The following is a 57145-nucleotide window of genomic DNA, read 5'->3' as shown; positions in this document are numbered from 1 at the left end:
CGATCACGTACAGGACGACTGTCAGCGCTCCGCCGCCGAGACCGTGGATGAGACGGCCGGCCACGAAGATCCCCATCGACGGCGCAGTGCCGGCGACGAGCAAGCCGATGGTGAACAGCACCACCGAGCCGATGAGGGCCGTCCGCGGGTTGCCGCGATCCGCCCAGGCCCCGGCCGACACCATCCCGACGACACTGACGGCGAGCGGCCCGGCGAACGCGAACGCATAGAGCGCGGCGCCGTCGAGCTCCCGGCTCACCGCCGGCATGATGGTCGTCACGGCGAGCGCCTCGAATGCGGCAAGCGTGATCAGCAGGCACATCCCGATGCTGGTCCACCGGAACTGCGGGCTGAGGACGCCACCGGCCGACGCACGATCGCGGGATGCGGAGCCTGCGGCCACCGAATCCACGTCGCGCGAGCTCATGACGCCCAGCCTAGGCCGAGGGTCACGCGGTCCGTCTTCCGGAGCGGCGTCGCGCCATCCGGACCAGCGCCCCGACCCCGAGCGCCACGACGGCGACGGCCGCAGGGAACGCCAGGTGCCAGCCGGCCAGCACCAGCAGCCCGCCGGCGAGCGCACACGAGAGCAGAGCCATCCACCAGCCGAGGGAGCGCGTGGGCAGGAGCCGCAGCGCCGAGGCGACGCCGAGCCCGTAGACGGCCGCCGCGAAGCTGGTCTGGATGAGGATGAAGGGCTGCAGGTCGCCGCTCGCCAGGACGATCACCGAGTAGACGGCCATCACGCCGGTGGAGAGCAGAAGGCCACGACGGGCGACCGCGCCGTTCTCGACACCGCGACCGAACCAGGCGGGGAGGTCGCCGTCGCGTCCCATCGCCGCGCCGAGTTTGCTGAACGCCGCCAGGTAGGCGTTGAACACGCCGGTGACGACGATCGCCGCGATCACGGCGACCACCACACCGCCACTCGGCCCCGTGCCGACCTGAACCAGCTCGAGCAGCGGAACGGCGGTCGACGCCGCCCGGTCGCCGAGCACCAGAACCGTGACCGCCTGGATGGCGAGGTACGCGACCGAGACGATGATCAGCGCAAGCGCGGTGGCGCGAGGGATGTCCCGACGCGGGTTCCGGAACTCCCCGCCGATGCCGGCGACCGCCTCCCACCCCGCGAACGCCCAGATGTAGAGGCTCATCGCAAGGCCGACCCCCGCCCATCCGTGCGGGAGCAGCGGCTGCAGATGGGCCGGCTGGCCGTGGGGGGCCGCGACGGCAAGGACGAACACGAGAACCGCGACGAGCGCCGCCGACAGGACGAGTTGCACGGACGCGGCGAACCGCACGCCGAACGAGGTCACCGCGATGGGAACGACCATCAGGGCCACGGCGATCAGCGTGGTGCTCGCCGTATCGCCGCCGATCACGGCGACGACGTAGCGGGCGGTCATCAGCGCGGCGATCGGAGCCCCGATCGGCGTGCCGAAGAAGAACCAATATCCGATGACGCGGGCGGCGTCGGGCCCGAACGCGCGCCGCGCGAACGTGGCCACCCCTCCCGCATCCGGATGCCGGCGGGCGAGTGCGGCGAAGGTGCCGGCGAGCGGCACCGAGATGAGTGCGAGCGCTGCGACCGCGATGATCGCGCCGGGTCCCGCAGCCGCGGCCGCGAGCGCCGGGAGCACCAGGATGCCGGTCCCCAGCACGGCCGCGACGTAGAGTGCGGTGCCGCCGGCCACGCCGAGCCGCCCCTCCGGAGCAGCAGGCACCCGCGGGTCGGGGAGCTCGTGATCTTGACCGCGGGCGCGCGTGTTCGAGGGCCCGCGTTCCGTCATATCCCCATGATGGCGCGGACCGCCGACACCGTGGTTACTCCGGGCTCACTTTCCGGCCCCTGCCGGTTACGCCGTCCCCCAAGTCGCGGGAGGATGTGTGCTGGAGGAGGCCGCGTGCTCGGACTGGAACTGCTCGTCGTGATCGGCGTCACGACGCTGGTGAGCAAGGTGCTCGCCCGCCGCATCGGCATCGCTCAACCGCTGCTCCTGGTCGCCTTCGGCGTCCTGATCGGGCTCGTGCCGCTCTTCCGTCACATCGAGCTGGCTCCCGAGGTGGTGCTGTTCCTCTTCCTCCCCGCGATCCTGTACTGGGAGAGCCTGACCACCTCGCTGCGGGAGATCAGGTCGAACCTCCGCAGCATCATCCTGATGAGCACCGGGCTCGTCGTGTTCACCGCCGCGGCCGTCGCCGTCCTCGCCCATGCCATGGGGCTGCCGTGGGGACCGGCCTGGGTCCTGGGCGCAGCGATCGCTCCCACCGACGCGACGGCGGTGTCGTCCTTCACGCACTCGCTGCCCCGCCGGAATGTGACCATCCTGCGCGCCGAGAGCCTCGTGAACGACGGGACGGCCCTGGTGCTCTGGTCGATCGCCGTCGGCTTCACCGTCGGGGATGCGGATGTCAGCCTCGGCGCGGTCAGCCTGACGTTCCTGTTCGCCTACCTCGCGGCCGCTGCAATCGGCGCGCTCGTCGCCTGGCTGGCCATCCTGGCGCGAAGACGTCTGCGGGATGCGATCACCCAGAACATCGTGATGCTCCTCACTCCCTTCACCGCCTACCTCGTCGCGGAGCTCGTCCACGCCTCCGGGGTGCTGGCCGTGGTCGTCGCCGGCCTCATCATGAGCCAGGTGGGCCCCCGCATCGGTGCCGCCGAGGGCCGGCGCCAGTCCGACGCGTTCTGGTCGTTCACGACGTTCCTTCTCAACGCGAGCCTGTTCGTCCTCGTCGGGATCGAACTCCCCCGCTCCGTCGGCGAGCTGGCGACCAGCGATCTGGGGATGGGTCTGGTCGCCATCGTCGCGGTCACGGTGGTCATCGTGGCGGCCCGCTTCGTCTTCCAGTTCGCGACGGTCTTCCTCATCCGTCTGCTGGATCGGCGCCCCGAGCAGAAGGCCCGGCGCATGAGCAACCGCTGGCGGGTCGTCAGCAGTCTCGCCGGGTTCCGGGGCGCCGTCTCCCTGGCCGCCGCGCTGGCCGTGCCGGCGACCATCGGCTCCGGCCACCCCTTCCCCGGCCGCGACTTCATCGTGTTCGTGACCACCGGCGTGATCATCGTGACCCTCGTCGTCCAAGGGCTGCTCCTCCCGGCGTTGGTCCGCTGGGCCCGCCTCCCGTCGGACGAGTCGGTCGGGCACGAGCTGCGTCTCGCCGAGACCACTGCGACGCGGGCGGCCCTCGACGAGTTGCCCGAGCTGGTGCGCCGCCTGGGCGTCGACCCGGAGGTGGGCGAGCGGATCCAGAACGAGTTCGAGGAGCACCTGGAGCTGCTCGAGGTCGAGGACGAGTCGGACGACGGCGACGAGGCCGTCGAGCGCAGCCGCCAGGACACCGAGCTGCGGCTCGCCCTTCTGCACTGCAAGCGGGAAGAGGTCGTGCGGCTGCGCGACGAGGGCGAGATCGACGACATCGTGCTGCGGGATGTGCAGCGCCGCCTCGACGTGGAGGAGGTGCGGCTCACTGGCCGGGAACCGGGCGAGTGACCGGCCCGGTCGGCGGCGCAACCGGCGTCATCGGTTTCTGAAATACCTGAACAGCGATCGCTCGCTGATCAGACACGTCGTCAGTGCGCACGAAGCGAGGGCGATCGATGCGCCGACTCCCATCGTCAGCAGCGTCGCGGAGACCAGCGGGACGCGATCCGCGCCTTCGGAGGGATAGATGCACACGGAGACCGCGCCCACCAGAACCGTCCCGGTGATCGCCCAGACGCTCGCCTGCATAGTCTGCGACACCACCTGCGCGAAACGGGCGACACCGATGTGACGGTCGGAGGCGAGAGAGAGTCGTCGCCGGAGGACGTACAGCACGCCGAGGGCGACCGCCGTCCCCGCCGTGAGTGCGTTTGCCGCTGTCTGACTGAGGAAGGCCACTTCGGCGAACCGAGTGCCCTTGGTCTGGTTGAGTTGCATGAGAGTCGGCGCCTCGTCAGCGCGGCCGCTCCCCGAGAGGACGGAGCGTCCCAGAGCGGCGACGGCCTCCTCATCCTGGGGCCAGATCGTCGCCCAACAGGCGTCGAATGGTGCCTCGCCGTCGGGAACGATTCCGATCGCAGCGAATGCGAGAAGCGAATCCCTTCCGTCGTCGGTGTACCGGAACACGCGACTGATCCTGGCTTCGCCGGTCCCAGTTGAGAGGCGATCCCCAGGGCGGATGCCCAGCACTTCGGCGACATCCGTGGAAACGTCGATGCCCGCTTCGCGCCGCTGACCTCCCGAGTCGAGTACATCAGCGAAGCCGGCGCTCGTCTCGAAAGAGGTGATCGGTGTCTGAGGGAGGGCGGATGGCACAAGCGGGCGTTCGCGCTCGCGCAATGCACCCGCGGCTTGCACGGAAGCGTGCGTCGCCAGTGCGTCGCAGGCACGCCCGTCGATGCGATCATCCGCCTTCATGACATATGTCGCGGCTCCCGCTGACACGTACGCCCGTGCACTGCGGATGACCTCCGCCTGGCCGAGACCGGCAGCGAGCGCGAGTCCCCCAGCGCAAACGCTGAACAGCACGGCGAAGAGCACGGAGCGACCGGCTCCCGTTCGGATATCTCGCCCGGCTTCGCGGAGTGCCTCGCCGATCCGCATGCTCAGACTGCCTCAGGCGCCGCGCCGAGATCGAGTATCTCGTCGCAAGCCGCGCGCGTACGGGCGTCGTGTGTGGCGATCGCGATCGCCGCTCCACGTCCTGCCAGCCTACGGATGACCGCATTCACCTGTTCCGCCATCTCGCGGTCCAGTTGCGCCGTCGGCTCGTCTATCAGGAGCAGCGCGGGCGATGCCGCCGCCGCGCGAGCCAGCATGAGGCGCTGCGCTTCCCCTCCCGAGAGCTCGGAGAACCGCGCTCCGGCTCGCGCATCCAACCCGAATGCGACAAGGAGGCGTCTCCCTTCCGCCTCGGCCTGACGGCGAGTGAGGCCGCGCGCCAGGAGGGGAAGCGTCACATGATCGAGCGCCGATCGCTGCGGCACTCCGTGAGGGTTCTGGAACACCCACACGCTCGAGTCCATGTCGCGTTCGACCGCGCCCTCGGTCGGGACGACCATTCCTGCGATGATCGCGAGAAGCGTGGACTTGCCGCATCCGCTCGGTCCGATGATTCCGGTGATCTGTCCTGGCGTGAACGTATGTGTGATGGGCACGAAGAGTCTGCTCTCGAATGAGTGACTCACAGCGACGAGGCTCACCGACACGACGTGCCCGTGGGCGGTCGCACGCGCACCTCAGTGAGCGGCCTAACGTCGGTTGTCACAAAGGACTGCCCGAGGTCGGAGCCGACGATGGTGACGGTCCTGGGGCGTCCGTGGGCAGGCAGGATGCATGCCGACCCGCGGTGGATGTCCCACAGCGCGGTCGGTGGGACCACCAGCACGGCAAGCGGCGAGCGGAGCGACCATCCAACAGGAATGGTGACTTCGCCTGCCGTTGCCGCCTTCGCGCGGAACTCCGGCAGCTCCGACACCTTCAGGAGAGCGTCAGCGCCATCGACGGCCCCGTCGTCATCAGTCGCGATCTCAGCGTCGCCCGAAGTGATGAGTCGCGGGCCGGGAGCGCGGTCGGCAGGCACCGATGCCAGGCGCGCGGATACCACGGCAACCGGGAATGTGATCAGCTCGGTACCCTCGATCACCGGCTTCCCAACGGCAGCGACGCAGGATTCGACGCGCGCTTCGGCATGGGGTGACCAAGCGAAATCTGCCGGGTCTACGCCTCGCCTGGCCTCCGGAGGAAGCCCGAGGGCAGCGCGCAGGCCAGCGATCGCCGCGAGAGTCGACGAGCCTATGACGCCGTCCTCCGCGCTCGCGTGGCCGAGACGCGTCAGCTCCCGCTGCAGCGCAGCAACATCGTCACCGCGGTCGCCCGGCGCAAGGCTGCGCCAGAGGGGTACCGCCGTCGCCAGCAGGATGAGCCTGCGACCGTCGATCGCTATCGGAGCGGTTCCGGAGAGCAATGCGGTGTGAGGTGTGCAGTCGAGAGCCGTCAGCTTCCCCGGGCGCGGTGCGGAAACGACCGCCGGGGCACCGGTCACGACGGTGAGCTGCACGTCCCGACGATCTTCGAATGCGCGTTCGGTGACCGCGGCCGTTGTCGCAGGACGGGCGGTTGCCAGGGTGCCGGGTGGCGGCACCCGAACGCTCAGCGCGGCAGCAGCGCAGACCAGACTGCATCCGATGATGACGACGATGCCCAGCACGCTCCGAGAGATGGCCCAACGCTTTTTCACGGCGAGTACCAGAGTCCGAGCGGATCCAGGGCGCACCGACGGGCACCGTCGGACTGCGAGTCGAACGGGAAGTGGTCCTTCTCATTGTCCTGAGACCAGCGCCTAGTGCTGTAAGTCACGTCGACAAGCCCGACACCACGCAGGCACGCGACTTGGATGGTCGCTTCGTCTCGCTTCCCCGGATTACGGCGAACTTGCTCGTACAGGTACAGGACGGAGCCCGCCCAGGACGACTCGCATTTCTGGAGCACGGGATCCGAGCGCTCGAAGAAGTCTTCCGGGTAGGAGCCGGATACAGAACCGAGTTCGAACCCGCCGCGGGCGTCCCAGGTGATGGTGTATCCCGAATCGTCGAGGCACGAACGCAGATGCGCCTTCGTCTGCTCGTATTCGGCCGCCGTGACCTCGCCATCGTGCAGCACGCCCCGCTCGTAGTCGCTCGTGGCGCTGGCGTACGCACTCGTGAACTCGTTTGCCCACGGCCCGGTCACCGAGATGGCGGGGGACGGCTGCCCAGCCATGCCGGACGACGAGCAGCCGGCTGAACCCGCCGCGATCATCACTGCGAGAACAGCGCCTCCTGCTGTACGGCCACGCACGCTTCTCTAGGCCTTCAGCGAGTACCCGAACGAAACGACATTGGCCCAACAGGACGTCTGCTTGGACCACTGCCCTGCCGAGGCCCAGTTTCCGTACTTCGACGCCGAGTTTCGGATCGCATCCCAGTGGCGAGCGGGTACCCCAGCACACTTGTTGTACGCCTGCCACGTCGAGACGCTCTGTACGCACTCGACCGCGGATGCTTCCGGAGCGCGTGCGGTGTCGATTCCGACTCCCGTGAGGATCGCCGCCGCGACAGCACTCGCCGCCAGCAGTTTTCGAATCGTCATGTCGCTCCCTTCGGGCGAGTCGTGTTCCTCGCCGGGTCGACAATATGCTGAGCACTCCACTTCGTCAATTTCATACATGCATATCAACGTGAGTGTGTCAGAAGTCCGGGCTTCTCGCAGTCGCCACGGCCGTCTACGATCGCGCTGAGAGCATCCAGGAAGGGGTGTGCCATGACCGACGCCAAGGAGAACTGGCCGGAGACGTCATCGGGCGAGCCGATCGACGTCGACGCGATCGCGGAGGGCGGCGACGAGGGACCGTACGACGCGGACGGAATCGTCGAACCGGAGCACGACGCGTTCGACCCGCTGGAGGACGACAGCGGCAACTGATCCATCGGGAACTCTTGTCCCCCGGTCGTGTACCCCGCTAGGGTCTGTCGTAGACGGGCCACCTGGGGAGGGGTGCAGCGTGACGACATTCGAGACACCGATCGGGAACGTTCCGAAACCGGGTCAGGACGTACACCTCGTGCGCTGGATTCGCTCGGCGGACGGCTGGACCAGCCAGACCCTGCTCTGCACCTACCTGGCGTGCACCCCGGAGTCGTGGATCGTCGCTTCCCGCGGTGAGCAGGTCGCCTTGGCACGGTCCGAGTGGTCGCAGTTCGCCTTTTGATCCCAGGACCGGGTCGGGGTGCGGGGGCGCTCAGAGTCCGGCGCGCCCCGCAAGGATATCGACGGCGACCCGCCAGTCGCGGGCGGGAATGCCCTCCCCCGCATCCTCCTCGCCCGGGAGACGCGCCACGAAGGCCGACCACAGCTCGTCGGAGCTGTGCACCTCCTCGATGAGGCCGAGGTACTCTCCGCCGAAGTACACCTCCCACGCCGCCGTCGCGGTCGGGCTGTACATCAGGGTCAACGGCACCGACCCGTATGTGTAGACGGCATGCTGGTGCGCAAGCTCCTTCTCCGTCATGACCGCAGGATAGGCGCGATCCCGCCTGCGGGGAAGGGTACGTGGCGCCTCGCGTGGATGGTCAGGCGACGACCTGGTCGTCGTCCTCCGCCTGCTCGTGCGTAGCCGTCACGGCGAGCGCCACGACATCGCGCATCCTCCCCCGCCGGGTGAACGCGGCGCGCTGCCGGCCGGCCCCTCCCCCGGTTGCATGGATGCGCGCCACACCGCGCTGGACCAGCGCGAAATCGCCGTTCGCCTCGAGGGCGTCCGTCGCATGGGTGAGCAGCGCCTGCACCGCGTCCACGGCCGACGTCTCCCGCCACGTGACCGGGTGCGGAAGCGACCCGGCGACACCGGTGAGCGCCGCCTGCCACTCAGCGAGCCGCAGGGCGGCGGACGGCACTGCGGCGGGCGGGATGCCGGCGCGCCACTCGGCGATCGCGGTATCCACCAGCGCCCGCACGATCGCAGCGATCACGGCGGCGTCGCGCGCGTCGAGGCAGACGTCGGCAACCCGCACCTCGACGGTGGGATGCTTCCGCGACACGCGCGCGTCGAGGTACAGCATCCCCGTGTCGAGGATGACGCCGGTGTCGACGAGGAACCGCTCGAATCGGTCGTATGCCTCCACCGACCCGAAAACGTCGGTCGGACCGGCGCTCTGCCACTGGTGCCACGCGACGAACCGGTAACTCGCGTGCCCGGTGTCGGTCCCGCCGAAGTACGGCGAGTTCGCGCTCAGGGCCAACAGGGTCGGCAGCCAGGTGCGGATGCGGTCGAGCACCGCCACGCCCTCCTCGCGTGAATCGATGCCGACGTGCACATGGAAACCGCACACCAGGGTCCTGCGAGCGGTGAGCCCGTAGCGCTCGATCATGGTGGCGTAGCGCGGGTCTTCCGTCACGTGCGGCCGCAGGCGCATCGGCGACATCGCGACGGCGACCGCCCGGGCTCCGTGCCGCTGGGCGAGCCCGTCGGCCAGCTCCCTGCCTGCCACGATGTCGAGCAGCAGTTCGCCGGTGTACAGCTGCGGACGCGTCTGCGTCTCGATCATCTCCTGCTGGATCTCCGCGCTGACCGAGGGACCGTCGATCACGGGCAGCGCGTCGGCCAGCACCATCGGCGCGACCGGCGATGCTACGCCGCGAGCGTCGACCAGGAGAAGCTCTTCCTCCACCCCGAAAGTCCTCACCCCTCAACTATCGGTGGCGAGGGACCGGCGGACAAGACCCATTACGCCGTGAGTATCCCGTGCGGCGGTCAAGCGACGGTGAGCGTTCCATCCTCTGCGAGCGTCCAACCGGGGTTGTACGCCACCTCCCAGACGTGGCCGTCCGGGTCGGCGAAATACCCCGAATAACCGCCCCAGAACACGCGTTCCGCGGGCTTCAGGATGCGCGCGCCCGCCGCCGCAGCCTGCGCAAGCACCCGATCGACGTCCGCCTCCGAGCGCTGGTTCGACGCGAGCGTGATGCCGCTGAAGGTGCCGTCTATCGCCAGCCGCGCATCCTCGGCCAGGTCGTCGCGGCCGAACAGCGCGAACGCCATCCCCGGCAGCTGGTAGAAGACGACGCCTTGCGGCGCGTCCGCAGGGCGCCAGCCGAGGCCGTCCTCGTAGAACGCGCGAGAACGGCCGAGGTCGGCCACCCCGAGCGTGATCAGACTGATCCGTTGGTCCATGCGCCCGAGGCTAGTCGCGACTACCGACCGAGCGCCTGTTCCACGTCTTCGAGCAGGTCGTCGAGCTCTTCGATACCGACCGACAGACGGACGATGTTGTCGGGCACTTCGAGCGCGGTGCCGCGCACCGACGCGTGCGTCATCTCCGACGGGTAGCCGATCAGCGATTCGACGCCGCCGAGCGACTCCGCCAGCTGGAACACGCGCGTCGACTCCGCGAACCGGCGGGCCGCCGCCGCTCCCCCGGTGAGCGCGACCGACAGCATCCCGCCGAACCCGCTCATCTGCCGCGCCGCGAGCTCGTGCCCGGGATGGTCCGGCAGACCCGGGTAGTGCACGGCTGCCACACCCGCGTGGCCGACGAGGGCTTCGGCGATCGCTTGCGCGTTGGAGCTGTGCTTCCGCACACGCACCTGCAGGGTCTTGATGCCGCGCACGGTGAGGAACGCATCCATCGGCGACGACACGGCACCGGCGGCGAACTGGATGAACTGCGCCTTCTCGGCCAGCTCATCATCGGCGAAGACGAGGGCGCCGCCGATCACGTCGGAGTGACCGCCCAGGTACTTGGTGGTCGAATGCACGACCACGTCCGCACCGAACGACAGCGGCTGCTGCAGCGCCGGCGAGGCGAAGGTGTTGTCCACGACGACGATCGCGCCGACGGCGTGACCGAGCTCGACGAGGGCCGCGATGTCGCTGATCTTCATCAGCGGGTTGCTGGGCGTCTCGATCCACAGCATCCTGCTGCGGTCGGTGCCGAGTGCGGTGCGGACCGCATCCAGGTCGGCGAGGTTGACGGTCGTGTTCCGGATGCCCCACTCGCTGTGGATGCGGTCGATCAGCCGGTGCGTGCCGCCGTAGGCGTCGTTGCCGAGCACGATGTGGTCGCCCGGGCGGAGCGCCGCGCGCAGCAGCGCATCCTCCGCCGCGAGGCCCGAGGCGAAGGAGAGCGCGCGGACACCGCCCTCCAGCGAAGCCAGCAGCGTCTCGAGCGAGGTGCGGGTCGGATTGCCGCCACGGCCGTACTCGTAGCCGTTTCGAAGGCCCCCGATGCCGTCCTGGACGAACGTCGAGGTCTGGTAGATGGGCGGGATGATCGCACCGGTCGTCGGGTCGAACTCCTGACCGTCGTGAATGGCGCGCGTGGCGAAGCCGTGTGTCATGTGTCGTTCTTTCGTGTGGGTCAGTCGCTGAAGTAGTTGAGGAGGTCCTGCCGGGTGAGCACGGCGACGGGCTTGCCGCCGTCGGTCACCAGCAGCGCGCTCGCGGCGGCGAGCGCCGCACGGGCGGCCGACACGGACTCGTTCGTCCCGATGAGGGGCAGCGGCTCGCCGAGGTGCTTGCCGACCGAGTCGCTCATCTCGGCGTGCCCGCTGAACACCGCGTCCACGAGCGAGCGCTCGTCGAGGGCGCCGGCGACCTCGCCCATCACGACCGGCGGCTCGGCGGTGAGGACCACCAGCTGCGAGACGCCGTACGTGTTCATCGTCTGGATCGCGTCCCGCACCGTCTCGCTGGGGTGCGTGTGCACCAGGTCCGGCAGGTCGCCGCGCTTGGTCTTCACGATGTCGTGCACCGTGGACTCGTCGGGCACATCGCTGAAGCCGTAGGACTGCATCCATCGGTCGTTGAAGATCTTCGCGAGGTAACCGCGGCCGCCGTCGGGGAGGATCACCACCACAATGTCGTCGGGGCCGAGGTCTTTCGCGACCTCCAGTGCCGCCACCACGGCCATGCCGCTGGAGCCGCCGACGAGGATGCCCTCCTCCCGCGCGAGCCGCCGGGTCATCCGGAAGGCGTCGGCGTCGCTCACGGCGATCACCTCATCGACGACGGCGGGATCGTAGGCGCCGGGCCAGAAGTCCTCGCCGACACCCTCGACCAGGTACGGGCGGCCGGTGCCGCCGGAATAGACCGAGCCCTCCGGGTCTGCGCCGACGATCCGCACGCCGCCCTCGGAGACCTCCTTGAGGTAGCGACCGGTGCCCGTGATCGTGCCGCCGGTGCCGACACCCGCGACCAGGTGCGTGATCCGTCCGTCCGTGTCGCGCCAGATCTCGGGACCCGTGGTCTCGTAGTGGCTGCGCGGCCCGTTCGGGTTGAAGTACTGGTTGGGCTTGAACGCCCCCGGGATCTCGGCGGTCAGTCGGTCGGACACCGAGTAGTACGAGTCAGGATGGTCGGGCGGCACCGACGTCGGCGTCACCACCACCTCCGCTCCGTAGGCGGTGAGGACGTTGATCTTGTCCTCGCCCACCTTGTCGGGGAGCACGAACACGCACCGGTAACCGCGCTGCTGCGCGACCAGGGCGAGTCCGACTCCGGTGTTGCCGCTCGTTGGTTCCACGATGGTGCCGCCGGGCTTCAAGAGCCCGTCCTGCTCCGCAGCGTCGATGATGCGGGAGGCAATGCGGTCCTTCGACGAACCTCCGGGGTTCAGGTACTCGAGTTTGACGAGCACCGTCGCCGCGATCCCGTCGGTCAGCCTGTTGAGCTTCACGAGCGGGGTGTCGCCGACCAAGTCGATGATGGTCTGTGCGTACTTCACCCGACCCACCTTAACAGCGGGGGTGGGACAAAGGGAGTGTGTGACGCGGTCGACGGCTCCGTCACGACCCGCGAACTGTTGCGTCTATACCTATGTGAAACATGATGGGCTGCGCCCTGAAATCCAAGCGCTCCGGGCGTTCGCGGTGGCGGCGGTGGTCGCGAACCACTTCTGGCCGTCGCGCATCCCTGGTGGGTACCTCGGCGTCGACGTCTTCTTCGTGATCTCCGGCTACCTCATCGTCGGTCACCTGCAGCGGGAAGCATCCAGCACGGGCCGAATCGCCCTGCTGGCGTTCTGGGCTCGGCGAGCGCGCCGCTTGCTGCCCGCTGCCCTGCTCGTTCTGCTGGCCACCGCCGCAGCGGTCATCGCATGGGTGCCCTCGACGCTCTGGCGCGACTGGCTTGCGCAGGTGGGCGCGTCGGCGATGTATGCGGAGAATTGGCTGCTCGCCGCCCAGGGCGTGGAGTACAGCGCGGAGGACCGGGCGCCCTCCCCGGTGCAGCATTTCTGGTCGCTGTCGGTCGAGGAGCAGCTCTACCTGGTCGTACCGGTGGCCATGGGCCTCCTGGCAGCGCGCTTCCGCAAAACGCGACTGGCGACAGCCGTTGCGCTGGCCCTTATCGCCGCCGCCTCCCTGACCTATGCCGTCACGCAGGTGGCGAACGGATCCCCGTCCGCCCACTTCGAGACCACGGCGCGAGCATGGGAGTTCGTCGCGGGCGGGATGCTGGCGCTCATCCGAGCACGCACGCTCGATGATCGATCTCGAGCGGTGGTCAGCTGGGCTGGATGGGCTGCCCTCCTCTGCTGCGTCGCCGTCTTCCGCGCCGATACCGGCGTCCCGGGAGCCGTGACGATCGTCCCAGTCGCGGCGACGGCGGCCGTCATCCTCGCGGGAGCACCGACGGTACGCTGGAGCGCGACGCGTGTCGTCTCCGCGCGCCCGATCCGCTGGCTCGGGGGCATCTCGTACAGCCTCTACCTCTGGCACTGGCCGCTGCTCATCATCACGCCTTTCGTCCTGGGCGAGCGTCCGTCGTCCCTGGGCCGAGTGCTCCTTCTCGCGATCGCCGTCGGGTTGGCGTGGCTGACGAAATGTCTCGTCGAAGACCCCGTTCGGCGCGGGCACCTCGTCCGGCGGCCGCCCTGGGTCTCGATCGTCGGGGGCCTCGTGTGCTCGTCGCTCGTTCTGGCGGGCTGCGCGGCCGTCCACGCTCGCGTATCGGCTGCCGAAGCGGCCGCCGCACGCGTTGTCTCGGCAGCGGCGAAAGCGCGAACGTCCTGCGTCGGCGCTGCGGCGGCGCTGCCGGAGAGTGGATGCGACCGCCCCCACGCCATCACAGCGCTCACCGACCCCGCGCAGGCTCAGGACGAGCTGACCGCGACGACCACCTACCGTGGCTGCCAGCAGGTGCGGTATCAGGCCGAGGTCATCCGGTGCGAGGCCGGTGACAAGAAGTCCTACACGACAACGATCGCGCTCGTCGGCGACTCCCATATGACGCAGTATCTCGACGCACTCAACGCGTTCGGGCGCGCCGAGCACCAGCGCATCCTCTCGTTCGTGAAGTCCTACTGTCCGGGCACGGGCGCGACCGACGCCTTCGTCGCCGATCCTGCGTCCGATCCCACGGCGAGCGATTGCGCCGAATGGGGCGATGCCGTACTCGACCGGGTCGCCTCGGATCCGAGCATCGACGCCGTCGTCTTCTCGAATTTCACCGAGCGGTACGCGGCGGGTAATCCCCGCGAAGGGGTCGGGCGGCCGCTGCGCGCTGACGACTTCCAGCGGGCCTGGGAGCGGATGCGCCGGGCGGGAAAGACTGTGGTCGCCGTCCGCGACATCCCTCATCTCGGCGCCGTCCGAGGGCCCGAGTGCGTGGCCATGCACATGACCGAATACGATCCGTGCGCGTTCCCGCGCGCCGAAGCGTCGTCGTCGCCGGCGTCGGCGCCCGATCCGCTGGTCGACGCAGCACGGACGATGGCCGTCCCGGTCGTCGATTTCACCGACCTCTTCTGCGACGCGGCCACCTGCCATGTGGTCATCGGCGGCCTCATCGCGTTCGCGGACTCCAATCACATGACGGCGACCTTCTCGCTCTCCGCGGCGGACATCGTCGGCAGCCGGCTCAAGCGCGCCATCGAGCCACTGCGGTGAGCGACGGCCGCCCTAGAATCGCTGCATGCCCGTGTCCGACCTGTCGTCCGTCGCGCAGGACTACCTGAAGATCATCTGGTCGGCGACCGAATGGTCCGACGAACCGGTCACGGTGAAGCAGCTGGCCGAGCGGATGGGCGTGCGGGCGGCGACCGTCTCGGACGGCATCCGGCGCCTCGCCGAACAGGGCCTCGTCGTCCACGAGCGCTACGGCGGTGTCGGCCTGACGGAGGTCGGCCGACGCCACGCGGTCGCCATGGTTCGCCGGCACCGCCTGATCGAGACCTTCCTGGTGGAGGAACTCGCCTACGGCTGGGACGAGGTGCACGACGAGGCGGAGGTGCTCGAGCACGCGGTCTCCGACGAACTGGTCGAGCGGATGGACCGCCGACTGGGTTTCCCCGCACGCGACCCGCACGGCGACCCCATCCCCACCGCGGACGGCACCCCGCGCCGCCCACAGGCGCTGCCGCTTCTGGATGCCGAGCCCGGCGCAGCACTCCGGGTCGTACGCATCTCGGACGCCGACCCCGCGGTGCTGCGCTACCTCGCCGACCGCGGAATCGGCCTCGACACCGGGCTCACGGTGGAGGAGCACCGGGCTTTCGCGGGCGACATCACTGTGCACCTCGGCGGCGCCCCGATCGTCCTGGGCGCGACCGCGGCCGCCGCGGTCTGGGTCTCTGCGCGACAGTGAGCGCGAGCCGCAGCTACGCCTTGACCACGGTGAGCACCACCAGCGCGAGATTCAGCAGGACGACGAGTCCGGCGACAGCGGCGCCGAGGATGCGCACCCAGAGCCGGTCCGCCGCCTCCCCCATCACCGCGCGCGAGCCGGTCAGTCGCAGCAGCGGGATCATGGCGAACGGGATGCCGAGGCTCAGGAACACCTGAGACAGGACCAGCGCCCAGGTGGGGTTCACGCCGAGCGCCAGGATGACCACGGCCGGCACGAGCGTGACGATCCGACGGGCGAGCAGGGGCACGCGAAGCTTCAAGAGGCCGCCCATGATCGTCGCGCCGGCGTAGCTGCCGACCGAGGCCGAGGCGAGGCCTGAGGCGAGGAGTCCAATGGCGAACACGACGCCGATGGCCGGTCCCAGTGCGCTCGAGATCGCCGCATGCGCGCCCTCGATCGTGTCTGTCCCGGGGACCCCCCGCAGGGAGGACGCCGCGACGAGGAGCATCGCGATGTTGACCGCGCCGGCGATGACCAGGGCGAGCACTACATCCAGCCGGGTCGCCCGAAGGAGGGTGCGGATACGTCCCGTGTCGGAGGTGACGCCGTGACGGTCGCGCGCCAGAGCCGAGTGCAGGTAGATGGCGTGCGGCATCACCGTCGCACCGAGCATGCTCGCCGCCAGCAGGACGGTCGGCGCGCCGTCGAACTTCGGGACGAGCCCCGCGGCGGCCTCCCCCCAGTCGACCGGGCTCACGAACAGTCCGGCGAGGAAACCGACCGCGATCACGGCGAGGAGCCCGACGATGACCACCTCGAACGGGCGCTGGCCGCGCCGCGTCTGGATGGCGAGGATGCCGATCGCCACGACTCCGACGATGAGTCCGCCGACCGGGAGAGGCAGCCCGAACAGCAGGTTGAGGGCGATGGCCCCGCCGATGACTTCGGCGATGTCGGTCGCGGCCGCGACGAGTTCGGCTTGCGCCCAGTAGGCGCGGCGGGCGCCGGTGCCGAGCCGACGGCCGAGCAGCTCGGGGAGGCTGTGCCCCGTGACGATGCCGAGCTTCGCCGACTGGTACTGGACGAACACGGCGATCGCGTTCGCGGCGACCAGCACCCAGACCAGCAGGTAGCCGTAGCGCGCACCCGCTGTCAGGTTGGCGGCGACATTGCCCGGGTCGACGTAGGCGATGGCTGCGACGAACGCCGGCCCGAGGAGTAGGAGGAGCCGCGCCGGAGCAGCTCGCGACACCCGCTCGCGCGCGTCAACGCTCATCCCGCCTCCGAACTCCGAAGTTAGCCCAGTCTAACTCTGCGATGTCCCGAGCGGGAGAAGGCTCAGGCGAGAAGGGTCGACAGGGAGACGATGCGGTCGTCGCGGTGGAGCGGGTGGGTGCTATTCCTCGAGCAGTGCGCCCTCGGACTGCTCCCGGTAGAGGCGCGAGTAGGTGCCCCCGAGTTCCAGGAGCTCGCGGTGCGACCCCCGCTCGACGACCTGGCCGTGGTCGATCACGAAGATCACATCGGCGGCGACGATCGTCGAGAGCCGGTGGGCGATCGCGATGGTGGTCCGGCCATTGGAGGCGGCGTCCAGCGCCTGTTGCACCACCCGCTCCGAAATGGTGTCGAGAGCACTCGTCGCCTCGTCGAGGACCAGAACCTCCGGGTCCTTGAGAAGCACCCGGGCGATCGCGATCCGCTGCTTCTCCCCGCCGGAGAGGCGGTACCCGCGCTCCCCGACCACGGTCGCGTAGCCGTCCGGGAAGCCGACGATCGTGCCGTGGATGTTGGCCCGTTTCGCCGCCTCCTCCAACTCCTCCTGGGTGGCGTCGGGGCGGGCGTAACGCAGGTTCTCGGCGATCGTCGCGTGGAAGAGGTAGGTCTCCTGGCTGACGACGCCGATGTGGGAGACGAGGGAGTCCTGCTGAAGGTCGCGCACATCGGTGTCGCCGAAGAGGATGCGGCCGCTGGTCGCGTCGTAGAAGCGCGGAATCAGGTACGACACCGTGGTCTTTCCGGCACCGCTCGGGCCCACGAAGGCAGCGAACTCGCCCGGCTGGATGACGAACGAAACGTTGTCCAGCGTGTTCCGCTCGCCGTCGCGCGCGTCGGGATACCGGAAGACGACGTGGTCGAACTCGATCCGGCCGAGGTCCTGGGCGGGGTCGACCGGCGCCGCATCCGCCCGGTCGGCGATGGCCGGCTTCAGATCCAAGTACTCGAAGATGCGGGCGAAGAGAGCCCCAGAGGTCTGCAGATCGAGGGCCACGCGCATGAGCGCCAGCAGCGGGAACAGCAGCCGCGCCTGCACGGTGGTGAAGGCGACGATGGTGCCGGCGGAGATGTCGGTCGCGCCGCCGACGATCAGCCAGCCGGACACCAGGTAGACGATGGCGGGGATCGACGACAGGAAGATGTTCACCATCGCGAAGAACCACTGACCGCTCATGGCCTGCGAGACCTGCAGCCGGATCTGGTTGTCGTTCTCGTCGGAGTAGCGACCGACCTCGGTCGCCTGGCGGTTGAAGCTCTTGGACAGCAGGATGCCCGAGACGCTCAGCGTCTCCTGGGTGATGGCCGTCATGTCTGACAGCGACTCCTGCGTCTTCGTCGCGATGCGGGCGCGCACCTGGCCGACGCGGCGCTGGGCGATGACGAGGATCGGCATCAGCACGACGGCGACGATGGTGAGCTGCCAGTTCAGCAGCAGCATCGCGACGAGGGCCGCGATGACGGTGACCGTGTTGCCGAGGATGCTCGAGATCGTGTTGGTGAGGACGCTCGCCACCCCGCCGACGTCGTTCTGCAGACGCGACTGGATGATGCCCGTCTTCGTGTGAGTGAAGAAGCTGAGCTCCATCGCCTGCAGGTGCGAGAACAACCGGACGCGCAAGGCCCCCATCACCTTGTTGCCGACCGAGGCGGTCAGGTACGTCTGCCACACACCGAGGAGGGCGGAGACCACGTAGACGATGAGCATGAACACGACGATCTCGACGAGGACCGGCAGGTTCGGCCCGCCCTTCGGGAACAGGCCGTCGTCGAACGCGCGCTCGGTGAGGAGCGGTGGGATGACCGACAGTGCGGCGCCGACCAGGACGAGAACCATCGTGAAGGCGATCGCCCCGCGATGCCCGGCGAACAGGGTGACGATGCGGCGGAACAGGTGCGGAATCTTCGGGGCCTCCGCGTTGATGGCGCGCTGCGCATCCGCATCGCCCCCGCTGACGCGCCCACGACCGCCGCCACCGCCTCCGGCCGCGGCCATGCCGCGCATCCCGCTCATGGATTCAGCGTAACCCTCCGTCGCGGGTAGACCGGCGTGACGCAACCGTGATGCAAGCGCTTGACGTAAACGCTTGCAGAGCGCGCTGGGCCTGGAGTACGGTTTGGGCCGGGCGCACACCTGCGCCCGCACCAAGAGCTCAACGAGGAGTGAAATGAAAGCAGCACGTCTCTCCGTGATCGCCGGTGTGGCCCTGGTGGGTCTGACACTGGCTGGATGCACCGGTGGTGGCGGCTCGGGAAGCGGCGGCGGCGACGCTGGCGCCAATACCGACAGCAAGGGCCCGATCACCTACGTGCAGGGCAAGGACAACTCCAACGTCGTCCGCCCTCTGGTCGACAAGTGGAACAAGGCCCACCCGAACGAGAAGGTCACCTTCAAAGAGCAGACCGACCAGGCCGACCAGCAGCACGACGACCTCGTGCAGCACTTCCAGGCCAAGGACGCCAACTACGACGTGGTCGATGTCGACGTGGTCTGGACAGGTGAGTTCGCGGCCAAGGGATGGCTCCAGCCACTGACCGGTACGTTCAAGATGGACAATTCGTCCCTCCTGGCTCCGACCGTCAAGTCGGGCACCTACAACGGCACGCAGTACGCGGCGCCGCAGACCTCCGACGGCGGCATCCTGTACTACCGCAAGGACCTGGTCCCCACCCCGCCGAAGTCGTGGGATGAGATGCTCAAGGACTGCGACATCGCCAAGGCGAAGGGCATCGGCTGCTATGCCGGTCAGTTCGCGCAGTACGAGGGCCTCACGGTGAACGCCGCAGAGGCGATCAACACCAACGGCGGCACCATCGTCGGCGAGGACGGCAAGAAGGTCACCGTCGACAGCCCCGAGGCCAAGGCGGGCCTGACCCGACTGGTTGACGGCTTCAAGAACGGGCAGATCCCGGCCGAAGCCATCACCTACCAGGAGGAGCAGGGCCGGCAGGCGTTCGAGGCCGGCAAGCTGATGTTCCTGCGCAACTGGCCGTACGTGTACAACCTGGCCAAGACGGACGGCTCCTCGACGGTGAAGGACACCTTCGGGATCGCGCCCCTGCCGGGTGTCTCGGCAGACAAGCCGGGCGTGTCCAGCCTCGGCGGTCACAACGCCGCGATCAGCGTGTACTCGAAGCACAAGGCAACGGCGTTCGAGTTCCTGAAGTTCCTGCAGAGCGAAGAGACGCAGAAGTTCTTCGTGACCCAGGGCTCGCTCGCCCCGGTGGTGGCGTCGCTGTACGACGACGCGGCGCTGAACAGCCAGCTGCCGTACCTATCGACCCTGAAGACGTCGATCGCGAACGCGGTACCGCGTCCGGTGTCACCGTTCTACCCGGCCATCACCAAGGCCGTGCAGGACAACGCCTACGCCGCCCTGAAGGGCGACAAGACGGTCGACCAGGCGCTGAAGGACATGTCCTCCGCCATCCAGACCGCCAGCGCCGGTTGATACCGGGCTGAATCGGTCGCCGGGCGGCGGGAACTCTCCCGCCGCCCGGCTCCACACCCACCCAGACTCCTCCGGAGGCACACATGTCAACGTCGAACGTCGTCGCCCCCTCATCCACCCAGTCCGGCAAGAACCGCGGTCCCTCCGTGCGCGCCGGCGCGAAGCGCGCCCGCAACAAAGAGGGCCGCGCCGCTCTCTACCTCATCGTCCCGACACTGATCCTCCTGGCCATCGTCATCGGCTACCCCGTGGTCAGCGCCATCGTGATGTCCTTCCAGAAGGACGCCGGACTCGACCCCGCCACCGGCCTGTTCGTCCAGGGCGGCTTCGCCGGCTTCCAGAACTACGCCCACTGGCTGTTCCAGCAGTGCGCAGGTCCCAACGGGACCACGATCACCTGCCCGCCCGGCAACCTCGGCTCCACCTTCTGGAGCGCCGTCTTCGTCACCTTCTTCTTCACGGTGACCACGGTCATCCTGGAAACGGTGCTGGGCCTCTGGTTCGCGCTGATCATGAACCGCGCCTTCCGCGGCCGTGGCTTCGTCCGCGCGGCCATCCTGATCCCGTGGGCGATCCCGACCGCCGTCACCGCGAAGCTGTGGTTCTTCATCTTCTCGGTCGCGGGCGTGGCGAACGCCGTGATCGGCGCGCACATCCTGTGGACCAGTGACGAGTGGGCCTCCCGGTTCGCGGTCATCATCGCGGACACCTGGAAGACGACGCCGTTCATGGCGCTGTTGATCCTCGCCGGTCTGCAGATCATCCCCGAGGAGGTCTACGAGGCCGCGAAGGTCGACGGCGCGACGACCTGGCAGCGCTTCTGGCGCGTGACCATGCCGCTGCTGAAGCCGGCACTGATGGTCGCCGTGCTGTTCCGCGTGCTCGACGCACTGCGCATCTACGACCTGCCCCAGATCCTCACCGGAGGCGGTGGTGGAACAGGCCATGCGACGACGACCCTGTCGATCCTGGTCGTCGATCAGATCAGGCAAGGGTTCAACAGCGCTGCCGCACTCTCCACCATCACCTTCATCATCATCTTCCTGGTCGCTTTCATCTTCGTCCGATTGCTCGGCACGAACGTGGTCCGAACGCAGGAGACTCAGCAGAAGGGGGCGAAGTGATGACCGCCGTCGCAGGACAGGCCGCCGCGACCGCCGAGGCGGGCGCACTTCCCCGGACCCAGACCAAGACCCGTACCGGCCGTCGTCGCCGCAACCAGAGCGCCCGCACGGGCATCCAGGCGATCGTGATCACGATCTGGTGCCTGCTGCCGTTCTACTGGATGGTCGTCACGTCGTTCCGCGACGTCGGCTTCACGAACGACAACACACCGTGGATCACGCACTTCACCTGGGACAACTACGTGACGGCGCTCTCGACCAAGCTCGGCAACAATCTGCCGGGTGCGCTGCTGAACTCGTTGTTCATCGGCATCTGCGTCACGCTGATCTCGCTCGTGGTCGGCATCTTCGCCTCGTACGCGCTCGCCCGCCTGGACTTCAAGTTCAAGGGCATCGTGCTCGGTATCATCCTGGCCGCCTCGATGTTCCCGGGCGTCGCGCTCATCACCCCGCTGTTCCAGCTGTTCACGAACATCGGGTGGATGGGCACGTACCAGGCGCTGATCATCCCGGAGATCTCGTTCGCCCTGCCGCTGACGGTCTACACGCTGAACTCGTTCTTCCGCGAAATGCCGTGGGACCTCGAGGAGGCGGCGCGGATCGACGGCTGCACCCAGGCGCAGGCCTTCCGCAAGGTCATCCTGCCGCTGGCGGCACCCGCGGTGTTCACGACCGCGATCCTGGCGTTCATCTCGTCGTGGAACGAGTTCCTGATCTCCAGCCAGCTGTCCAGCGACCGCACGCAGCCGGTCACCGTGGCCATCGCCTCCTTCACCGGCAGCCAGCCGCACCAGGAGCCGTACACGGCGATCATGGCGGCCGGAACCATCGTCACGGTCCCGCTGATCATCCTGGTGCTGATCTTCCAGCGCCGGATCGTCGCCGGCCTGACGGCCGGCGGTGTGAAGGGCTGATCGGATGCGGTTCAGCGACTCCCGCGAGGTCGTCGACGTCGGCCTCGGCTTCGTCGGCTTCTTCGCCGTCGCCTTCTTCGGGATCACCGTCTTCTGCGAGCTGACCGGCGAGCCGGCGCTCGGGTGGGCGCTCACCCTGCTGGTTCTCGTTCTCGCCTTCATCGGCCTCCTGCAGCTGCGCCGTCGCATCATCGCGCGGCGGCAGGAGGCCGAGGAGGCGCGGCTGCGCGAGCACCACGGCTCCTGAGCGGACCAGGCCGATGGCGGGTATCGAGGAGGTCGCGCGTGTGACCGGGGTCTCGACGGCCACGGTCTCGCGAGCCCTGCGTGGTCTGCCGAACGTATCGGACAAGACCCGGGCGGCGGTGCGCAGGGCGGCCGACGAGCTCGGGTACGTCGCGTCGTCGAGCGCGTCGGGCCTGGCCAGCGGGCGCACGCTCGCGATGGGGGTCGTCGTCCCGTCGGTGAGCCGCTGGTTCTACACGCAGGTGCTGGAGGGGGTGGATGCGGAACTGCGGTCGGCGAGCTACGACATGATCCTGTTCAACCTTGGCGGCCACCGCGGCGACCGGGAGCGGGTCTTCCACCGCAGCATCCTGCGCAAGCGGACGGATGCGCTGCTGGCCCTCTGCCTCGACTTCACGACGGAGGAGCGGGAGCAGCTGTCGACACTCGGCCACCCGACGATCGTGGTCGGCGGCCCGGTGAAAGGCCTCCGGAACGTCGGCATCGACGAGCCCTCGACCGCCTACACGGCCACCTCGCACCTCATCGCCCTCGGCCACACCGCCATCGCGCATCTGGGCGGAGAGGACGAGGAGGGGCTGAACAGCCAGGTGCCGATCGGCCGGCTGCAGGGGTTCAAGGATGCGATGCGCGACGCCGGCCTCCCCGTGCGACCGGAGTGGATCATCCCCGGCGGGTTCTCGCTGCCGGAGAGCCGTGCGTCGATGAATCGTCTGCTCGAACGACCGGGCGCTCGGCCGACCGCGGTGTTCGCCGGCTCGGACGAGATGGCGTTCGGCGCGATCCTCGCCGCCGGCGACAAGCGCCTGCGCGTACCCGACGACCTGTCGGTGATCGGCATCGACGACCACGACTACGCCGCGGGCTTCGGACTCACCACCATGGCGCAGGATCCGTTCGACCAGGGTGCTACCGCCGCGCGCATCCTGCTGGACGAGCTGACGGGCGCCGAGCCGCGGACCACCTCGATCCGCTCCCCCGTGAGTCTCGTGGTCCGCTCGTCCACGGCGCCTCCCCGCTGAGGTGCGGAAACGCTCCCAGGGTCTGAGAGAATGGGAGCGCGACCATCCTGCGGAGCGCGCCTTTCGGGTAGGCACGGTCCGCCCATGGGGTCGTCCGTCGGGCTTTCGGGGCCCACATGACGGGAAGAGCCGCCCTGACTAGTGCAGGGCGGCTCTTCGAAAAGGACGGCTTCTGGGATCGTTCCCGGTTCAGTCCGCGTCGGCCAGGGCGAGCACTTCCGCCTCCTGCTGCGCCGTCTCGTGCGGAGCATCCACGCGCTTGAGGTGCTTGTGGCCGATGACGATGAGCGCTGCCGCGATCAGCACCGAGATGCAACCCGCGTAGAACGGCATCGCCGGGCTCACCGTGTCGGCGAGCAGGGTGGCGGCGGGCGGTGCGATGGCACCGCCGAGGAAGCGCACGCCGGAGTAGGCACTCGACGCCACGGAGCGGGGCAGGTCGGTGGCCTCCATCACGCATTCGGTGAGCACCGTGTTCAGGATGCCGAGGAGCAGACCGCCGACGACCACGCAGACGATCAGTGCGACCAGCGAGCTGACGAAAAGGCCGGCGGCCAGCAGGTCGAGCCCGAGCAGCGGCATGACCAGCCACAGCACCCGGGTGCGCGGCAGGCGCGAGGTGAGCAGCGGCGCGACCCACACCGAGGTGATCGCCAGGGCGAGACCCCAGCCGAAGAAGATGAGACCGAGCGAGATCGCGCTGTCGACGCCCAGCGGCACGAGCGCGAAGGGCGTGTAGGCCAGCAGCACGAAGAAGCCGATGTTGTAGAACAGGGCCGCGGCGGCGAGGAAGCCGAGCGCCGGCCGCGCCAGCGCACGGAACGGCGCGGACAACTTCGTCGGGGCCGGCTTCTCGGGGTTCTTCTTCAGCAGTAGGACGATGGCGACGAAGCCGATGGCCATCAGCGTGGCCGTGCCGAAGAACGGGCCGCGCCAGCTCCAGCTGCCCAGAAGGCCGCCGAGCAGCGGGCCGATCGCGATTCCGAGTCCGAGCGCTGCCTCGTAGAGGATGATCGCCGACGAGGTGCCGCCGGACGCCGCCCCGACGATGGTCGCAAGTGCCGTGGAGATGAACAGCGCGTTGCCGAGGCCCCATCCGGCGCGGAAGCCGATGATCGACTCGACGTTCTGCGAGAGCCCGGCCGCGAGGGCGAACACGACGATCAGGGCCAGGCCGATCAGCAGGGTCTTCTTCGCTCCGATGCGGCTGGAGATCCAGCTGCTGAAGAACATGGCGATGCCGGTGATCAGCAGATAGCTGGTGAAGAGCATCTCCGTCTCAGTGGGCGTCGCCTGCAGGCTCTTCGCGATCGCGGGCAGGATCGGGTCGACGAGCCCGATGCCCATGAAGGCGATGACGGAGGCGAAGGCGACGGCCCAGACGGCGGTGGGCTGCTTCAGGATGCTGGTGGGATGGTCATGCGACATGGAGGGGTTGCGGCTCCTTGGACGGTTGTGGAGGGATGATGAAGGGGACGCGGTCAGCGGCGGCCGGCGAGCGCGGCGGATGTCGCGGCGGAGAGGTCGACTCGCGAGCCGATGATCTCGACGGTGGACCGCATCGCGGCCAGCTCGTCGTCGCTGAGGTCGGCGAACATCGGCACGAGAGCGGAGGACAGCTCGTCGCGCCAGGTCTGCAGCGCGTCAGCGCCTTTCGCCGTGATGGCGATCTGCCAGGCGCGCGCGTCGTCGCTATCGGCGATGCGCTTGACCCACTCGGCGTCGACCAGGTTGCGCACGATCTTGGTCATCGTGGGCTGGGACACGCGACTGTGGGTGGCGAGCTCGCCGAGGCGCATCGCCCCGACGGTCTGCAGCACGCTCAGCGTGCGCCAGGTCGCGGGCGACTCCGTGCTGCCGGTCACCCGGGCAGCGAGACGGGTCAGTCGGTGTGCGGCGACCACGAGGTCGCCGAGGATCTGGTGAAGTTCGGGAGTCTCGGGCACCCTTCGATTATATATAGCTCTCCTATATAAATCAATTCACAGGATGGGCCGGGCCGCGTCCGTGCTCAGAAGCCGCTCCAGGCCGTCGAGCAGTTGCTCCCAGCCCGCCTCGAGCCCGGCGACCATCGCGGCCGCCCGATGATCGGCGCCGAATGCCCGGACGGTCAGGTGTACCGCCGTGGCGCCGCCGGAGCGCCCGGTCTCCAGTGCGACCACGTGCACCACCTGGAACAGGGGGCGACCTGCGGCATCGACCGGCGACAGCTCGTAGACGAGCCGTCGGCCCGGGTCGACCTCCCGCATGCGGCCCGCCGAACGATACTCAGCGCCGTCCGGCTCGCGGAGAGTCAGCGACACCTGCCCGCCGGGTACCAGATCGATCGAGCACTCTGCGACCTCGAAGTGCGCAGGACTCCACCACCGGGCCGCAACGGTCGGGTCGGTCCACGCCCGCCAGATCGCGGGAGCAGAAGCCCCGAACTCGCGGCGGAGTTCGAGACTCGTCGCCAGCCTCTCCCCCAGAGCCGTGCGGGCTTCCGCGCGCGCCACCGCCCCCTCGTAACGCTCGAGCACCGCATCGTCTGCCGTACTCTCTGCCAACTCCGCGAACCACGTGCCAAGTGTGCGCAGCGCCTCGCGGTCGAGGCTCGCCACCCGGCGCCGTCCGAGGCGATGGACGCGGACGACACCGGCCGCTTCGAGTGCCTGCAGGTGTTTCGTCGTTTGCGGCTGAAGCGCCCCCAGCGCCAGCGTCACCTCCCCCACCGTCCGCGGCGCCTCAGCGAGCAGGCGCACGATACGGAAGCGCGTGGGCTCCGCGATCACCGCAAGCGCCTGCTGGATATCGACCGTCACTCTCTCAGGATAATGCTTGACACATTCGTTACGACGAATATATTGTGCAACCAACCGAAGGAGACTCCATGGACATCATCGAACGAACCGTCGCCGGCTCACCCGAACGTATCTGGCAGCTGTGGACAACACCCGCCGGCATCGGCGCATGGTGGGCACCGGACGGGTTCCGCACCGACGTGGACAAACTCGACCTGACGGTAGGAGGCGAACTGGTGTACACGATGACGGCGACCGCTCCGGAGCAGGTCGCGTTCCTCCAGCAGAACGGCATCCCGCTCAGCACACGATCACGGAAGGTCTTCACCGAAGTCGACCGCCCTCGTCGGCTGGCCTACCGCTCGGTCGTCGACTTCGTGCCCGATCACGAGCCCTACGACCAACTCACCGTGGTCGACCTCGAACCGGAGGGCACCGGCACGCGCGTCGTGATGCACGTCGAGCCGATGCACGACGCTGTGTGGACCGAGCGCCTGCTCGCCGGCCGGGCGAACGAACTCGAGAACCTCGCCCACCTCGTCGACTGACGATCTTCAGTTCGCGCGCCGGGCCATCACGTACGCCTGCGGCACCTTCTCCGGTGCCACGGGGGCGCGCACCAGTTCCGATGTGAAGACGAAACCCGCCTCCGCCAGCCGCGCGCGCACCCGGCCCGGTTCCTGCCTTCTGGTGCGGAGGTCCAGATCGTGCCCGTACGCGTGCGTCAGGTGCACGACGTCGCTACCCACCTGAAAAGCGAGCAGCACGACCCCTCCCGGCCGCACCACGCGGGCGAACTCGGCGAACAGCTCGCCCTGACGGTCGTCGGGCGTGTGGATGATCGAATACCAGGCGAGCGCCCCGGCCAGCTCCGCATCCCCCAACGGGAGGGCCGCCATCGAGCCGACCTCGAAACGGGCGCCTGGATGTTCGCGCCGGGCGACCTCCACCATCCGCGGCGACAGGTCGATGCCGGCCACGTCCATCCCGAGCCCGGCCAGGTACCCGGCGATGCGGCCCGGCCCGCAGCCCAGATCGCCGACGAGACCTCCCCCTGCCCGCGCGATCTGCTCGGCGAACACGCCCAGCATGGCCCGGTCGTACTCGCTTCCGGCGAGATCGCCGCGGAGAAGTTCCGCATAGTCCTCGGCCACAAGGTCGTAGGCGGCGCGGGTCTCGGTCACATCGGCGGGTTCGGTCACGCGGCTCATCGTAGGGGCGAGCGATGCCGGCCGACCAGAAGCGACCGGCGGCTATCGGTGGTCGCACAGCCGGTCGACGACGCCCGCCCAATCGGAGCACCGAGGAAAGGGAGGAAACACGGTTGGACACACCGGAGGAGTACGGGAAACGGAGGACGCGCGCGCCAGGCCAGCCGCATACTCCTCCGTCAGCGGCTCGATGCGGGGGCGGGCGGGACGGCACGGAGAAGCGCCCCCGGCCGGGTGGCCGAGGGCGCTTCGAGGGGTGTTACCGCAGGTACCTGTCATAGAGGAGGGTCCTGCGGCACAGATCCGGCGGGTGACAGCCGCTGTCGCGGTCCTCCCCGTGGAGCATTGCGTGGGCGAAGCCGCGCAGTGCTGAGGCGTATGCACGCCACGTGCTGGTACTCATCGTGGTTCTTCTTCCGGTTGTGCGTCCTTGCACACCGCTGCTCGCTGGCAGGCGAGATCGGACGCGGTGGATGGGTGAGCATCCGCGCCCGTACGTCGTTAAACGCACGGAGGGCGTCGCCCCGTTGCCGGGGGCGACGCCCTCCACAACGCGGACACTCTCTATAAGAAGGAGTCCGCGTCGCGACCGCGCCTTTAACAGCGCGAGACTTGTCAGCCAGTCAGTAAGAAGAGCCCCGAAGGGCGCGAATTACTTGAGGGTGACGGTGGCGCCAGCCTCTTCGAGCTGAGCCTTCGCCTTCTCGGCGGTCTCCTTGTTGGCGCCCTCGAGGACGGTGCTGGGAGCACCGTCGACAACGGCCTTGGCCTCGCCGAGGCCGAGGCTGGTGAGAGCGCGGACCTCCTTGATGACCTGGATCTTCTTGTCACCGGCGGCCTCGAGGACGACGTCGAAGGAATCCTTCTCCTCGACCTCTTCGGCAGCGGCGCCCGCACCACCGGCGGCCGGGGCGGCCACGGCGACGGGGGCGGCGGCGGTGACCTCGAAGGTCTCCTCGAACTTCTTCACGAACTCGCTCAGTTCGATGAGCGTGAGCTCCTTGAACGCGTCGAGCAGCTCGTCAGTCGACAGCTTTGCCATGATTCTCTCCTTAGTGTGTGTGGTTACTCACCGCTGGCGTGGCCCTTGCGGACCTGTTCCCGAAGGAACTACGCAGCGGACTCCTGCTTCTCACGCAGCGCGTCGACCGTGCGAACGGCCTGCGACAGCGGTGCGTTGAACAGATATGCGGCTCCGAACAGCGAGGCCTTGAAGGCGCCGGCCAGCTTGGCCAGCAGTACCTCACGGGACTCGAGGTCGGCGAGCTTGCCTACCTCTTCTGCGGTCAGCGGGTTACCGTCGAAGTAACCGCCCTTGACCACCAGCAGAGGGTTTGCCTTGGCGAAGTCACGCAGCGACTTCGCGACGGCGACAGGGTCACCGTGCACGAAGGCGATCGCGGACGGACCGGCGAGCTCGTCGTCGAACGACGAAATGCCTGCCTTGTTGGCCGCGATCTTGGTCAGCGTGTTCTTCACCACGGCGTAGGTCGCGTGCTCACTGATGGACTTGCGCAGCGTCTTGAGCTGAGCAACAGTGAGACCGCGGTACTCGGTCAGCAGAACGGCGGACGAGCTCTCGAAAAGTCCTTCGAGCTCGGCAACCGCGGCTTCCTTGTTCGCCATGGCCTACTCCTCAATAATCTTCGTCGCACACCGCGGGAGCGATGTGCCGCCAGAGCCCGCCGGGCAAAGAAAAAAGCCCCGGCCCAGAGGGACGGAGCACAGGGCACGGAGCCGAAACGCAGAGAACTGCGGAACTTGCTTCACACACCTGCGCGGGCCCCACCTGAGTGGATCTTCGGTCATGCAAGCACGACAACCAGCGGTCTTTGGCTCCGTACAGGCTACGGGATGGACGCCACCGAAGGCAAATCGGCAGGGACCAGCGGAAGGGTCACCGTGAACACGGTCCTTCCGGGCTCGCTCGCCACCGTCACCTCTCCCCCGTGGGCCACCACGACCGCGTGCACGATCGCCAGTCCCAGCCCGGTCGAGCCGGTCGCCCGATTGCGCGAGGTGTCTCCACGGGCGAAGCGCTCGAAAAGCGTGGACCGCAGGTCCTCCGGGATGCCGGGCCCGTCGTCCGCGACGGTGATCACCGCTCGGCCGGTCTCGGCATCGGCCCGCAGTCCCGCCGTCACCTTCGTGCCCTCGGGCGTGTGGACCCGCGCGTTCGCGAGCAGATTGACCAGCACCTGGTGCAGCCGGGGCGCGTCGCCGATCACCTCGACGGGCTCCTCAGGCAGGTCGAGCGTCCACTCGTGGTCGGGACCGGCCGCGTGCGCGTCGCTGAGGGCGTCGACGAGCAGGTGGGTGACATCCACCGGGTCGCGGTCGAGCTCGCGGCCCTCGTCGAGCCGGGCGAGCAGGAGGAGGTCTTCGACGAGGGAGGTCATGCGCGTCGCCTCCGACTCGATGCGCCCCAGCGACCGGGTGACGTCCGGCGGCAACTCGTGCGGCGCGCGGCGGGTCAGCTCGGCGTACCCGCGGATGGAGGCGAGCGGTGTCCGCAGCTCGTGGCTGGCATCCGCCACGAACTGGCGGACCTTCTGCTCGCTCGCCTGTCGCGCTGTCAGGGCCGACGCGACATGCCCGAGCATCCGGTTCAGCGCCGAGCCGACCTTTCCGACCTCGGTGTGCGGGTCGGTGTCCCCCTCCGGAACGCGGACCGACAGCGCGACATCTCCGCGGTCGAGCGGCAGCAGGGACACCTGCTCCGCCGTGCTGGCGACCCGTTCCAGCGGGCGCATGGCGAGCCGGACCACGACATTCGCCAGCAGGAAGGCGAAGACCAGGCCGGCCAGGGTCACCAGCCCGATCACGAGCGCGAGTCGAGCGACCGTCGCGTTCACGTCGCTCAGCGGCAGGCCGATGATGACACTGTCGCCGTTGGTGAGCGGCACCGCTGCGACGCGGTAGCTGCCCAGAGACGCACCGAGATCGATCGTGCGGGGGTGGCCGTCCGCCGGCAGCGTCACGAGTGCGGTGGTCGCGATCGGAACGCGCTGCGGCGCGACCGGCTGGTCACCGGAGGCGTTCTGCGGCCGGTCGGACAGGATCACCGGGTAGAGCAGCATGTCACCGCTGCGGATCACGCCGAACGTCCCGGTCTGCTGCCCGGGCGTCTGGACGATACCGATCACATCGGGTCCGGTCGGCTGGTCGCCGTAGATCCGGTCCGCCGCGTGCTGCCCCCGCGCGAGCGCCGAGGTGAGTTGCCCATCCAATCGCTGCATGAGGTAGTTCTGCAGCGCGAACACACTGACCGTCCCGATCACGGCGCCCAGCACCGCGAGCATCGCCACCACCACGAGCACCACCCGGCTGCGGAGCGTCCAGGAGCGGAACGGACGGATGCGCGGCGAGCGGCCGCTCGCGCGACCGGAGGGGTGATCGGTTCCGGGGGCGCCCGCGAGGCGGGCTGACGTCATTGTGCGGCCTTCACCATGTAGCCGGCGCCGCGGACCGTGTGGATCATGGGCGTGCGACCGGCGTCGATCTTCTTGCGGAGGTACGAGATGTACAGCTCGACGACGCTCGAGGAGCCGCCGAAGTCGTAGCTCCACACCCTGTCGAGGATCTGCGCCTTGCTGAGCACGCGGCGCGGGTTGCGCATGAGGAAGCGGAGCAATTCGAACTCGGTGGCGGTCAGCTGGATGGGCTCACCGTCGCGGTGCACCTCGTAGCTGTCCTCGTCGAGGACGAGGTCGCCGACGATCAGCACCGGATCCTCGTGGTCGGCGATGGCGGTGCGCGAGCGGCGGAGCAGTCCGCGGAGGCGCGCGACGAGCTCCTCGAGGCTGAACGGCTTGGTGACGTAGTCGTCGCCGCCGGCGGTCAGGCCGGCGATGCGGTCGTCGAGCGAGTCCTTCGCCGTGAGGAACAGTACGGGCGCCTCGTTGCCGTCGGCCCGCATCCGCGACAGCACCTGCAGCCCGTCGATGTCGGGAAGCATGATGTCGAGGACCACGACGTCCGGCTTGAACTCGCGCGAGAGCTGGAGCGCCTGCTGCCCGTTCGAGGCCGTCTTGACCTCCCAGTCTTCGTAGTGCAGTGCCATCGCGAGCAGGTCGGTCAGGGTGGCCTCGTCGTCCACGACGAGCACCCGGATGGAGCTGCCGTCCGCGCGGCGCAGCAGAGAACGGGGCTGGCTGGAGGAGCCGGTGGCGGCGCGCGCGTTGATGGTCACCTTTCCCATTATGAGGAGCCGAATGGATGCTGTCTTTGCGCAACCTATGAACTCTCTGAGCGCATCGGATCAGCGGCGGTTACCGCAGCGAGAGCGTCGTCTCCTCGGTGAGCCGGGTCAGTTTCTGCGGGTTCCGCACGAAGTAGAGGCCGGTGATGCGCCCGTCCCGGACGCGCGCCGCGAGTACACCGTCCAACTCGCCGCCGACGCTGAGCGCGAGCGCCGGTGAGCCGTTCACGACCGTCGCCTCCGCTGTGACGATTGCGCCCGACTTCTGAATGCCGCCCAGGATGAACCGCGCCACCTTGTCCGCCCCCCGGATCGGCCGCAGGGCCGCCTGCTTCACACCGCCGCCGTCACTGACCAGCACCACATCGGGGGCGAGGACCCGGAGGATGGCCTGCGGGTCGCCGGTCTCGACGGCGATCCGGAAACCCTCGAGGGCTGCCCGCGCCTCGACCGCGGAGACGGCGACACGCGGTCGCCGCGCCTCCACATGCTCTCGCGCCCGGTGCGCGATCTGTCGCACCGCCGCCGGTGTCTTCTCCAGCGTCGTCGCGATCTCGTCGAATCCGAAACCGAAGATCTCGCGCAGCACGAAGACCGCACGCTCCGTCGGACCGAGCGTCTCGAGCACCACCATCAGCGCCATGGACACGCTCTCGGCGAGCTCCGCATCCTCGGCGACGTCGGGCGAGGTCAGCAGCGGCTCGGGAAGCCACGGTCCGACATACGCCTCGCGACGATGCTGGGCGCTGCGGAGGCGATTGAGCGCGAGGCGGGTCGTGATCCGCACGAGATAGGCGCGTGGCTCGCGCACCTCTTTCAGGTCGACCTTCACCCAGCGCAGCCAGGTCTCCTGGAGGATGTCCTCCGCATCCGCGGCCGAACCAAGCATCTCGTACGCAACCGTGAAGAGCAGGTTGCGGTGGGCGATGAAGGTATCGGTCGCCGCATCCGGTCGATGTGCACTCATGCCCGCCCCGCTCCCCCGTGTGTCCCGGGCGTCCTCAGGCCTCCTGCGACCGCCCTGTCAGCGGCTGCAGCCCCGCTCGTTGCGAGCATACGGCGGCGACCGCGATCCCCGAACACCGCGGGAAGCCGCGTCGCGCCCGGGTGCCGAGCCTCCAGGACGAGCGACTCGACAGTTCCCCAGCACACGACCGCCTTGACGAGCGCACCCGCCCGCCCGCCGATGTGCACCCGGGTGGCGCTGTCGTCCGCGTGCTCGAACTGGAAGATGCCGCGCTGCCGGCCCAGGCTGAGGCACAGGCCGACGAATCCCATGACGAACGGAGCGGGCTCTCGCCCATCCACCCGGCGCAGGACCGTGTCGGCCGCGTGACCGCCGAGGGGGCCGGCCGCCTGGCAGCTCATCCGGAGCGGGACTCCGGACGGCGCGGCCGAGTCGCCCGCGGCGACGATGCGGTCGTCGTCGATGCTGGTGAGCGTTTCGTCCGTGAGGAGGCGGCCGAGAGCGTCGGTGCTCAGACCGCTGGCGCGGGCGAGGTCGGGGACGCCGAAGCCGGTGGCCCAGACGGTGATGGCGCTCGGGAGGGTGCGGCCGTCTGCAAGGTCGACCTCGCGCCGGCGGACGGCGGTCACTCGTGAACCGGGGGCGTCCTCCACGGTCACGCCGAGTGCCCTCAGCCGACGGGCGACGGAACGGCGCGCACGGGGGTGCAGCGATGGCCCCAGCCGCCCGGCGCAGACGAGGGTGACTGCGCAGCCCTGCTCGGCGAGCTCCGCCGCCACTTCGATGCCGGCGGGTCCCCCTCCCACCACGGTGACGGGGGCCGTCGGTCCCGTCTCGGCGAGCGCCGTGCGCAACCTCTCGGCCTGTTGCAGATCCGCGATCGGGTACGCGTGTGCGCCCGCGCCGGGCACATCGGCGATGCCCCGCCCGCTCCCGACGGCGTACACCAGCCGGTCGTAGACGAGCGTTTCGCCCGAGGCCAGTAGCAGTCGCCGCCCGGGGGCATCGATGCGCTCGACGGCGTCGACCAGCAGCCGCACCGACGGCGCCAGCACCCGCGAGAACTCGACTACGGCGTCGTCGGAACCGGCCACCAGCTGGTGGAGCCGGATGCGCTCGACGAATACCGCGCGCGGATTGACGATAGTCACCTCCACGTCCGGGTGGCCCGTGAGGCGGTTGGCCGCGGTGACGCCGGAATACCCTCCGCCGACCACGACGACCTGGACCGGGTGCTGCATGGGAGTCTCCTTCGCTCGAGATGCTGTCGAACACGAGACACCGCAGCAAGCCCGAGTGTGACATCCGTTGGAGGAGGCGCACACGGCAGATGCATAGCCTCGCCACAGCGACCCGAAAACGGTGGTCCTTAACCTCCGGCAAGAAGCCCATCTCTCAGCACAGTTTGGAAGCCAATGTTCGGGACCTATCTGCGGCGCGAATTGCTCAACCGCCGCAAGCAGACGATCATCATCGCGATCGGAATGGCGCTCGCGATCGCGCTCGTCATCATCGTCGACGCCGTCTCCGGCGGCGTCCGCCAAGCGCAGCAGAGCGTCCTGCAGTCGGTATACGGGGTGGGGACCGACATCACGGTCAGCCAGCCGGCCACCGCGCAGGGCGCCACGACCCAGCAGGGAGCGGGCGGTGGGCCGCGGTTCGACTTCGGCGCGGGAGCCGGAACGGACACCGGCACCGGCCGCCAGGTGAACACCTCCCGGCTCGAGCCCACGCGCGGCGCGACGGTAATGGATGCGGCCACCCTCACCACGGTGAAGAAGGTGGACAACGTGGCCTCCGCCGCCGCGGTGCTCTCGCTCACCAACACCAGCTTCAGCGGCACGCTGCCCAACTTCCAGCAGCTGCGCCAGCAGCGCGAGAGCGGTCAGGCGGCCGCGCCGACCGCACCGCCAACGGGTGGCTCCGACGGCGCGGGCGGCAGCTCGTTCACTGTCGACTCGTTCTCCGTGCTGGGCCTCGACCCGGCCGGCAAATCGGTCGGACCTCTCGCCTCTGTGACACTCACCGGCGGGCGCAGCTTCTCAGCGGCCGACGCGGGCAAGGACGTCGTCGTGCTGGATGCGAGCTACGCCAAGACGGCCAGCAAGGCCGTCGGCGACACGGTGACCATCGGCGGCACCGAGTTCAGCGTGGTCGGGATGGTCGCAGCCACCGGCTCCGACGCGACCACCGCGGCGAACGCGTACATCCCTCTCGACGTCGCCCAGACGCTGTCCGGCCAGACCGGGAAGATCTCGTCCGTGTACGTGAAGGCCGCCTCCTCGGGCGACATCGACCAGATCAAGACCGACCTCACCAAAGCGGTCTCCGGCGCAACCGTCAGCACGCAGGCCGACCTCGCCTCGACCGTCTCCGGCTCCCTCGGCAGCGCCGGCGAACTCATCGCCAACCTCGGCACCTGGCTCTCGGTCATCGTGCTCGCGGCGGCGTTCCTGATCGCCATCCTCTTCACCATCTCCGGCGTCACCCGGCGCACCCGCGAGTTCGGCACCCTGAAGGCGATCGGCTGGTCCAACCGCCGCGTCGTCGGCCAGGTCGCCGGCGAGTCGGTGGTGCAGGGTGCCATCGGCGGCGTAATCGGCGTCGCGGTGGGCCTCCTCGGAGTGCTCGTCGTCAATCTGATCTCGCCCACCCTGACCGGCAGCATCAGCCGTGGCTTCAGCAATGCTGCCCGTGGAGGTGCCGGTGCGGCCGGTGCGGCCGGCACCACGGCGACGAACGCCCCGGGCGCAGGCGGCGGCTTCGCCGGCGGCGGGGCGTTCGGAGCCGCCCGCGAAGCGGCCACGTCCTCGGCCACCATCGCTCTGCACGCACCGGTCACGCCGTGGATCATCGTCGGCGCCGTCGCGCTCGCGGTGCTCGGCGGACTGCTCGCCGGCGTCTTCGGCGGGTGGCGCGCCTCCCGTCTGCGCCCGGCGGACGCCCTGCGCTCCGTCGCCTGAACCCGACCCTCGACCCTAAGGAGTCACGATGTACACCCTCACCGACGTCACCAAGAAGTACACCCAGTCCAAGCGCCAGGTCGTCGCCCTCAACGACGTCACCCTGGAGATCCCGGACGGACAGCTCGTCGCAATCCAGGGTCCGACCGGGGGCGGCAAATCCACGCTTCTGCAGATGCTCGGCGCGCTCGACCGGCCGACCTCCGGCTCGGTCGAGCTCGGAACGGTCAGCCTGTCGCAGCCGCGTGATGCCAAGCTCGCCAAGATCCGTGCCACGGAGGTCGGCTTCGTCTTCCAGGGCTTCAACCTCATCCCGACCCTCACCGCTCAGGAGAACGTGGAGACGGCGTTGGCGCCGCTCGGGGTCAGCGGCGCCGAGCGCAAGCGGCGCGCGGCGCAAGCGCTGGCGTCTGTCGGACTCGCCGACCGCGGCAACCACCTGCCGTCCGAGCTGTCCGGCGGTCAGCAGCAACGCGTCGCCATCGCCCGCGCGCTGGTCAAGGATCCGGAGGTCCTCCTGGCGGACGAGCCGACCGGCAACCTCGACGAGGAGACCCGTGACGAGATCATGGACCTGCTGGAGGGACTCTGGCGCGACCGCGGACTCACGGTCGTCATCGTCACGCACGACACCGCGGTCGCCAAGCGCGCCCAGCGCCGGCTGCACATCAAGCACGGCCAAGTGAACGAGGTGGCCTAGCGGTCACGCGGAGGGGACGACGACCATCCCGAGCGCCTCGACGAGCACGACCGCCTGGCGATCGTCGATGACGGTCCCGCGCAGGACCACATCGGTGGGGTCGATGCCGGTCAGGTCGCTTCCCGCGATGGTCGCGGCGGTCAGGTCGGCGCCCGACAGCATCGCGGCGCTGAGGTCGCATCCCGCGAAGGTGGCCTCCTGGCAACGCGCTTGCGTCAGGTCGGCCTCGCGCAGCCGAACGCCCTCGAAGGTCGCGCCACGCAGCTCGGCACGCAGCAGATTCGTGAACGACCAGTTGCCGCCCTCCACCTTCAGCAGCGCGAACTCGCAGCCGGAGAACGTACTCCCCGTCAGCTTGCACCGGCGGAAGGTCGCGTCGAAGAAGTTGCAGAACTCGAACCGGCAGTTCACGAAGGCGGAGTCGCTGTGCTCGCTGACGTTGAACCTCACCTTGCGGAACACGCAGTCGGTGAACGTCGCGCCGGAGCTCCGCAGCTCCGTCATGTCGACGTCGTCGAAGACGACCCCGGCGTACTCGACCCCCTCCAGGTCGCGTCCGTACCAGTCCTCGCCCTTGATGGCGTCCGGGATGCTCGTCACACGGCGAGCCTAGTCGCGCGCAGCGGACCGGCCGCGGAGTAGCATCCCGTCGCAAAGGGGGAATCATGACCACTCTCGATGGGCGACCCGGGAGCGCGCTGCTGGTGATCGACGTTCAGAACGACGTGATCGGCGGCGCGCATCGCCGGGATGAGGTCGTCCTCGCCATCCGCGGCCTCGTCGACCGGGCGCGTGACGAGCGGGTCCCGGTGGTGTGGATCCAGCACTCGGACGAGCACCTGCCATTCGGCAGCGACGGCTGGCAGTTCGTGCCCGAGCTGGTGCGCGACCAGGCCGAGGCGCTCGTGCCGAAGGAGTACGCCGACGCGTTCGAGGACTCGGAACTGGAGGCGGTCCTGGCGGACGCGCAGGTCGGACGGATCGTCGTCACCGGTTCACAGACCGACGAGTGCATCCGGGCCACGATCCACGGCGGTCTCGTCCGCGGCTACGACGTGACGCTGGTCGGGGATGCGCACACCACCGAGGACCTGTCCGAGTGGGGCGCGCCGACGCCCGACCTGGTGATCGCGCACACGAACCTGTACTGGTCGAATCACCGCGCCCCTGGCCGCACAGCGGAGGTCGTCGACGCGGCGGCCGTCGACTTCCGGTGACGACGGATCAACAGCTGTCTTTCGATCCGGCTGTCGATCGGAGGATCATCTCGCCCAACGCTAGGGACTCGCCCGATAGTTGACGTGCTCGCGAGAGAAACGCGGCTGCGGGCGGCAGCCGTGGGGGGACACGATGACGACCGAAGGCTCTGCAGCCGAGGATTCCGGACGATCACGCGGGCGCAACCGGTTCGCACATCTGGGTTCGCGGTTTCTCCGCTTTGGTGCCGCGGCAGTGTCGCTCGCGCTCGGTTTCAGTCTGGTGCCGCTGGCCGCTGCTGACGCTGCGGGGCCGGCCGTCGTTTCGGTGGTGACGACGATCACCGACACGGCTGGTACGCCGGTCACCTCCGTCAATGCGGCGACCATCCCGAATGGCAGGTACGTGCTGAACATCGCGTACAGCTGCAACATCGCGGACTGCCTGGGCACGAACGTCACGATCCCGGGACCTGCGGTCGACTCGTTCTACGGCACGCAGCGCCGAGAGCTGAACACCTACATCTTCAATCCTCCCTTTTCGCCCCCGCCGCCCATAACCGGAACGGCCTACAACGGGCTGACGGTCAACCTCGGCACGGTGACCGCGGGGACGAGCGGGTCCTTCGGCATCGAATACACCGTGTTCAACAACACCCCCAGCGGGGTCGCCGGCGGATCATTCTTCCTGAACGGCTCCCAGATCCAACGCTCGGCGACGATCAGCGCGACGAACTCGGACACCCCCGCCACGTCGACCGCCACTGCCACCTGGGTGAGCACGGTGCCCAGCCCGAGTGCGGCACTCTCCGCCCCGGCGAACACGGCCACCGACACCGACGTCACCGTGTTTTGGTTTCGGAGCACGTCGGGGTGCGTCCAGTTCGACGCTTCGTTACTGGACTTCCGGGCTGCGGCGCAGTTCACATGTGCGCAGTCGTACACCGCGACCGTCCAACTTCCACCGAAGGCGGTCTACGTACCGGGCAGCGGCGGAACGTACGACGCGGGTACGCATAGCGTGACGTTCGCCCAGAGCGGTCAGGTCGCGGCGCGGGGCGTGTACGGCCAACCCGGAACATTCCGGGTACAGTTCCCGAGCACGCAGTACCCGACGACCTCCCCCGGCTGCATCGTCACGGAAACGTTCTCCGGCACGCAGACGGTCACCTACCTCGACGGCCAGGTCAAGGCGGCCAGCACCACCCAGAACCTACAGGTCGGCAACTGTGCGCCCTTCGGCAAGGCCAATATCGGCAAGGGCATGTGGAACCCTGCCATCAATGCCTTCGTCGGTTCGGTCAACATCCCGAACACGCCGGGTGGGACCGCGGGGGTGCGTTGGCAGGTCACCGCGAACAACCAGGGCAACGTTCCGGGTGTCGCCACGATCTCTGACACGACACTGGATCTGCCCGATCTCGCGGTGACGAATGTCGGCTATTCGGGCACCGGGGGCTCGCTCAGCTACACCTTGGACGATGGAACCACCGGTACGGCGGTCGGCTCGATCACCGCGCCGGCCGGGCGACGCATCGTCGCAGCAACCGCCACCTCTGCTCCGTTGGTCGGACCGAACTCCGACCCCTCCGGCGCATTGGGCACCCCATTCACCGTCGTATACAACACGGTGGTGCGTTACGGCGCGACGCCGGGCCAGCGGTGCAACACGGCCAGCGGGTCGGTGGCCTACCCAGGCTCCCCCGGGCTGAATCCGGTCAGTGTCGGGCCTGTGACGTCCTGCGTCACACTGGTGAGCACGGCCGGCCAGATCGGCCTGTCCGCAGGAGCGCCGGCGGCGACCGTGACCGGTGGTGGCACGGCGGTAGTCGGCAGCGAGGTGATCTGGCGGGCGAACGGCAGCATTTCGAACCTCATAGCCGGCTCCCCGCTCCGCCCGCAGTACGTCTACATCGCTCCGCTCGGCTGGACCATCCCGGCCAACGGCGCCTCGTTCACGGCCACTCCCCCGGCCGGAGCGACGTTCGACTACCGCACGGTCACATTCAACGGCACCGTCCGGCAAGCCGTGGTGGTGAACTGGCCGGCGCCGCTCGGTGTGGACGGCACAGCGACCCTGCCCCAACTGCAGGTGAAGACCTCTCCCACGCTGGCGGCGCCCGCAGGCACCAATAATCAGACCGCGACGTTCATGCTCGGCGACGTCGGGAACAGCATCGCGACCTCGTACAGTCCGGTGAAGTATGTCGACACCACCGATGTGGATGGCGACGGCAGTAGCACGGATGCGTTCGCCAGCGCCAACGGTGTGACGAGTTTGTCGCCGACTCGTTCGGTGGGGGTGAAGAAGGAGATCTGCCGCCCGGATTCCTCGGCTGCTGATGGGTGCGACTGGATCGCCGATCCCGATATCCGGGTCGGAGTGCCGCCGGCGGCGGCGGCGATCAAGTATCGGGTCACGCTGCAGAACCTGGGGAACGCCGACCTGACCAATGTGGTGATCTACGATGTCCTGCCGTATGTGGGAGATGTCGGAACGAGCGACGCGACGGCGACCACGCCGCGCGGGAGCACCGTCACGGAGACCCTGGTCGGCGTCAGCGACGTCGGTGCCGGGGTGACGCTGGCGTACTCGACGTCGACGAACCCGCCCCGGCCCCAGGTCTACTCGGGGGCGACGACCGGCACCTGGACGGGGACGGCCGGCGGGGCAAGCAGCATCCGGGCGACGCTGACGACGTTGCCGTTCCAAGCTTCGCGCTCGTTCGTCTACAGCGCAGCCCTCGTGGGCGGCGCGGCCGACCAAGTGGCATGCAACTCGGTCGCGGCGGCGACGGATCTGCTGGCTTCCATCGAGCCACGCCCGGTTTGCGCCACGACGGAAGAGTCCGATCTCCTCATCACGGCGGGCGCGCACTACCCGCTGCAGACGAATCGGGTCGGTACGATCCCCTTCGTCGTGACGAACCTGGGCGGATCGACGGCGGCGCCCGCGACGGCGACCATCGACGTTCCCGCGGGAGTGGAGATCGCCGGTCTGGCCCAGCCCGGCTGGCTGTGCACGGCTCCGGGTACGACCGGCCCCACCGAGATCAGCTGCCGCGCGGTGAATCCGGACGGAACGACGTCCCGTCTGCTGCCGATCAATACCCCGGAGACGATCAGTCCCACCTTCCGGCCTTCGCCGAGCGCTGCATCGACGGTGTGCTTCACAGGCACCGTGCACGGGATCTACAACGACCCATTCCCCGCCAATGACGTTGCGACGTCCTGCGCGACGGTCGCGCCGTCGCCGCCGCAGCTGCGGGTGACGAAGACCGATGGAGTGACCAGCGTCGCTGTAGGCCAACAGACCACGTACACCATCGCCGCGACCAATCTGCTGGTCGCCGAGTCGGTGAGTGGGATCACCCTGGTCGACACGCTTCCGCCGGGCGTTGCGTACGTGTCGTCGACGCCGACGGCCGCGGTGAACGGTTCGACTCTGACCTGGACGGGCGCGCTCGCCGCAGCCGGCGTGCTCGGCGACGGCACCAGCACCAGTGGGGGCGCCGGTTCGTCGTTTGCCGTCGCAGTCACCGTGCAGGTACTGCCCGGTGCCCAGGACAGCATCGTGAACAGCGTCGTGATGACGGCTCCGGACCCGGCCGATGCTGCGACGACGTTCACCGACCAGGCCACCGACACCGACACAGTGCTCAACGTGTTCACACCGCTGAACCCGGCCGTGACCACCCCGCAGAACACTCCCGTAACGACGCCGCTCGCGCAGGTCGTCACTGCCGCCGGTGCGGCGTTGGATCCGGCAGCAGTCAGTCAGCAGACGGCGCCGCAGCATGGTTCGTTGTCGATCAACGGCACGACCGGGGCGATCACGTACACTCCGGCCGCCGGGTACTCGGGCCCCGATACGTACGAGGTGCAGTTCTGCGACACCTCCTCGCCCGCTCAATGCGGGACGGGGCCGGTGTCGGTCACCGTTCAGCCGAACACGGTGACGGCGGTCGACGACTCGGCGACCACCACGGCCGGCACCGCGGTGTCGACCGACGTACGCGCCAACGACATCTCGGCGTCGGGGCAACCGCTGTGGACCCCGGCGGTCGCCACCCAGCCCGCCCACGGCGCTGCGGCGGTCGACGCCTTCGGCAACATCGTCTACACCCCGAACGCGCAGTTCAGCGGTGACGACTCCTACACCTACACGGTCTGCGACACGTCCACCCCGACTCCCGCCTGTGGGACGGGTACGGTCGCCGTGCTGGTGAACAACGTCTTCGTCGACGGGCCGGCCGCGGACAGCAACGGAGGCATCGGCACCGCTCAGAACACCCCGGTGACGACGCCGCTTGCGGACATCGTCACCGCTCTCGGCGCCCCGCTGGATCCGACGACGGTCACCCAAATCACGGCGCCCCGGCACGGCAGCATCACCATCGACCCGGTCACCGGCGCCGTCACCTACGCTCCGGCGTCCGGTTACGGCGGGACGGACACCTACGACGTGAACGTGTGCGACACGGCAGCCCCGCAAGAGTGCCACTCCGTCGTCGTCGGTGTCACCATCCCGCCCAACGAAGTCACGGCCGGCGACGACACCGCCACCGTGAACGCGGGTTCGTCGGTGACCACGGATGTGCTGGCCAACGATACGTCGGAGTCGGCCCAACCGCTGGCCGATCCGACGATCGCGACACCGCCGGCACACGGAGCCGCCGTGGTGAACGCGAACGGGACGATCACCTACACGCCGGACAGCGGCTACAGCGGCACGGACTCCTACGTGTACGAGATCTGCGACACATCCAATCCCATCCCGTCCTGCGATTCGGCGACGGTACTGATCACGATCGACAACGTGTTCATCGACGGCCCGGCGGCGGCCGGGAACGCCGGAGTGGTGACCGGCCAGAACACCCCGGTGGTCACCCCGCTGGCGGACATCGTCACCACGTTGGGGATGCCGATCAGCCCAGCGAAGGCGACGGTCGCCGCCCCGCCCGGCCACGGGACGCTGGCGCTCAACGCCACCACCGGGGCGATCACGTATACCCCGGCCGCGGGATATGCGGGTCCTGACACGTACGGAGTCACCGAGTGCGACACCGCCATCCCGCAGCAGTGCCACTCGGTGACGGTCGCCGTGACGGTCACCGGCAACGTGGTGACGGCGGGCGACGACACCGCGACGACCGCAGCCGGGAGCCCGGTGACGACGAATGTCCGCGCCAACGATCTCTCCGCGACCGGCGAGCCGTTGGCAGACCCGTCGGTCACCGTGCAGCCTGCAGACGGGACGACCACGATCACGGCGTCCGGAGATATCACGTACAACCCGAACGCCGGATTCAGCGGATCCGATTCGTACACCTACACGGTGTGCGACATGTCCGCTCCGACGCCGGCATGCGACTCCGCCACAGTCGACGTGACTGTGACGAATGTATTCGTGGACGGTCCGGCGGCGAGCTCGAACGGGGGTGTCAGCACGCCGCAGAACACGGCTGTGACGACGCCGTTGGCCGACATCGCCCACACGCTCGGTGCCCCTCTCGACCCGACGTCAGTGAGTCAGGCGATCCCACCGGCCCACGGCATCATCGCGATCGACCCGACCACCGGGGCCGTCACGTACTCGCCGACCGCCGGGTACAGCGGCGAGGACGCCTACACCGTGAGCGTCTGCGATACCGCGACACCGCAGGAATGCGACACCGTGATGGTGGGAGTGACGGTCGCCGTGAACGTGGTGACGGCCGTCGACGATACCGCCACCACGAACGCCGGCGTCGCCGTGAGTACTGACGTCCGCAGCAATGACACGTCGCTGTCCGGACAGCCTCTGGCCGCGCCGACCGTGACCGCCCAGCCGGACAACGGCAGTGCGACCGTCGCCGGCAACGGCGATATCACGTTCACCCCCGCCGCGGGCTGGAGCGGGAGAACCGTCTACTCCTACGAGGTGTGCGACACCTCGACTCCCACCCCGGTGTGCGACAGCGCGGATGTCGCCGTCACGGTGGACAACGTGTTCACCGACGGTCCGGCCGCGCAAGCGAACAGCGGGATCGTCACGACCCAGAACCAGCCGGTGACCACCCCACTCGCGGACATCATGTCCGCGTCCGGTTCCCCCGTGGATCCGGCCACCGTCACCCAGGAGACGGCGCCGGCCTTCGGCAGCGTGGATATCGACCCGCTGAGCGGGGCAGTGACCTACACGCCGTCGGCCGGGTACGCCGGGGCGGACAGCTACGCCGTCTCGGCCTGTGACACGGCCACCCCGCAGGAGTGCCACACCACCGTCGTGGGGGTGACCGTGCAACCGAACACGGTGACCGCTGTCGATGACAGCGCGACGGTGAACGCGGGGTCGTCGGTGACGACCGCTGTCGGTGCGAACGACACTTCCTCGTCCGGTCAGCAGTTCGCCCTGCCGACGATCAGCACCCAGCCCGCAAACGGGACCACGGCGGTCAACGCGGATGGTTCGATCACATACACCCCGGACGTCGGGTTCAGCGGCACCGACTCGTACGCCTACACGATCTGCGACACCTCGTTCCCCGACCCGGTCTGCGCCACGGCCTCCGTCGCCGTGACGATCGACAACGTGTTCATCGACGGTCCGGCCGCGGCAGGCAACCTCGGTGTGGAGACCCCGCAGGATACGGCCGTGACGACACCGTTGCAGGACATCGTCACCACGACGGGCAAGCCCATCGATCCCTCCACGGTCACCGCCGTGACCGCACCCCAGCACGGGGCGATCTCCATCGACCCGGCGACCGGTGCGGTGACCTATACCCCAGGCGCCGGCTATACCGGCACCGACGGTTACGAGATCCGGGTCTGCGACACCGCCACGCCGCCGGCGTGCGACTCCGTCGAGGTCGCTGTCACCGTCCTCGCGAACACGGTGTCGGCCCCCGACCTGCAGCTCACGACGCGCACCGACCAGGTCGCGGCCCCGCTCGACGTGCTCGCCGTGTCCGTCTCTGGATCGGGTCAGCCCCTCGCCGCCCCGCCCACCGTCACGGCCCAGCCCACGCACGGGACGGTCACTGTCAACTCCGACAACACCCTCACCTACGCGCCGGACGCCGGATTCGACGGAGCAGACGCCTTCACCTATCAGGTCTGCGACACGTCCACCCCCGCTCCGGCCTGCGACACCGGTGTGGTCGCGGTCACCGTCACGCCGGTCGCCGACCTGGCGCTCACCAAGAGCCTCGACCTGCCGGGCGCGGTCGCGAGCCTTCCGATCGCGTACACCATCGCGACCAGCAACCACGGCCCCTCCGCGGCGGCGAACGTGAGAACCATCGACCCGATCCCGGCCGCCATCCTGCACCCCCAGGGCACGCCGGACCCGGCCGTCCCGGGGGCCGACTGTGAAACACGAACGACCCGGGCCGCGGACCTTGCCCTCCTGGATCCGGACTATGGCCCCTACACACTGACGTCCCACCCCAGCGTTGTGGAATGCGCCTATCCCACCGTGGCAGCGGGAGCCACCGTGACGGATCGCATCACAGGCACCGTCGACCCCGGCCTGGCCGCGGGCACCGTCCTCCGGAACGAAGCCGTCGTCCTGACGACCGCCTACGACCCGGCGCTCGACAACAACCGCGCCGCGGCGACCGCTGACTCGATCGTGCTGCCACCGGCGCTCACCGACATCCTCACGGGCCTCGCAGGCACGGGCTCCAACCTGCGCGCTTGGTCCGCCATCGCGCTCAGCGCCCTTCTGCTCACCGGCACGGGCGCGGTGCTCCTGTTCGTCAGAGGCAGGAGACGACGAGCCGGAACCCTGTGACTCGACGGCGTGCGCTGAGCGCCGCGTCCCGCCGTCAGTCCTGGTTGCTGAAAGCGGCGTCGAAGGATGCGGTCGGCTGCTTCCAGAGCAGCGATCGGATGTAGCCGATGGCTTCCTTCGCGCCGTGCAGACGGTCCATGCCGGCGTCCTCCCACTCGATGGAGATCGGGCCGGTGTACCCGATCGACTCGAGCGCACGGAAGGAGTCCTCCCACGGCACGTCGCCGTGGCCGGTCGACACGAAGTCCCAGCCGCGACGCGGGTCGCCCCAGGGCAGGTGCGAGCCGAGCACGCCGGCGCGGCCGTTCTTCGGGCGCAGCCGCGTGTCCTTGCAGTCCACGTGGTAGATGCGGTCCTGGAAGTCGACGATGAACCCAACGGGGTCGATGTCCTGCCACATCATGTGCGACGGGTCCCAGTTGAACCCGAACGCCTTCCGGTGGTCGATCGCCTCGAGCGTGCGGACGCTGGTCCAGTAGTCGTAGGCGATCTCGGACGGGTGCACCTCGTGCGCGAACCGCACCCCTTCACCGTCGAACACGTCGAGGATGGGGTTCCAGCGGTCGGCGAAGTCCTGGTAGCCGCGGTCGAAAACCTCGGCCGGTACCGGCGGGAACTGCGCGACGTACGGCCAGATGCTCGAGCCCGTGAATCCGACCACGGTGTCCACGCCTAGTTTGCGGGCGACCTTGGCGGTGAGCTTGAGCTCTTCGGCGGCACGCTGGCGAACCCCCTCGGGGTCGCCGTCGCCCCACACCTTCGACCCGACGATCGCCTGGTGGCGGAAGTCGATGGGGTCGTCGCAGACCGCCTGGCCCTTGAGGTGGTTCGAGATGGCCCAGACCTTCAGACCGTACTTGTCGAGGATGTCGAGCCGCCCTTGGAGGTACGCGTCATCTTCCGCCGCGCGCCACACGTCGAGGTGCTCGCCCGAGCAGGCGATCTCCAGGCCGTCGTAGCCCCACTCGGAGGCGTACTTCGCCACCTCCTCCAGGGTGAGGTCGGCCCACTGGCCGGTGAACAAGGTGACCGGGTGCGTGCGACCCGATTCGGGTGTGTTCTCTGCGCTGGCGGTGTCGGTCATTCGTTCGTTCCCATCTCGATCCAGGTGCCCGACTCGGCCGAGTCGATCACTGCGTCGGTGATCCGCACGGCCCGCAGGCCGTCGGAGAAGCGCGGCAGGCCGTCGGGGTTCTCGCCCGCGACGGCCGCGTAGCTATCGGCGATGAACGCGTTGAACGCGTCCTGGTACCCCTGCGGGTGGCCGGAGGGCACAACGCACAGACGGGCGGCGTCTTCACTGAGCTGGTCGGCGTCGCGCGGGATCACCTGGCTGCCCTTCCGGCGGCCCACCCACAGCGTCTCCGGCTGCTCCTGATCGAAGGCGACGCTCTCTTCGCTCCCGGCGATCTCGAGGAACAGCCGATTCTTTCGTCCCGGTGCGACCTGCGAGACCATGAGCGTGCCGAGAGCGCCGGAGCGGGTTTCCATGACGACCGCCACGGCGTCTTCGGTGGTGATCCCCGCGTGCGAGGCGCGTTCGGCGAACACCGTGCGCTTGGTCGCGGAGACCCGACTCACCCGGTCGCCGCTGACGAACTCGACGAGGTCGACGAGGTGCGACCCGATGTCGGCGAAGGCTCGCGACCGACCACCCTGCTGAGCATCCACCCGCCAGTTGTCGTCGCCCGCCGCGAGCAGCCAGTCCTGAAGGTAGGACGCGTTGATGGTGAGGACCCGGCCTGCTTGTCCCGAGGCGAAACGTGAGCGCGCCTCGCGCACCAGCGGGTGGAACCGGTAGACGAAGGGCACGGTCGCCGTTCGACCCTCCGCGGCCGCGACCAAGGCTTCCGCGTCGGACACAGTCGTTGCGAGCGGCTTCTCGCACACCACGTCTTTGCCCGCCGCGAGGACCGCGGAAGCCTGCTCGGCGTGCACAGCGTTCGGTGTCGTGACGTGCACGACGTCGATCGAGTCGTCGGCGAGCAGCTCGTCGAGCGAACCGTATGCCCGCTCGATGCCGAGACGCTCCGCCGCAGCGGCCGAGCGCTCCGGCGACGACGAGGCGATGCCGACGAGCTCCGCCCGCGCGGCCCTCGCCGCGCGGGAGTGCACCTCTGCCATGAAGCCGCCGCCGACGATCGCCACACGCAGGCGGGCTCCCGCGGCGCTCCCGTCGCGGCGCGTAAGCCCGCCACTCGTGGCGGCGGCGTTCTGGTCGTGACCGTCCGTCATCGCGCTGACCTCAGCGTCATCTCGCTGTCCTCAGACCAGGCTCGCCGCGCGCGGGTCCCAGTCCTCCGGGAGTGCCGGAGCGACCTCGACGGTGCTCTCGACCTCCACCGGAGTCCGCGACTCGCCTGCCTCGATGGTCGACACCATGATGTCGAGCACGTGGTACGCCTGCTCACCCGAGGCGCGCTCGGGCACACCGGCGCGGATCGCCCGGGCCAGCTCGACGACGCCGATGCCGCGGCCGTCGGTCGTACCGGTGGACGGCAGGGTCTCAATGCCGTCGGCGCCGTGCACCAGCAACTCGCCCTCGAACGTGTTGGGGTCGGGCACCACGAGGGTGCCGTCGAGGCCCGCCACTTCGAACTGGGTGCGGCCGAGCTTCGAGTCGAAGCTGAAGACCGACTGCGCGGTCTGACCGCTCTCGAACTCGAACAGGGCGCTGACATGGGTGGGCACCGTCACGGCGAACTCTTCGCCGGCTCGGGGACCCGAGCCGATGACGCGGCTCTCCCGGGCCTTCGAGGCGGTGGCGCTCACCCGGGCCACCGGGCCGAAGAGCTGCACCAGTGCGGTCAGGTAGTACGGGCCGATGTCGAACAGCGGCCCGGCGCCCTCCTGAAACAGGAAGTCGGGGTTGGGGTGCCACGACTCCGGTCCGGGACTCTGCAGCAGGGTGAGTGCGGTCAGCGGCGCACCGATCCCGCCGCTCTCGATCAGACGTCGAGCCGACTGGATGCCCGAGCCGAGGAAGGTGTCGGGCGCGGTTGCGACGCGCAGACCCTTCGCGTGCGCTGCTTCCAGCAACTCGGCGCCGCTGGCACGGTCGAGTGCGAAGGGCTTCTCGCTCCACACGTGCTTGCCCGCCGCGAGCACCTGCAACGCGACCTCGACGTGCACCTTGGGGATGGTGAGGTTGACGACGATCTCGATGGCGTCGTCGGCCAGCAGCTCCTCGACGGAGCCCGAACCGGGCACGCCGAACTTCTCTGCCTGAGCCTTCGCCCGCTCCAGGTCGATATCTGCGACGAAGCGCACATCGAGGTCGGGGAACGAGGTCAGGTTCTTGAGGTACTCATTGCTGATGACCCCGGCGCCGATGACGCCGACGCCGACGCGACCGCCGCTCATGCGAGACCCTTGGAGGAGAGGAAGGCGAAGCTGTCGGCGACCGCCTGGAACCGGTCTCCACGCGAATCGTCGAGCTCGATCACGCGCAGCGCGTCGGGCGCGGCGGCGATGATCTGCTCGATCGGCAGTGAGCCCTGGCCGACCGCGACCTGGTCCTTGTTGTCGTGCGTGCCGGGGCCGTCCTTGATGTGCAGGGCGACGACGCGGTCGCCGAGCTTCGGAAGGAAGGTCACCGGGTCGGCACCGCCGACCGCCACCCAGTAGGTGTCGACCTCGAGGACGACCTCCGGGGCGAGCTTGCCCGCGAAGAACTCCAGTGCGGTGACGCCCTCGATGGTGCTCGAGATCTCGTGGTCGTGGTTGTGGTAGCCGACGCGAATGCCGTGACGGGCGGCGACCTCGGCAGCAGCGTTGAGCTGCTCGGCCGTCTGCGCCACATCGTCCGCCGTCTGCCAGCGCTCGGGTGCGACGAAGGGGTCGATCACCGTCTGGATGCCCAGTGCTTTCGCAGCGCCGAACACCTCGTCGAGGTCGCCGCCGATGAAGCTCTGGTGGGTGGTGGGAGCCGAGAGGCCGGCCTCGGTGAGGCCCTGCCGCAGCGCGTCACCGAAGCTGAGGAAGGCGAACGGCTCGACCTGGGTGAAGCCGATGTCGGCGATTTTCTTGAGGGTTCCGACCGTGTCCTCGGTCAGGAGCTCCCGGACCGTGTACAGCTGCACGGAGACTTTAGACGTCGACACTGTTCTCCTCGTCGAGTTCTGGGGTGATGGTCGCCGGATGGCGTGGTTCCATTCAACCGACCCTTCTGCCGGATGTCAATCAAAAGTCGACTGATGCCTGCATATCTTTGAGCGTCGGGTCGACACTGTGGTTCAATACCCTCATGACCGACAGCGTGCGAGACTCGGTGCTCGTCGCCGCAGACGCCGCGGAACTGCTGGCGATCCTGCGCGACGGCATCCCGCGCACGCGCGCACAGCTCGCCGAGCTGACCGGGATGGCGCGCTCGACCATCGCCAGCCGGATCGACCTCCTCACCTCCGCAGGGCTTGTCGCCCCGGCCGGCGATGACGTCTCGTCCGGCGGACGGCCGCCCGCGCGTATCCGGTTCAACCCCGGCTCCCGCGTCATCGTGGCCATCGACCTCGGTGCGACGCACGGAGTGGTCGCCCTTGCCGACCTCGCCGGCAACATCACGGCGAGCGAGTCGAGGCGCCTGCGCATCGCCGACGGCCCTGCGCCGATCCTCGACTGGGCGCTCGAGGTAGCGAGCGAGCTCTACATCGCGTCCGGCCGGCAGCCGGAGGAACTCATCGGCGTGGGCGTCGGAGTGCCCGGACCGGTCGAGCACTCGACCGGTCTCCCGGTGAACCCGCCGATCATGCCCGGCTGGGACCGCTTCGACATCCCGCATTACATCCGTCGCGTGTTCGACGTGCCGGTGCTCGTCGACAACGACGTCAATCTGCTGGCCATCGGCGAGCAGGCGCTGATGTGGCCCGACGAGACTGACCTCCTTTTCATCAAGGTGGCGACCGGCGTCGGCGCAGGAATCATCAGCGGGGGCCGCCTCCAACGCGGAGCGCTCGGTTCCGCCGGCGATCTCGGTCACGTCCGCGTGCCGTTCGGCACCGACACCCCGAGCCACGGGGAGCAGGACGCCGACCTGGAGTCCCTGGTCAGCGGTCCCGCCATCGCGCGGGCGCTCACCGAGGCCGGTTTCCCGGCCGAGACGAGCGACGACGTCGTGGCGCTGGCGCGGAGCGGCAACCCGCACGTGCACGGCGCCATCCGTCAGGCCGGCCGCGATCTCGGGGCCGTGGTCGCCACCTGTGTGAACTTGCTCAACCCGTCGATGATCGTCGTCGGCGGCAGCCTCTCCCGCGTCGGCGAGCAGCTCCTCGCCGGGATGCGCGAGGTCGTCTACCAGCGGTCGACGCCGCTCGCGACGCAACACCTGACGATCACGCAGTCGCGTTCCGGAGAGACGGGCGGCGTGATCGGTGCCGCCATCATGGTGGTTCAGCGCGCGCTGGATCCCGAGTCCGGAACACCGCGCTCGCTCTTTCGCTAGACACGACAGCGTGGTTCCCCGAGCACCGCATCCCGAATACCCTCGAATCGATTCGAACATCAGAAGGAGTGTTGTGAGCACGAACAGTGAACCCTTGGGCCGCCCCCTCCGCGCCGGAGTCGTCGGCTTGGGCTGGGCCGGCCAGCAGCACATGGCCGCCTATGACGCCCTCCCCGGCGTCGAGCTCGTCGCCATCGCCGGAATGGAGGACGGCCCACGCGCCGACCTCGGTGAGCAGTACGGTATCGACCGGCTCCACCGCGACTGGAAGGACCTGGTCGCCGAGGGCGACCTCGACGTCGTCAGCGTGGCCGTCCCGACCTTCTTGCACGCACCGATCGCCGTGGGGGCGTTGGACGCGGGCATCCACGTTCTCAGCGAGAAGCCGATCGCTCGCACCGCGGCCGAAGCCCAGACGATGGTGGATGCCGCGCATCGGGCGGGGCGTGTGCTGGAGGTCGCCTTCAACCACCGCCGCCGCGGCGACATCGAGGCCCTCAAAGCAGCCGTCGAATCCGGCCAGATCGGGCGTCCGTACCATGCGCGGGCGATCTGGCTGCGCCGCGCGGGCATCCCCGCCTTGGGCAGCTGGTTCACCAACCGGGAGATGGCGGGCGGCGGCCCGCTGATCGACATCGGCGTGCACGTGCTCGACTACGCCCTCCACCTGTTCGGCGAGCCGCGCGTCGAGGCCGTGTCCGCGGTCACCCACGCTGAGCTGGGAGTCCGCGGTCGCGGCGGAGCAACCGCCTCCAAGCAGCACGTCGGCTCGGACTACGAAGTGGAAGACCTGGCGAGCCTGCTGCTGCGGCTCGAGGGCGGCGGCTCGATCGTCATCGAGACCAGCTGGGCGGCCTACCGACCGGCCGGTGACGAGTTCGGCATCACGCTGTACGGCACCGAGGGCGGCGCGGACCTGCGGGTCGTCGACTACGCGCCTTCCGGCGAATTGACCATCTTCACCGGCGACGGGGAGCAGAGCGAAGACATCACGGTCACCGCCGACCCCGGGCGGGGCCATCTCGCGGTGGTGGAGACCTTCCTGGAGCACGTCGCCGACCCGGCGAACTGGTCCAACTGGGACGGCTCCCTCGCCCTGGACCGCGCCCGCGTCATCGACGCCGCCTACGAATCCGCCCGCATCGGCGCGGAGGTCCGGCTCGGCTCCACCAACGATCCGGCATTCGGCACCGAGCAGGCCCCCACGAAAGGAGTATGACCATGACCCTGCGCGTCATCGTCTGGAACGAAGGCGTCCACGAGGCGACCCAGCCCGAGATCGCCGCGATCTACCCGCACGGCATCCACGGAGCGATCGCAGAGGGCCTGCGCGAGCTGCTCGGCGAAGAGGTCGCCGTGCGCACCGCGACCCTCGACGACCCGGAGCACGGCCTTAGCGAGCAGGCGCTCGCTGAGACGGATGTGCTGCTCTGGTGGGGCCACATCGCGCACGACCGCGTCTCGGACGAGGTCGTGGAACGCGTCCGCCAGCATGTCCTGGCCGGGATGGGACTCATCGTCCTGCACTCGGGCCACTTCTCGAAGATCTTCATCCGGATGCTGGGCACGACCTGCTCGCTTCGCTGGCGCAACCCGGAAGGCGGCGAGCGCGAGCTCGTCTGGAACGTCAACCCGACGCATCCCATCGCCGAAGGCGTCGAGCAGCCGATCGTGATCGAAGCGCAGGAGATGTACGGAGAGTTCTTCGACATCCCGACACCGGACGACCTGGTGTTCATCAGTTCGTTCACGGGCGGAGAGGTGTTCCGCTCGGGCGTCACGTTCACGCGCGGCCGGGGCAAGATCTTCTACTTCAGCCCGGGCGACCAGGAGTACCCCGTGTACTTCCACCCGCAGGTGCGGCGGGTGCTGGCGAACGGCGTCCGCTGGGCGGCGCCGGTTGCGGGTGTCCGCCAGGCGCCCGAGGTCTCCAACCCCCAGCCCGTCTGACCGACGGCGGCCTTCCGGCCGCCCCGACCCGAGGAGACTTCCTTGACCGACGCCCTCACGACGCTGCCCGCGCCGCGCCATCCCGACCCGTCCGACGCTCCGGCCCTGCGGTGGGGCGTGCTCGGTCCGGGCGGGATCGCCGCCGATTTCACGGACGCCCTGCACCGCCACACGGTTCAGCGGGTCGTCGCCGCGGGGTCCCGGTCGGCCGAGCGTGCCGCCGCCTTCGCCGCGGCACACGGTGTCGAGCGCTCCAACGGCTCCTACGAGGCCCTGGTCTCGGACCCGGAGGTAGACGTCGTCTACGTCGCGACCCCGCACAGCGAGCACCTCGAGCACGCACTGCTCGCCATCGCGGCGGGCAAGCATGTCCTCATCGAGAAGCCGATGGCGGTGACGGCCGAGCAGGCGCGCAAGATCGTCGCGGCCGCCCGCGAGGCGGGTGTGTTCGCGATGGAGGCCATGTGGACGCGCTACCTGCCGCAGACCGACATCATCCGGCAGCTGTTGGAGCAGGATGCGCTCGGCGATGTCCGCGTCGTCACGGCCGACTTCGGCGGCCGGGTGCCCTACGACCCGGAGAGCCGGCTCTGGAACCCCGCTCTCGCGGGGGGCGCGCTGCTCGACCTGGGCGTGTACGCGGTGTCCTGGGCCTCATTCGCGCTCGGCGCTCCGGCAGGGATCATCGCCGCCGGAACACTGGCGCCGAGCGGCGTGGACGAACAGGCCGCCCTGCTGCTGTCCTCCGCGGACGGCGCCCAAGCACTGTTGAGCACGAGCCTTCTGGCGGGCACCCCCTCCCTCGCCACCATCAACGGCAGCGCAGGCCGCGTCGAGACCGACAGTCCGTTCTGGGGGCCGAGCGGCCTCCGGGTCTTCCGGGCCGACGGGACCCTCGCAGCGCAGTGGCGCGACCCGTACGGGCGGCCCCATCGCGACGGGATGGCGTACGAGGCCGCCGCCGTCGCCCGCTATATCGGCGAGGGGCGCACAGACTCGCCGCTGCATCCCCTTGCCGAGGCGGTCGACACGCTGGTGACGATCGACGAGGCGCGCAGGCAACTCGGGGCGACGCGCGTGGAGTGACAGCGAGCGTCGGCCGGACGCGGCACAATGGAGAGGTGCTCGACTCCGCTGCGTACCGTACGGCCGACCTCTACCGGCCGGGCGTCCTCGCGGATCTGAGCCCGGCCCGTCCGGCCCCCGTACCGGTCGTCCCCGCGGTTCCTGGCCAGACCGGGCATCTCGCCCGTGTGGTGGCGAGCTCGTCCGACCGTGCCGGCTGGTTGCGTGCGCGCAGTCGCGGTATCACCGCCACCGATGTCGCGAAGCTCTCTACGCCCCGCTCGGTACGCGCCGCGGCCTACGACAAGCTGCACGGCACCGGGTTCAGCGGCAACGTCTTCACCCAGCACGGCCGCTCGCGCGAGCCGGAGATCGCCGCGTGGGTGGCAGCCACCCACGGCGTCGAGCCCTCCGATCTGCTCTTCCACGCCGAGCGGGATCGCCGCCACCTTGCGACACCCGACGGCCTCATCCTCCGGACGGACGGCCGGATCGAGCTGGCTGAGATCAAAACCACGAACAAGCCGTTCCGCAGCATCCCGCGCCACTACCTCCGACAGATCTGGTGGCAGCAGTACGTGCTCGGGGCCGAGCGCACACTGTTCGTCTGGGAGCAGCACGACGGCTTCGTCCCGATGCGCGACGAACCGGAGTGCCGCTGGGTCGACCGTGACGAGGCGGAGATCACCAAGCTGGTCGCCCTCGCGACCGACCTGATCGAGTTGCTGCGTCAGGCGACCTCGGTCGCCACGCCCGCGTCCGGAACCACGACAGCTGCCGCGACGACATCATCCGCAGCCCCCTCGGCGACCGGCATGCCGACCGGGATGCGGGTCAGCGCGACCGCGTAGACGGCGATCCAGCCGACGGCGACCGTCGTCCCGACGAGTTCCAGCCACGCGCCGACGCCCGATCCGACCCGGACGATGGCGAGGAGGCCGCCCACGATCGTGATCACCGCGACCGCTGCGCAACTCAGCCGCGACAGCCGCGACACACGCGGCAGTCCTCGGCTGAAGCCGACCTGCAGCATCGCGAAGCAGGCGGCCGCGAACCCGAGCACGGCGGAGACCGTGTGGATGAGGTCCTGCGGCGTCGACTTCGGGTCAACCAGCGGGACGGGGCAGAAGGCCGAGCAGGTCACCTGCGAGGCGAGGACGAAGCACACCGCCGCGAAGCCGAGCGTCACCGCCGGCGCCCAGCGGTCGAGCAGCCGGGCCGACGAGCGGATGTGACCGCTCGCGACCGCGATGGCGAAACCACCGGCCGCGATCAGCAGCAGCGCCACGGCGAACGGACCGGCGGTGGGAGCGCCATGCGCGCCCAACTCGCTCACGTAGACGGGATACGGCACGGTGAGCCGTGCCGCCCAGATCACGGCCAGGCCGCCCAGAACGCTGAATGTTCCCATTCCCAGCAGGATCGGCACCGCGCGCTGCCAGCCTCGCGCCAGCAGGGGCACGGCGAAGGGCTCGCGGACGGTCCGCAGCAGTCGTCGCACCTGTCGCTCCTCGGATCGTCCTCTGATGCTTCCGGCCCCTCGAGTGAGGTCGATCCGGGTCGCAGCATCCTAACCGGCATACCGCTGAGAACGGCCTGGGGGTATCGGAAACAGACTGTTCACATGTGGTGACCCGACCGTAACACCGGTGACTCACGGGCAGGATTGACTGGCGTGACCGACCGAGAACAGCCGCGCCGGCCATGAACCAGGACGGCCACCGACGAGGGGACGACCGATGCCGAAGACGATGCGAGCCGCGCTTCTGGACGCCGCGGGCGGACCGGAGGCTCTCCGCATCGGCGACACGCCCTATCCCGACCGGGTGAACGCTGAGTTCGTGGTCAAGGTCGTGGCCGCGAGCGTGAACCCGATCGACGCGAAGACGCGGGCCGGCCGTGGCGTCTTCGGTGCCATCCACTCCTTCCCCACGGTGCTCGGTCACGACTTCAGCGGCGTCGTGATGGAGTCGCCGTACAGCGCACATCCCCTGCGGCCCGGCGACGAGGTGTTCGGGATGGTGCCGGTGCCCCGATACGGCGGCAGCTACGCCGAGTACGTGTCCGTCCCGTCGCTCAGTGTCGTCCGCAAACCGGCCACCCTCTCGCACATCGAGGCGGCCGCCGCACCGCTGGCCGCGCTGACGGCGTGGGGCATGGTGGTCGAGGTCGCCAAAGCGCACGAGGGCCAGCGGATGCTCATCCACGCCGGCAGCGGAGGCGTCGGGCACTTCGCCGTGCAGTTCGCCTCGTACTTCGGCGCCCACGTCATCGCGACGGCCTCCGGCGAGAAGGCGTCCTGGCTGCGCTCCCTCGGTGCAGCGGAAGTCATCGACTACACGACGACCCGCTTCGAGGAGGTCGTGCACGGCGCCGACGTGGTCATCGACCTGATCGGCAACGTCCACGATGAGACGGGCACCCGCTCCCTCTCCGTGCTCCGCCCCGGCGGATTGCTGGTCAACGCTCCGACCGGCAGTTGGCCGACATTCGCGGATGACGTCGCGGCTGCAGGGCTGCGTGGAACGGACTACAAGGTGGCGCCCGACGGCAACACGCTGGCCGTCATCGCCCGCCTGCTCGAAGCGGGCAACGTGCGCGTGCACGTCGACCAGATCTTCCCGCTCGACCGCATCGCCGACGCTCACGCGGCGGTCGAGAGCGGCCACACCCGCGGGAAGGTCGTCGTCAAGGTCGCCGAGGGCTGAACCCGCTGCCCTCGAGACGGAGGAAGGGCGCATCTGGGCGCGATGTGCTCGAGCCGTAGGGCGTGGACTAGCCGAGCGGGCGCTCCATCACCCAGTCGTCCTCGTAGCGCTCACCGACCAGGAAGCGCTTCGCGCCGACGCGCTCGAAGCCGTGCTTGCCGTAGAACCGCTGAGCGCGGCCGTTCTCCTCGTTGACACCCAGCCACATCCCCCGGGCTCCGGCGTCCTGGGCGACCCGCAGGCTTTCGGCCATGAGCAGCCCTGCGACTCCCGCGCCCTGGTGGCCCGGCAGGACGTAGCACTTGCTCAGCTCGGCAGTCGGGCGGATGCGGAGGGAGCCGCGCACATCCTCGTCCGAAGGCTCTCCGAGGTTCACCATCGTGTAGCCGATGGCCGAACCGTCGTCATCCTCCGCCACCAGCAGACGGCGGGCGTCGTCGGCCAGGTAGTCCGCGAATCGCTCCTCCGACAGCACGGAGGCGATGAACGCGGCTTTCGCCTCGTCGGTGGTGTGCGGAGGGCAGGCGAGCGGGAAGGTCACGGCGGCGACAGCGGCCAGAGCGGCCTCGTCGCCGGTGGTCGCCTGGCGGATGGTGACGGTCACCGGTCCAGCCTAGAGGGACAGCGGACCGGCCGCCTCCCGCGTGGGAGACGACCGGTCCGGTGTGCGGTGCGGCTAGTGCCGGCCCTGCGCGACCCAGCTGAGCAGGTCGAAGGAGACGCCGCCGAGTCCGGTGACATCGTCGTAGCCCTTCGCCGTCTTCAGCGAGCTGTCCAGGTCGAGCGACACGAGGTAGCTGTTGCCACTCCGAGCGCTGGTGTAGGCGAGCGCCTGCTGGGTCGGCTGCGGGACCACATCCCGGAACGCGTTCGGCAGGATGCGCTTCACGCCGTACAGTGTGGGGTTCGCGAACCCGATGGTGGTCCGCGTCGCCTGCTGCACGATCGCGATCTGCGCGGCCACGATCGGCGAGGCCAGCGAGGTACCGCCGTAGGTCTCGTTGATGTAGTCGCCGGTCGCCAGGGTGGTGTCGTCCACGATCGGGCGGATGCCGATCAGGAACCCGGTG

General features: G+C 69.0%; 52 protein-coding genes and 1 pseudogene (2 of these 53 running past the window's edge). 21 read left to right on the top strand and 32 right to left on the bottom strand.

The genetic code is table 11. From position 1 onward, the window contains the following. Positions 1-427: the 5' portion of an MFS transporter gene (locus AB4Y74_RS02465; protein ID WP_441797534.1), read on the bottom strand. The gene continues 965 nt to the left of window position 1, outside the view; 427 of the gene's 1392 nt are visible here — the first part of the coding sequence; the start codon lies at positions 425-427; the stop codon falls past the left edge of the window. Between the two features lie 22 nt (positions 428-449). Continuing rightward, positions 450-1790 (bottom strand): APC family permease, encoded by a 1341-nt coding sequence (locus tag AB4Y74_RS02460; protein WP_441797533.1) that lies wholly within the window; start codon positions 1788-1790, stop codon positions 450-452. Positions 1791-1904: 114 nt separating this feature from the next. Here AB4Y74_RS02460 and AB4Y74_RS02455 point away from each other — a divergent pair, with 114 nt between their 5' ends. Then, complete coding sequence (locus AB4Y74_RS02455) at positions 1905-3491, top strand: Na+/H+ antiporter (protein WP_441797532.1); 1587 nt, start codon at positions 1905-1907, stop codon at positions 3489-3491. A 27-nt stretch (positions 3492-3518) separates the two neighbouring features. On the opposite strand, the gene AB4Y74_RS02450 is transcribed toward AB4Y74_RS02455, so the two are convergent. From AB4Y74_RS02450 to AB4Y74_RS02430, 5 genes are all read right to left on the bottom strand, one after another. Then, a complete protein-coding gene (locus AB4Y74_RS02450; protein WP_441797531.1) occupies positions 3519-4586 on the bottom strand; it encodes a hypothetical protein in 1068 nt (355 codons plus the stop codon). A 2-nt stretch (positions 4587-4588) separates the two neighbouring features. Further along, positions 4589-5140: an ATP-binding cassette domain-containing protein gene (locus AB4Y74_RS02445; protein ID WP_441797530.1), complete on the bottom strand. Its 552-nt coding sequence runs from the start codon at positions 5138-5140 to the stop codon at positions 4589-4591. A 41-nt stretch (positions 5141-5181) separates the two neighbouring features. Then, a complete protein-coding gene (locus tag AB4Y74_RS02440) occupies positions 5182-6222 on the bottom strand; it encodes a peptidoglycan-binding domain-containing protein (RefSeq protein WP_441797529.1) in 1041 nt (346 codons plus the stop codon). Next, positions 6219-6743, bottom strand: coding sequence for a hypothetical protein (locus AB4Y74_RS02435; protein WP_441797528.1), 525 nt, complete (start codon positions 6741-6743; stop codon positions 6219-6221). Before AB4Y74_RS02435 ends, AB4Y74_RS02440 begins: the two co-directional genes overlap by 4 nt. Before the next feature lie 84 nt (positions 6744-6827). Further along, positions 6828-7112 carry a hypothetical protein gene (locus tag AB4Y74_RS02430; RefSeq protein WP_441797527.1) on the bottom strand — a complete coding sequence of 95 codons (285 nt, stop codon included), beginning with the start codon at positions 7110-7112 and terminating at the stop codon, positions 6828-6830. Positions 7113-7283: 171 nt separating this feature from the next. Here AB4Y74_RS02430 and AB4Y74_RS02425 point away from each other — a divergent pair, with 171 nt between their 5' ends. Both AB4Y74_RS02425 and AB4Y74_RS02420 read left to right on the top strand, forming a co-directional pair. Continuing rightward, complete coding sequence (locus AB4Y74_RS02425) at positions 7284-7445, top strand: hypothetical protein (protein ID WP_441797526.1); 162 nt, start codon at positions 7284-7286, stop codon at positions 7443-7445. Positions 7446-7524: 79 nt separating this feature from the next. Further along, complete coding sequence (locus AB4Y74_RS02420; RefSeq protein WP_441797525.1) at positions 7525-7731, top strand: hypothetical protein; 207 nt, start codon at positions 7525-7527, stop codon at positions 7729-7731. Between the two features lie 30 nt (positions 7732-7761). Here AB4Y74_RS02420 and AB4Y74_RS02415 read toward each other — a convergent pair whose 3' ends face one another. From AB4Y74_RS02415 to AB4Y74_RS02395, 5 genes are all read right to left on the bottom strand, one after another. Then, on the bottom strand, positions 7762-8031 hold the full coding sequence (locus AB4Y74_RS02415; RefSeq protein WP_441797524.1) for a hypothetical protein: 270 nt from the start codon (positions 8029-8031) through the stop codon (positions 7762-7764). Positions 8032-8092: 61 nt separating this feature from the next. Continuing rightward, the gene (locus AB4Y74_RS02410; RefSeq protein WP_441797523.1) at positions 8093-9205 is read right to left on the bottom strand and encodes a glutamate--cysteine ligase; all 1113 of its coding nucleotides are present in this window, start codon (positions 9203-9205) and stop codon (positions 8093-8095) included. Positions 9206-9273: 68 nt separating this feature from the next. Next, complete coding sequence (locus AB4Y74_RS02405) at positions 9274-9693, bottom strand: VOC family protein (protein ID WP_441797522.1); 420 nt, start codon at positions 9691-9693, stop codon at positions 9274-9276. Between the two features lie 20 nt (positions 9694-9713). Next, the gene (locus AB4Y74_RS02400) at positions 9714-10883 is read right to left on the bottom strand and encodes a cystathionine gamma-synthase (protein ID WP_441800378.1); all 1170 of its coding nucleotides are present in this window, start codon (positions 10881-10883) and stop codon (positions 9714-9716) included. Then, positions 10880-12244 (bottom strand): cystathionine beta-synthase, encoded by a 1365-nt coding sequence (locus AB4Y74_RS02395; protein WP_441797521.1) that lies wholly within the window; start codon positions 12242-12244, stop codon positions 10880-10882. Before AB4Y74_RS02395 ends, AB4Y74_RS02400 begins: the two co-directional genes overlap by 4 nt. Positions 12245-12338: 94 nt before the next feature. Here AB4Y74_RS02395 and AB4Y74_RS02390 point away from each other — a divergent pair, with 94 nt between their 5' ends. After that, positions 12339-14408 carry an acyltransferase family protein gene (locus AB4Y74_RS02390; protein WP_441797520.1) on the top strand — a complete coding sequence of 690 codons (2070 nt, stop codon included), beginning with the start codon at positions 12339-12341 and terminating at the stop codon, positions 14406-14408. Between the two features lie 25 nt (positions 14409-14433). Then, positions 14434-15105, top strand: a complete 672-nt coding sequence (locus AB4Y74_RS02385; RefSeq protein ID WP_441797519.1) for a metal-dependent transcriptional regulator — start codon at positions 14434-14436, stop codon at positions 15103-15105. A 13-nt stretch (positions 15106-15118) separates the two neighbouring features. On the opposite strand, the gene AB4Y74_RS02380 is transcribed toward AB4Y74_RS02385, so the two are convergent. Continuing rightward, a complete protein-coding gene (locus tag AB4Y74_RS02380; protein ID WP_441797518.1) occupies positions 15119-16363 on the bottom strand; it encodes an Nramp family divalent metal transporter in 1245 nt (414 codons plus the stop codon). A gap of 120 nt (positions 16364-16483) precedes the next feature. After that, on the bottom strand, positions 16484-18373 hold the full coding sequence (locus AB4Y74_RS02375) for an ABC transporter ATP-binding protein (RefSeq protein ID WP_441797517.1): 1890 nt from the start codon (positions 18371-18373) through the stop codon (positions 16484-16486). A 154-nt stretch (positions 18374-18527) separates the two neighbouring features. On the opposite strand from AB4Y74_RS02375, the gene AB4Y74_RS02370 reads away from it, so the two are divergent. The 5 genes from AB4Y74_RS02370 (at position 18528) to AB4Y74_RS02350 (ending at position 23117) form a co-directional block, all read left to right on the top strand. After that, positions 18528-19811 (top strand): ABC transporter substrate-binding protein, encoded by a 1284-nt coding sequence (locus AB4Y74_RS02370; protein ID WP_441797516.1) that lies wholly within the window; start codon positions 18528-18530, stop codon positions 19809-19811. 83 nt (positions 19812-19894) lie between these two features. Further along, positions 19895-20935, top strand: a complete 1041-nt coding sequence (locus AB4Y74_RS02365) for a carbohydrate ABC transporter permease (protein WP_441797515.1) — start codon at positions 19895-19897, stop codon at positions 20933-20935. Next, on the top strand, positions 20935-21849 hold the full coding sequence (locus AB4Y74_RS02360) for a carbohydrate ABC transporter permease (RefSeq protein ID WP_441797514.1): 915 nt from the start codon (positions 20935-20937) through the stop codon (positions 21847-21849). Before AB4Y74_RS02365 ends, AB4Y74_RS02360 begins: the two co-directional genes overlap by 1 nt. Positions 21850-21853: 4 nt before the next feature. Beyond that, positions 21854-22096: a hypothetical protein gene (locus AB4Y74_RS02355; protein ID WP_441797513.1), complete on the top strand. Its 243-nt coding sequence runs from the start codon at positions 21854-21856 to the stop codon at positions 22094-22096. Between the two features lie 13 nt (positions 22097-22109). Further along, a complete protein-coding gene (locus AB4Y74_RS02350) occupies positions 22110-23117 on the top strand; it encodes a LacI family DNA-binding transcriptional regulator (protein ID WP_441797512.1) in 1008 nt (335 codons plus the stop codon). Positions 23118-23306: 189 nt separating this feature from the next. Here the strand turns inward: AB4Y74_RS02350 and AB4Y74_RS02345 are convergent, their stop codons facing one another. The 3 genes from AB4Y74_RS02345 to AB4Y74_RS02335 are packed head-to-tail and all read right to left on the bottom strand — an operon-like array spanning position 23307 to position 25918. Then, a complete protein-coding gene (locus AB4Y74_RS02345) occupies positions 23307-24545 on the bottom strand; it encodes an MFS transporter (RefSeq protein ID WP_441797511.1) in 1239 nt (412 codons plus the stop codon). A gap of 53 nt (positions 24546-24598) precedes the next feature. Beyond that, complete coding sequence (locus tag AB4Y74_RS02340) at positions 24599-25063, bottom strand: MarR family winged helix-turn-helix transcriptional regulator (protein ID WP_441797510.1); 465 nt, start codon at positions 25061-25063, stop codon at positions 24599-24601. Positions 25064-25099: 36 nt separating this feature from the next. Continuing rightward, positions 25100-25918, bottom strand: coding sequence for a metalloregulator ArsR/SmtB family transcription factor (locus AB4Y74_RS02335; protein ID WP_441797509.1), 819 nt, complete (start codon positions 25916-25918; stop codon positions 25100-25102). 68 nt (positions 25919-25986) lie between these two features. On the opposite strand from AB4Y74_RS02335, the gene AB4Y74_RS02330 reads away from it, so the two are divergent. Then, a complete protein-coding gene (locus AB4Y74_RS02330; protein ID WP_441797508.1) occupies positions 25987-26445 on the top strand; it encodes an SRPBCC family protein in 459 nt (152 codons plus the stop codon). A 6-nt stretch (positions 26446-26451) separates the two neighbouring features. Here the strand turns inward: AB4Y74_RS02330 and AB4Y74_RS02325 are convergent, their stop codons facing one another. The 7 genes from AB4Y74_RS02325 to AB4Y74_RS02295 form a co-directional block, all read right to left on the bottom strand. Further along, a complete protein-coding gene (locus tag AB4Y74_RS02325; RefSeq protein ID WP_441797507.1) occupies positions 26452-27108 on the bottom strand; it encodes a class I SAM-dependent DNA methyltransferase in 657 nt (218 codons plus the stop codon). A 652-nt stretch (positions 27109-27760) separates the two neighbouring features. Further along, entirely contained in the window at positions 27761-28150 is a 390-nt protein-coding gene (gene rplL / locus AB4Y74_RS02320) for a 50S ribosomal protein L7/L12 (protein ID WP_374008024.1), read from the bottom strand. Between the two features lie 68 nt (positions 28151-28218). After that, positions 28219-28734 (bottom strand): 50S ribosomal protein L10, encoded by a 516-nt coding sequence (rplJ, locus tag AB4Y74_RS02315; protein WP_374008026.1) that lies wholly within the window; start codon positions 28732-28734, stop codon positions 28219-28221. 221 nt (positions 28735-28955) lie between these two features. Next, the gene (locus AB4Y74_RS02310; RefSeq protein ID WP_441797506.1) at positions 28956-30542 is read right to left on the bottom strand and encodes a sensor histidine kinase; all 1587 of its coding nucleotides are present in this window, start codon (positions 30540-30542) and stop codon (positions 28956-28958) included. Next, positions 30539-31309: a response regulator transcription factor gene (locus AB4Y74_RS02305; protein ID WP_441797505.1), complete on the bottom strand. Its 771-nt coding sequence runs from the start codon at positions 31307-31309 to the stop codon at positions 30539-30541. The genes AB4Y74_RS02310 and AB4Y74_RS02305 overlap by 4 nt, the downstream gene beginning before the upstream one ends. 70 nt (positions 31310-31379) lie before the next feature. Beyond that, complete coding sequence (locus AB4Y74_RS02300) at positions 31380-32276, bottom strand: RNA polymerase sigma-70 factor (protein ID WP_441797504.1); 897 nt, start codon at positions 32274-32276, stop codon at positions 31380-31382. Then, positions 32273-33517, bottom strand: coding sequence for an NAD(P)/FAD-dependent oxidoreductase (locus AB4Y74_RS02295; RefSeq protein ID WP_441797503.1), 1245 nt, complete (start codon positions 33515-33517; stop codon positions 32273-32275). The genes AB4Y74_RS02300 and AB4Y74_RS02295 overlap by 4 nt, the downstream gene beginning before the upstream one ends. Before the next feature lie 174 nt (positions 33518-33691). On the opposite strand from AB4Y74_RS02295, the gene AB4Y74_RS02290 reads away from it, so the two are divergent. Together AB4Y74_RS02290 and AB4Y74_RS02285 are read left to right on the top strand one after the other, a co-directional pair. Beyond that, positions 33692-35239: an ABC transporter permease gene (locus tag AB4Y74_RS02290; RefSeq protein WP_441797502.1), complete on the top strand. Its 1548-nt coding sequence runs from the start codon at positions 33692-33694 to the stop codon at positions 35237-35239. Between the two features lie 28 nt (positions 35240-35267). After that, positions 35268-35939, top strand: a complete 672-nt coding sequence (locus tag AB4Y74_RS02285) for an ABC transporter ATP-binding protein (protein ID WP_441797501.1) — start codon at positions 35268-35270, stop codon at positions 35937-35939. 3 nt (positions 35940-35942) lie between these two features. On the opposite strand, the gene AB4Y74_RS02280 is transcribed toward AB4Y74_RS02285, so the two are convergent. Beyond that, complete coding sequence (locus AB4Y74_RS02280; RefSeq protein WP_441797500.1) at positions 35943-36539, bottom strand: pentapeptide repeat-containing protein; 597 nt, start codon at positions 36537-36539, stop codon at positions 35943-35945. A gap of 65 nt (positions 36540-36604) precedes the next feature. Here AB4Y74_RS02280 and AB4Y74_RS02275 point away from each other — a divergent pair, with 65 nt between their 5' ends. Both AB4Y74_RS02275 and AB4Y74_RS02270 read left to right on the top strand, forming a co-directional pair. Beyond that, positions 36605-37156: an isochorismatase family protein gene (locus AB4Y74_RS02275; RefSeq protein WP_441797499.1), complete on the top strand. Its 552-nt coding sequence runs from the start codon at positions 36605-36607 to the stop codon at positions 37154-37156. A gap of 235 nt (positions 37157-37391) precedes the next feature. Beyond that, positions 37392-44915, top strand: a complete 7524-nt coding sequence (locus tag AB4Y74_RS02270; RefSeq protein WP_441797498.1) for an Ig-like domain-containing protein — start codon at positions 37392-37394, stop codon at positions 44913-44915. A gap of 34 nt (positions 44916-44949) precedes the next feature. On the opposite strand, the gene AB4Y74_RS02265 is transcribed toward AB4Y74_RS02270, so the two are convergent. From AB4Y74_RS02265 to AB4Y74_RS02250, 4 genes are read right to left on the bottom strand one after another with little or no spacing between them, the layout of a single operon-like run. Next, positions 44950-45999: a sugar phosphate isomerase/epimerase family protein gene (locus tag AB4Y74_RS02265; protein WP_441797497.1), complete on the bottom strand. Its 1050-nt coding sequence runs from the start codon at positions 45997-45999 to the stop codon at positions 44950-44952. Then, complete coding sequence (locus tag AB4Y74_RS02260; RefSeq protein ID WP_441797496.1) at positions 45996-47150, bottom strand: Gfo/Idh/MocA family protein; 1155 nt, start codon at positions 47148-47150, stop codon at positions 45996-45998. The genes AB4Y74_RS02265 and AB4Y74_RS02260 overlap by 4 nt, the downstream gene beginning before the upstream one ends. 30 nt (positions 47151-47180) lie before the next feature. Continuing rightward, the gene (locus AB4Y74_RS02255) at positions 47181-48278 is read right to left on the bottom strand and encodes a Gfo/Idh/MocA family protein (protein ID WP_441797495.1); all 1098 of its coding nucleotides are present in this window, start codon (positions 48276-48278) and stop codon (positions 47181-47183) included. Beyond that, complete coding sequence (locus tag AB4Y74_RS02250; protein ID WP_441800377.1) at positions 48275-48997, bottom strand: sugar phosphate isomerase/epimerase family protein; 723 nt, start codon at positions 48995-48997, stop codon at positions 48275-48277. Before AB4Y74_RS02250 ends, AB4Y74_RS02255 begins: the two co-directional genes overlap by 4 nt. A 164-nt stretch (positions 48998-49161) precedes the next feature. On the opposite strand from AB4Y74_RS02250, the gene AB4Y74_RS02245 reads away from it, so the two are divergent. From AB4Y74_RS02245 to AB4Y74_RS02225, 5 genes are all read left to right on the top strand, one after another. After that, a complete protein-coding gene (locus tag AB4Y74_RS02245; RefSeq protein ID WP_441797494.1) occupies positions 49162-50352 on the top strand; it encodes an ROK family protein in 1191 nt (396 codons plus the stop codon). A gap of 73 nt (positions 50353-50425) precedes the next feature. After that, complete coding sequence (locus AB4Y74_RS02240) at positions 50426-51571, top strand: Gfo/Idh/MocA family protein (RefSeq protein ID WP_441797493.1); 1146 nt, start codon at positions 50426-50428, stop codon at positions 51569-51571. Continuing rightward, positions 51568-52302 carry a ThuA domain-containing protein gene (locus AB4Y74_RS02235; protein ID WP_441797492.1) on the top strand — a complete coding sequence of 245 codons (735 nt, stop codon included), beginning with the start codon at positions 51568-51570 and terminating at the stop codon, positions 52300-52302. Before AB4Y74_RS02240 ends, AB4Y74_RS02235 begins: the two co-directional genes overlap by 4 nt. Before the next feature lie 42 nt (positions 52303-52344). Further along, positions 52345-53388: a Gfo/Idh/MocA family protein gene (locus AB4Y74_RS02230; RefSeq protein ID WP_441797491.1), complete on the top strand. Its 1044-nt coding sequence runs from the start codon at positions 52345-52347 to the stop codon at positions 53386-53388. Next, the gene (locus tag AB4Y74_RS02225) at positions 53385-54218 is read left to right on the top strand and encodes a YqaJ viral recombinase family protein (protein ID WP_441797490.1); all 834 of its coding nucleotides are present in this window, start codon (positions 53385-53387) and stop codon (positions 54216-54218) included. Before AB4Y74_RS02230 ends, AB4Y74_RS02225 begins: the two co-directional genes overlap by 4 nt. 50 nt (positions 54219-54268) lie before the next feature. On the opposite strand, the pseudogene AB4Y74_RS02220 reads toward AB4Y74_RS02225, so the two are convergent. Beyond that, positions 54269-54778, bottom strand: a pseudogene (locus AB4Y74_RS02220) (DUF998 domain-containing protein); the annotation flags it as partial. A gap of 328 nt (positions 54779-55106) precedes the next feature. Here AB4Y74_RS02220 and AB4Y74_RS02215 point away from each other — a divergent pair. After that, a complete protein-coding gene (locus tag AB4Y74_RS02215) occupies positions 55107-56075 on the top strand; it encodes an NADP-dependent oxidoreductase (protein WP_441797489.1) in 969 nt (322 codons plus the stop codon). A gap of 67 nt (positions 56076-56142) precedes the next feature. Here AB4Y74_RS02215 and AB4Y74_RS02210 read toward each other — a convergent pair whose 3' ends face one another. Further along, positions 56143-56679 (bottom strand): GNAT family N-acetyltransferase, encoded by a 537-nt coding sequence (locus AB4Y74_RS02210; RefSeq protein ID WP_441797488.1) that lies wholly within the window; start codon positions 56677-56679, stop codon positions 56143-56145. Between the two features lie 72 nt (positions 56680-56751). Next, positions 56752-57145 carry the 3' portion of a S53 family peptidase gene (locus AB4Y74_RS02205; RefSeq protein WP_441797487.1) on the bottom strand. Its footprint extends 1598 nt past the window's final position, so only the last 394 of its 1992 coding nucleotides appear in the window; its start codon lies off the right edge, out of view; it ends in the stop codon at positions 56752-56754.

It is taken from the genome of Leifsonia sp. RAF41 (assembly GCF_052114085.1).
Taxonomy (GTDB): domain Bacteria; phylum Actinomycetota; class Actinomycetes; order Actinomycetales; family Microbacteriaceae; genus Leifsonia.
This window is presented reverse-complemented; position numbering and strand designations above follow the sequence as displayed.

Excerpts from the sequence above, each read along its gene's own strand:
- AB4Y74_RS02460 (WP_441797533.1), bottom strand. The coding sequence starts at position 1,790 with ATGACGGAACGCGGGCCCTCGAACACGCGCGCCCGCGGTCAAGATCAC.
- AB4Y74_RS02450 (WP_441797531.1), bottom strand. The coding sequence starts at position 4,586 with ATGCGGATCGGCGAGGCACTCCGCGAAGCCGGGCGAGATATCCGAACG.
- AB4Y74_RS02435 (WP_441797528.1), bottom strand. The coding sequence starts at position 6,743 with ATGGCTGGGCAGCCGTCCCCCGCCATCTCGGTGACCGGGCCGTGGGCA.
- AB4Y74_RS02430 (WP_441797527.1), bottom strand. The coding sequence starts at position 7,112 with ATGACGATTCGAAAACTGCTGGCGGCGAGTGCTGTCGCGGCGGCGATC.
- AB4Y74_RS02425 (WP_441797526.1), top strand. The coding sequence starts at position 7,284 with ATGACCGACGCCAAGGAGAACTGGCCGGAGACGTCATCGGGCGAGCCG.
- AB4Y74_RS02415 (WP_441797524.1), bottom strand. The coding sequence starts at position 8,031 with ATGACGGAGAAGGAGCTTGCGCACCAGCATGCCGTCTACACATACGGG.
- AB4Y74_RS02405 (WP_441797522.1), bottom strand. The coding sequence starts at position 9,693 with ATGGACCAACGGATCAGTCTGATCACGCTCGGGGTGGCCGACCTCGGC.
- AB4Y74_RS02385 (WP_441797519.1), top strand. The coding sequence starts at position 14,434 with ATGCCCGTGTCCGACCTGTCGTCCGTCGCGCAGGACTACCTGAAGATC.
- AB4Y74_RS02380 (WP_441797518.1), bottom strand. The coding sequence starts at position 16,363 with ATGAGCGTTGACGCGCGCGAGCGGGTGTCGCGAGCTGCTCCGGCGCGG.
- AB4Y74_RS02375 (WP_441797517.1), bottom strand. The coding sequence starts at position 18,373 with ATGAGCGGGATGCGCGGCATGGCCGCGGCCGGAGGCGGTGGCGGCGGT.
- AB4Y74_RS02370 (WP_441797516.1), top strand. The coding sequence starts at position 18,528 with ATGAAAGCAGCACGTCTCTCCGTGATCGCCGGTGTGGCCCTGGTGGGT.
- AB4Y74_RS02365 (WP_441797515.1), top strand. The coding sequence starts at position 19,895 with ATGTCAACGTCGAACGTCGTCGCCCCCTCATCCACCCAGTCCGGCAAG.
- AB4Y74_RS02360 (WP_441797514.1), top strand. The coding sequence starts at position 20,935 with ATGACCGCCGTCGCAGGACAGGCCGCCGCGACCGCCGAGGCGGGCGCA.
- AB4Y74_RS02355 (WP_441797513.1), top strand. The coding sequence starts at position 21,854 with ATGCGGTTCAGCGACTCCCGCGAGGTCGTCGACGTCGGCCTCGGCTTC.
- AB4Y74_RS02350 (WP_441797512.1), top strand. The coding sequence starts at position 22,110 with ATGGCGGGTATCGAGGAGGTCGCGCGTGTGACCGGGGTCTCGACGGCC.
- AB4Y74_RS02345 (WP_441797511.1), bottom strand. The coding sequence starts at position 24,545 with ATGTCGCATGACCATCCCACCAGCATCCTGAAGCAGCCCACCGCCGTC.
- AB4Y74_RS02330 (WP_441797508.1), top strand. The coding sequence starts at position 25,987 with ATGGACATCATCGAACGAACCGTCGCCGGCTCACCCGAACGTATCTGG.
- AB4Y74_RS02325 (WP_441797507.1), bottom strand. The coding sequence starts at position 27,108 with ATGAGCCGCGTGACCGAACCCGCCGATGTGACCGAGACCCGCGCCGCC.
- rplL (WP_374008024.1), bottom strand. The coding sequence starts at position 28,150 with ATGGCAAAGCTGTCGACTGACGAGCTGCTCGACGCGTTCAAGGAGCTC.
- rplJ (WP_374008026.1), bottom strand. The coding sequence starts at position 28,734 with ATGGCGAACAAGGAAGCCGCGGTTGCCGAGCTCGAAGGACTTTTCGAG.
- AB4Y74_RS02310 (WP_441797506.1), bottom strand. The coding sequence starts at position 30,542 with ATGACGTCAGCCCGCCTCGCGGGCGCCCCCGGAACCGATCACCCCTCC.
- AB4Y74_RS02305 (WP_441797505.1), bottom strand. The coding sequence starts at position 31,309 with ATGGGAAAGGTGACCATCAACGCGCGCGCCGCCACCGGCTCCTCCAGC.
- AB4Y74_RS02300 (WP_441797504.1), bottom strand. The coding sequence starts at position 32,276 with ATGAGTGCACATCGACCGGATGCGGCGACCGATACCTTCATCGCCCAC.
- AB4Y74_RS02295 (WP_441797503.1), bottom strand. The coding sequence starts at position 33,517 with ATGCAGCACCCGGTCCAGGTCGTCGTGGTCGGCGGAGGGTATTCCGGC.
- AB4Y74_RS02290 (WP_441797502.1), top strand. The coding sequence starts at position 33,692 with ATGTTCGGGACCTATCTGCGGCGCGAATTGCTCAACCGCCGCAAGCAG.
- AB4Y74_RS02285 (WP_441797501.1), top strand. The coding sequence starts at position 35,268 with ATGTACACCCTCACCGACGTCACCAAGAAGTACACCCAGTCCAAGCGC.
- AB4Y74_RS02275 (WP_441797499.1), top strand. The coding sequence starts at position 36,605 with ATGACCACTCTCGATGGGCGACCCGGGAGCGCGCTGCTGGTGATCGAC.
- AB4Y74_RS02265 (WP_441797497.1), bottom strand. The coding sequence starts at position 45,999 with ATGACCGACACCGCCAGCGCAGAGAACACACCCGAATCGGGTCGCACG.
- AB4Y74_RS02260 (WP_441797496.1), bottom strand. The coding sequence starts at position 47,150 with ATGACGGACGGTCACGACCAGAACGCCGCCGCCACGAGTGGCGGGCTT.
- AB4Y74_RS02255 (WP_441797495.1), bottom strand. The coding sequence starts at position 48,278 with ATGAGCGGCGGTCGCGTCGGCGTCGGCGTCATCGGCGCCGGGGTCATC.
- AB4Y74_RS02245 (WP_441797494.1), top strand. The coding sequence starts at position 49,162 with ATGACCGACAGCGTGCGAGACTCGGTGCTCGTCGCCGCAGACGCCGCG.
- AB4Y74_RS02235 (WP_441797492.1), top strand. The coding sequence starts at position 51,568 with ATGACCATGACCCTGCGCGTCATCGTCTGGAACGAAGGCGTCCACGAG.
- AB4Y74_RS02215 (WP_441797489.1), top strand. The coding sequence starts at position 55,107 with ATGCCGAAGACGATGCGAGCCGCGCTTCTGGACGCCGCGGGCGGACCG.